General features: G+C 48.6%; 49 protein-coding genes and 1 pseudogene (1 of these 50 running past the window's edge). 20 read left to right on the plus strand and 30 right to left on the minus strand.

Going from position 1 to position 57,671, the window contains the following annotated elements:
- From CWM47_RS02710 to CWM47_RS02750, 9 genes are all read right to left on the minus strand, one after another.
- Positions 1 to 1,202: the 5' portion of a GMC oxidoreductase gene (locus CWM47_RS02710; protein WP_100986244.1), read on the minus strand. Its footprint begins 514 nt before the window's first position; only the first 1,202 of its 1,716 coding nucleotides appear in the window; the start codon lies at positions 1,200 to 1,202; its stop codon lies beyond the left edge, outside the window.
- Positions 1,203 to 1,206: 4 nt separating this feature from the next.
- Positions 1,207 to 2,400: a Gfo/Idh/MocA family protein gene (locus CWM47_RS02715; protein WP_100986245.1), complete on the minus strand. Its 1,194-nt coding sequence runs from the start codon at positions 2,398 to 2,400 to the stop codon at positions 1,207 to 1,209.
- A gap of 2 nt (positions 2,401 to 2,402) precedes the next feature.
- On the minus strand, positions 2,403 to 3,821 hold the full coding sequence (locus CWM47_RS02720) for a Gfo/Idh/MocA family protein (RefSeq protein WP_100986246.1): 1,419 nt from the start codon (positions 3,819 to 3,821) through the stop codon (positions 2,403 to 2,405).
- A 27-nt stretch (positions 3,822 to 3,848) separates the two neighbouring features.
- Positions 3,849 to 4,805, minus strand: coding sequence for a phosphotriesterase family protein (locus CWM47_RS02725; RefSeq protein WP_100986247.1), 957 nt, complete (start codon positions 4,803 to 4,805; stop codon positions 3,849 to 3,851).
- 23 nt (positions 4,806 to 4,828) lie between these two features.
- A complete protein-coding gene (locus tag CWM47_RS02730; RefSeq protein ID WP_100986248.1) occupies positions 4,829 to 6,232 on the minus strand; it encodes an FAD-dependent oxidoreductase in 1,404 nt (467 codons plus the stop codon).
- A gap of 1 nt (position 6,233) precedes the next feature.
- Positions 6,234 to 7,127, minus strand: coding sequence for a sugar phosphate isomerase/epimerase family protein (locus tag CWM47_RS02735; protein WP_100986249.1), 894 nt, complete (start codon positions 7,125 to 7,127; stop codon positions 6,234 to 6,236).
- Positions 7,127 to 7,954, minus strand: a complete 828-nt coding sequence (locus tag CWM47_RS02740) for a sugar isomerase domain-containing protein (protein WP_100986250.1) — start codon at positions 7,952 to 7,954, stop codon at positions 7,127 to 7,129. Before CWM47_RS02740 ends, CWM47_RS02735 begins: the two co-directional genes overlap by 1 nt.
- 11 nt (positions 7,955 to 7,965) lie before the next feature.
- Positions 7,966 to 8,850: an ROK family protein gene (locus CWM47_RS02745; protein WP_100986251.1), complete on the minus strand. Its 885-nt coding sequence runs from the start codon at positions 8,848 to 8,850 to the stop codon at positions 7,966 to 7,968.
- Between the two features lie 216 nt (positions 8,851 to 9,066).
- Positions 9,067 to 9,855, minus strand: a complete 789-nt coding sequence (locus tag CWM47_RS02750; protein ID WP_100986252.1) for an SDR family NAD(P)-dependent oxidoreductase — start codon at positions 9,853 to 9,855, stop codon at positions 9,067 to 9,069.
- A gap of 205 nt (positions 9,856 to 10,060) precedes the next feature.
- Between CWM47_RS02750 and CWM47_RS02755 the strand changes: the two genes are divergently transcribed.
- Positions 10,061 to 10,810 carry a GntR family transcriptional regulator gene (locus CWM47_RS02755; protein ID WP_206170596.1) on the plus strand — a complete coding sequence of 250 codons (750 nt, stop codon included), beginning with the start codon at positions 10,061 to 10,063 and terminating at the stop codon, positions 10,808 to 10,810.
- Positions 10,811 to 11,152: 342 nt separating this feature from the next.
- Here CWM47_RS02755 and CWM47_RS02760 read toward each other — a convergent pair whose 3' ends face one another.
- The 3 genes from CWM47_RS02760 to CWM47_RS02770 all read right to left on the minus strand — a co-directional run bounded on the left by CWM47_RS02760 (position 11,153) and on the right by CWM47_RS02770 (position 18,115).
- Positions 11,153 to 12,895: a RagB/SusD family nutrient uptake outer membrane protein gene (locus CWM47_RS02760; protein WP_100986254.1), complete on the minus strand. Its 1,743-nt coding sequence runs from the start codon at positions 12,893 to 12,895 to the stop codon at positions 11,153 to 11,155.
- Positions 12,896 to 12,954: 59 nt separating this feature from the next.
- Complete coding sequence (locus tag CWM47_RS02765; RefSeq protein ID WP_100986255.1) at positions 12,955 to 16,224, minus strand: SusC/RagA family TonB-linked outer membrane protein; 3,270 nt, start codon at positions 16,222 to 16,224, stop codon at positions 12,955 to 12,957.
- A gap of 958 nt (positions 16,225 to 17,182) precedes the next feature.
- On the minus strand, positions 17,183 to 18,115 hold the full coding sequence (locus CWM47_RS02770; RefSeq protein WP_100986256.1) for a helix-turn-helix domain-containing protein: 933 nt from the start codon (positions 18,113 to 18,115) through the stop codon (positions 17,183 to 17,185).
- 252 nt (positions 18,116 to 18,367) lie between these two features.
- On the opposite strand from CWM47_RS02770, the gene CWM47_RS02775 reads away from it, so the two are divergent.
- Complete coding sequence (locus CWM47_RS02775; RefSeq protein ID WP_100986257.1) at positions 18,368 to 20,104, plus strand: GH35 family beta-galactosidase; 1,737 nt, start codon at positions 18,368 to 18,370, stop codon at positions 20,102 to 20,104.
- 1,018 nt (positions 20,105 to 21,122) lie between these two features.
- Here the strand turns inward: CWM47_RS02775 and CWM47_RS02785 are convergent.
- Positions 21,123 to 22,400, minus strand: coding sequence for an alpha/beta hydrolase (locus CWM47_RS02785; RefSeq protein ID WP_100986259.1), 1,278 nt, complete (start codon positions 22,398 to 22,400; stop codon positions 21,123 to 21,125).
- A gap of 453 nt (positions 22,401 to 22,853) precedes the next feature.
- Here CWM47_RS02785 and CWM47_RS02790 point away from each other — a divergent pair, with 453 nt between their 5' ends.
- Positions 22,854 to 24,278 (plus strand): carboxylesterase family protein, encoded by a 1,425-nt coding sequence (locus CWM47_RS02790; RefSeq protein WP_100986260.1) that lies wholly within the window; start codon positions 22,854 to 22,856, stop codon positions 24,276 to 24,278.
- Between the two features lie 381 nt (positions 24,279 to 24,659).
- Here the strand turns inward: CWM47_RS02790 and CWM47_RS02795 are convergent, their stop codons facing one another.
- A complete protein-coding gene (locus CWM47_RS02795) occupies positions 24,660 to 25,082 on the minus strand; it encodes a winged helix-turn-helix transcriptional regulator (protein WP_206170597.1) in 423 nt (140 codons plus the stop codon).
- Between the two features lie 112 nt (positions 25,083 to 25,194).
- Here CWM47_RS02795 and CWM47_RS02800 point away from each other — a divergent pair, with 112 nt between their 5' ends.
- Entirely contained in the window at positions 25,195 to 25,485 is a 291-nt protein-coding gene (locus tag CWM47_RS02800) for a Rossmann-fold NAD(P)-binding domain-containing protein (protein WP_100986261.1), read from the plus strand.
- 287 nt (positions 25,486 to 25,772) lie between these two features.
- Here the strand turns inward: CWM47_RS02800 and CWM47_RS02805 are convergent, their stop codons facing one another.
- Both CWM47_RS02805 and CWM47_RS02810 read right to left on the minus strand, forming a co-directional pair.
- Positions 25,773 to 26,240 carry an RES family NAD+ phosphorylase gene (locus tag CWM47_RS02805; RefSeq protein WP_100986262.1) on the minus strand — a complete coding sequence of 156 codons (468 nt, stop codon included), beginning with the start codon at positions 26,238 to 26,240 and terminating at the stop codon, positions 25,773 to 25,775.
- A gap of 4 nt (positions 26,241 to 26,244) precedes the next feature.
- Positions 26,245 to 26,769 (minus strand): antitoxin Xre-like helix-turn-helix domain-containing protein, encoded by a 525-nt coding sequence (locus tag CWM47_RS02810; RefSeq protein ID WP_100986263.1) that lies wholly within the window; start codon positions 26,767 to 26,769, stop codon positions 26,245 to 26,247.
- A 569-nt stretch (positions 26,770 to 27,338) separates the two neighbouring features.
- Here CWM47_RS02810 and CWM47_RS02815 point away from each other — a divergent pair.
- Positions 27,339 to 27,740 carry a recombinase family protein gene (locus tag CWM47_RS02815; RefSeq protein ID WP_240625679.1) on the plus strand — a complete coding sequence of 134 codons (402 nt, stop codon included), beginning with the start codon at positions 27,339 to 27,341 and terminating at the stop codon, positions 27,738 to 27,740.
- A 117-nt stretch (positions 27,741 to 27,857) separates the two neighbouring features.
- Here CWM47_RS02815 and CWM47_RS02820 read toward each other — a convergent pair.
- Positions 27,858 to 29,419 (minus strand): annotated as a pseudogene (locus CWM47_RS02820) (IS1182 family transposase).
- Between the two features lie 267 nt (positions 29,420 to 29,686).
- Entirely contained in the window at positions 29,687 to 31,171 is a 1,485-nt protein-coding gene (locus CWM47_RS02825; protein ID WP_100986264.1) for a M43 family zinc metalloprotease, read from the minus strand.
- A 661-nt stretch (positions 31,172 to 31,832) separates the two neighbouring features.
- Between CWM47_RS02825 and CWM47_RS02835 the strand changes: the two genes are divergently transcribed.
- The 3 genes from CWM47_RS02835 (at position 31,833) to CWM47_RS02850 (ending at position 34,472) form a co-directional block, all read left to right on the plus strand.
- Complete coding sequence (locus CWM47_RS02835) at positions 31,833 to 32,246, plus strand: energy transducer TonB (RefSeq protein WP_100986266.1); 414 nt, start codon at positions 31,833 to 31,835, stop codon at positions 32,244 to 32,246.
- A 999-nt stretch (positions 32,247 to 33,245) separates the two neighbouring features.
- Complete coding sequence (locus CWM47_RS02845; RefSeq protein WP_100986268.1) at positions 33,246 to 33,650, plus strand: hypothetical protein; 405 nt, start codon at positions 33,246 to 33,248, stop codon at positions 33,648 to 33,650.
- Between the two features lie 480 nt (positions 33,651 to 34,130).
- Entirely contained in the window at positions 34,131 to 34,472 is a 342-nt protein-coding gene (locus CWM47_RS02850; RefSeq protein WP_100986269.1) for a hypothetical protein, read from the plus strand.
- Between the two features lie 170 nt (positions 34,473 to 34,642).
- Here the strand turns inward: CWM47_RS02850 and CWM47_RS02855 are convergent, their stop codons facing one another.
- Complete coding sequence (locus tag CWM47_RS02855; protein WP_206170598.1) at positions 34,643 to 34,960, minus strand: hypothetical protein; 318 nt, start codon at positions 34,958 to 34,960, stop codon at positions 34,643 to 34,645.
- Positions 34,961 to 35,202: 242 nt separating this feature from the next.
- On the opposite strand from CWM47_RS02855, the gene CWM47_RS40020 reads away from it, so the two are divergent.
- The 3 genes from CWM47_RS40020 (at position 35,203) to CWM47_RS02865 (ending at position 36,071) form a co-directional block, all read left to right on the plus strand.
- The gene (locus CWM47_RS40020) at positions 35,203 to 35,442 is read left to right on the plus strand and encodes an RNA polymerase sigma factor (protein WP_317046713.1); all 240 of its coding nucleotides are present in this window, start codon (positions 35,203 to 35,205) and stop codon (positions 35,440 to 35,442) included.
- A gap of 39 nt (positions 35,443 to 35,481) precedes the next feature.
- A complete protein-coding gene (locus tag CWM47_RS40025) occupies positions 35,482 to 35,736 on the plus strand; it encodes an RNA polymerase sigma factor (protein WP_317046714.1) in 255 nt (84 codons plus the stop codon).
- 143 nt (positions 35,737 to 35,879) lie between these two features.
- On the plus strand, positions 35,880 to 36,071 hold the full coding sequence (locus tag CWM47_RS02865; protein ID WP_100986270.1) for a hypothetical protein: 192 nt from the start codon (positions 35,880 to 35,882) through the stop codon (positions 36,069 to 36,071).
- Between the two features lie 112 nt (positions 36,072 to 36,183).
- Here CWM47_RS02865 and CWM47_RS02870 read toward each other — a convergent pair whose 3' ends face one another.
- A complete protein-coding gene (locus tag CWM47_RS02870) occupies positions 36,184 to 36,549 on the minus strand; it encodes a hypothetical protein (RefSeq protein ID WP_100986271.1) in 366 nt (121 codons plus the stop codon).
- 709 nt (positions 36,550 to 37,258) lie between these two features.
- Between CWM47_RS02870 and CWM47_RS02875 the strand changes: the two genes are divergently transcribed.
- The 3 genes from CWM47_RS02875 to CWM47_RS02885 all read left to right on the plus strand — a co-directional run bounded on the left by CWM47_RS02875 (position 37,259) and on the right by CWM47_RS02885 (position 40,823).
- A complete protein-coding gene (locus tag CWM47_RS02875; RefSeq protein ID WP_100986272.1) occupies positions 37,259 to 38,356 on the plus strand; it encodes a Nif3-like dinuclear metal center hexameric protein in 1,098 nt (365 codons plus the stop codon).
- 117 nt (positions 38,357 to 38,473) lie between these two features.
- Positions 38,474 to 39,229: a zinc ribbon domain-containing protein gene (locus CWM47_RS02880; RefSeq protein ID WP_100986273.1), complete on the plus strand. Its 756-nt coding sequence runs from the start codon at positions 38,474 to 38,476 to the stop codon at positions 39,227 to 39,229.
- A 109-nt stretch (positions 39,230 to 39,338) separates the two neighbouring features.
- Positions 39,339 to 40,823, plus strand: a complete 1,485-nt coding sequence (locus CWM47_RS02885) for a tetratricopeptide repeat protein (protein ID WP_100986274.1) — start codon at positions 39,339 to 39,341, stop codon at positions 40,821 to 40,823.
- 76 nt (positions 40,824 to 40,899) lie between these two features.
- Here the strand turns inward: CWM47_RS02885 and CWM47_RS02890 are convergent, their stop codons facing one another.
- The 3 genes from CWM47_RS02890 to CWM47_RS02900 form a co-directional block, all read right to left on the minus strand.
- Entirely contained in the window at positions 40,900 to 41,538 is a 639-nt protein-coding gene (locus tag CWM47_RS02890; protein ID WP_157815883.1) for a hypothetical protein, read from the minus strand.
- 115 nt (positions 41,539 to 41,653) lie between these two features.
- Positions 41,654 to 42,841: a phosphoglycerate kinase gene (locus CWM47_RS02895; RefSeq protein WP_100986276.1), complete on the minus strand. Its 1,188-nt coding sequence runs from the start codon at positions 42,839 to 42,841 to the stop codon at positions 41,654 to 41,656.
- A 142-nt stretch (positions 42,842 to 42,983) separates the two neighbouring features.
- The gene (locus CWM47_RS02900) at positions 42,984 to 44,651 is read right to left on the minus strand and encodes a M28 family metallopeptidase (RefSeq protein ID WP_394341977.1); all 1,668 of its coding nucleotides are present in this window, start codon (positions 44,649 to 44,651) and stop codon (positions 42,984 to 42,986) included.
- Positions 44,652 to 44,779: 128 nt separating this feature from the next.
- On the opposite strand from CWM47_RS02900, the gene CWM47_RS02905 reads away from it, so the two are divergent.
- The gene (locus CWM47_RS02905) at positions 44,780 to 45,217 is read left to right on the plus strand and encodes an RrF2 family transcriptional regulator (RefSeq protein ID WP_100986277.1); all 438 of its coding nucleotides are present in this window, start codon (positions 44,780 to 44,782) and stop codon (positions 45,215 to 45,217) included.
- 131 nt (positions 45,218 to 45,348) lie between these two features.
- Here the strand turns inward: CWM47_RS02905 and CWM47_RS02910 are convergent, their stop codons facing one another.
- Together CWM47_RS02910 and CWM47_RS02915 are read right to left on the minus strand one after the other, a co-directional pair.
- Positions 45,349 to 46,539: a hypothetical protein gene (locus CWM47_RS02910; protein WP_100986278.1), complete on the minus strand. Its 1,191-nt coding sequence runs from the start codon at positions 46,537 to 46,539 to the stop codon at positions 45,349 to 45,351.
- Positions 46,526 to 47,533, minus strand: coding sequence for a DUF2157 domain-containing protein (locus CWM47_RS02915; protein WP_100986279.1), 1,008 nt, complete (start codon positions 47,531 to 47,533; stop codon positions 46,526 to 46,528). Before CWM47_RS02915 ends, CWM47_RS02910 begins: the two co-directional genes overlap by 14 nt.
- Before the next feature lie 51 nt (positions 47,534 to 47,584).
- On the opposite strand from CWM47_RS02915, the gene CWM47_RS02920 reads away from it, so the two are divergent.
- Positions 47,585 to 49,273 (plus strand): VRR-NUC domain-containing protein, encoded by a 1,689-nt coding sequence (locus CWM47_RS02920; RefSeq protein WP_100986280.1) that lies wholly within the window; start codon positions 47,585 to 47,587, stop codon positions 49,271 to 49,273.
- Here the strand turns inward: CWM47_RS02920 and CWM47_RS02925 are convergent.
- Positions 49,268 to 50,008: a class I SAM-dependent methyltransferase gene (locus CWM47_RS02925; protein WP_100986281.1), complete on the minus strand. Its 741-nt coding sequence runs from the start codon at positions 50,006 to 50,008 to the stop codon at positions 49,268 to 49,270. The two genes, CWM47_RS02920 and CWM47_RS02925, sit on opposite strands and share 6 nt — an antisense overlap.
- A 166-nt stretch (positions 50,009 to 50,174) precedes the next feature.
- Between CWM47_RS02925 and CWM47_RS02930 the strand changes: the two genes are divergently transcribed.
- Positions 50,175 to 50,564, plus strand: a complete 390-nt coding sequence (locus tag CWM47_RS02930; protein WP_100986282.1) for a c-type cytochrome — start codon at positions 50,175 to 50,177, stop codon at positions 50,562 to 50,564.
- A gap of 68 nt (positions 50,565 to 50,632) precedes the next feature.
- Here the strand turns inward: CWM47_RS02930 and CWM47_RS02935 are convergent, their stop codons facing one another.
- From CWM47_RS02935 to CWM47_RS02945, 3 genes are all read right to left on the minus strand, one after another.
- Entirely contained in the window at positions 50,633 to 51,103 is a 471-nt protein-coding gene (locus tag CWM47_RS02935) for a DUF3244 domain-containing protein (RefSeq protein ID WP_100986283.1), read from the minus strand.
- 340 nt (positions 51,104 to 51,443) lie between these two features.
- The gene (rlmB, locus tag CWM47_RS02940) at positions 51,444 to 52,274 is read right to left on the minus strand and encodes a 23S rRNA (guanosine(2251)-2'-O)-methyltransferase RlmB (RefSeq protein ID WP_206170599.1); all 831 of its coding nucleotides are present in this window, start codon (positions 52,272 to 52,274) and stop codon (positions 51,444 to 51,446) included.
- Complete coding sequence (locus CWM47_RS02945) at positions 52,247 to 53,713, minus strand: GWxTD domain-containing protein (RefSeq protein ID WP_100993708.1); 1,467 nt, start codon at positions 53,711 to 53,713, stop codon at positions 52,247 to 52,249. Before CWM47_RS02945 ends, rlmB begins: the two co-directional genes overlap by 28 nt.
- Positions 53,714 to 53,872: 159 nt before the next feature.
- On the opposite strand from CWM47_RS02945, the gene CWM47_RS02950 reads away from it, so the two are divergent.
- The 3 genes from CWM47_RS02950 (at position 53,873) to CWM47_RS37960 (ending at position 56,099) form a co-directional block, all read left to right on the plus strand.
- Positions 53,873 to 54,640, plus strand: a complete 768-nt coding sequence (locus tag CWM47_RS02950) for a class I SAM-dependent methyltransferase (protein ID WP_100986285.1) — start codon at positions 53,873 to 53,875, stop codon at positions 54,638 to 54,640.
- Between the two features lie 154 nt (positions 54,641 to 54,794).
- Positions 54,795 to 55,409 carry a class I SAM-dependent methyltransferase gene (locus CWM47_RS02955; protein WP_240625682.1) on the plus strand — a complete coding sequence of 205 codons (615 nt, stop codon included), beginning with the start codon at positions 54,795 to 54,797 and terminating at the stop codon, positions 55,407 to 55,409.
- Positions 55,410 to 55,796: 387 nt separating this feature from the next.
- The gene (locus CWM47_RS37960) at positions 55,797 to 56,099 is read left to right on the plus strand and encodes a hypothetical protein (protein ID WP_157815884.1); all 303 of its coding nucleotides are present in this window, start codon (positions 55,797 to 55,799) and stop codon (positions 56,097 to 56,099) included.
- Between the two features lie 325 nt (positions 56,100 to 56,424).
- Here CWM47_RS37960 and CWM47_RS02960 read toward each other — a convergent pair whose 3' ends face one another.
- Positions 56,425 to 57,669, minus strand: coding sequence for a carboxypeptidase-like regulatory domain-containing protein (locus CWM47_RS02960; protein ID WP_100986286.1), 1,245 nt, complete (start codon positions 57,667 to 57,669; stop codon positions 56,425 to 56,427).
- Positions 57,670 to 57,671: the final 2 nt, after the last annotated feature.

Genomic DNA, 57,671 nt, shown 5'->3' on the forward strand with positions numbered 1-57,671 from the left:
TCCCAGCCCGACCGGCCTCCTCCGCAGGCGAAAGCATAGCCCCGCACAAAGTCGGTCTGTTTGTCGGCGAGTACATTGCGGAATCTGGGTACGTAGGTGCCGGTTGGTCGGCGGCCGTAGTAGTAGCGGTCGTCCAGGTCGTGGCCCTCGTACACGCCAGCCACCCGGCCCCGGTAATTATGATCCATCAGGTAATGGCCCAGTACGCCACTGTCGTTACCCAAACCGTTTGGAAACCGGCTGGAGATAGAGTTCATCAGAACCAGTGTGGAGTTGAGCGTAGCGGCATTCAGAAAGATGATGTTGGCGTAATACTCCGTTACTTCTTTGGTGTTGGTGTCGATGACCCGAACGCCGGTAGCCCGTTTTTTCACATCATCATAAATGATAGAATGCACAACCGAAAAAGGCCGGATGGTCAGTTTGCCGGTAGCTGCCGCAACGGGTAAGGTGGCTGAGTTGCTGCTGAAATAAGCCCCGTACAAACAGCCCCGGCCGCACCAGTTGCGCGATTGGCAATCGGCCCGGCCTAGGGCCAGATGGTGGGGTTGCGCCTTACTCAGGTTAGCCGTGCGACTGATGATCAGATGGCGGTCGGCATAGGTTTTTTTCCAGGCGTCGCGCACACTTTTCTCGATACAGTTCATCTCGAAAGGCGGCAGAAATTCACCATCGGGCAGGGTAGACAGGCCGTCTCGGTTGCCGCTGATCCCCGCAAATTTCTCGACGTAGCTATACCAGGGAGCCAGATCAGCATACCGAATCGGCCAGTCGACGCCGTGACCGTCTTTGAGGTTATCCTCAAAATTAAATGGAGCCCAACGCTGTGTCCACCGGGCCCAGCTCAGCGATTTGCCGCCCACCTGATAGCCCCGAATCCAGTCGAACGGTTTGGTTTGCTGGTAGGGATGGTCGACATCTTTCACAAAAAACTGACCGGAATACTCATTGAACGCATAGCTAACCTTAGCCTGTGTTGGGCTTTTTTCCAGCACATCGAGCGGGTAGCGGCCCCGGTGAGTCATTTCCCAGGGGCTAGACAGGGTGGTGGGATAGTCCTTGACGTGCTCAACGGGTCGTCCGCGTTCCAGTACCAGCGTCCGCAAGCCTTTCTGCGTTAACTCTTTAGCTGCCCAGCCACCGCTGATGCCCGAGCCAATGACAATGGCGTCGTAGTGGTTCAGTCTTTCGGTCAGATTCATGCGATTATAGCTTGTCTTTTTCGATGATTTTTCCGCTCACTTTATCTTTCAAAATCAGCTTGTGCCGTCCGTCGTGGGTGAGTTCTTCCTTGATCAGGTAATAATCGGCGTCGTAATCGACCAGCGTTTTCTCCTGACTCAGGCCTTCCTGCCCCCGCCAAACGGGTAAGTCGACGGGCTCCCACTGTTTGCTTTCTGCCGACCTATACGCGGCATCGAGAACCGCGTTCACCACGTACCCATCGTAGAACGTTTCGGCGGGTTCGCGGCCTTCTTCGCAGGACGTGAACATGTCGGTAAACATGTGATTGTAACCCAGGTCGTTCACTTCATCGCCCACCGGAAAGAGCCAGCCCGTATTCGATTCAGCCTTTTCAGCCACATAATCGGCCCCCTTTCCAGAGGTGTAAATTTCAAACCCGGTTCGGAGAAAATTATTGATCCAGATCGTGCCTTCGGTGCCCATCACCTCATCGCGCAGGTCCATGCCGCCCCGGAAAACCCAGCTTACTTCGAACTGCCCTATGGCTCCGTTTTCGTATTTGACCAGCGCAATGGCGTGGTCTTCGGCGTCGATGGGCTTTACCTGCGTGGCCGCCCAGCACATGACCTCAACCGGCCGAACATCTTTCCCGATAAAACTACGGGCAATCTCCACGCAGTGGCAGCCCAGATCGAGCATGCAGCCGCCACCGGCCTGCTCTTTGTCCCAAAACCAGTTGGAGTGCGGGCCGGGGTGTGCCTCGCGCGATTTGGCCCATAGAATCCGGCCCAATGCCCCGCTCTTAACGCTTTCCAGGGCTTTCAGAAATTTGGGCGAATAGCACAGGTCTTCGAGGTAACCGCCGAAAATGCCCGCTTCTTCAACAAGTTTCATCATCCGCAGGGCTTCCTCCGCCGTCCGGCCGAGCGGCTTGGTGCAGACGACGTTCTTTTTGTGTTTGGCGCAAAGTTCAACCGCAGTGGCGTGGAGGTTGTTGGGCAGGGCCACGCAAACCATTGTCACATCGGGATGCGCAATGATTTCCTCCATATTGGTCGACCAGATGGAACAGCCGTAATCGGTGGCGAATTTCTGCGCTGTTTCTTCCCGGCGGGCGTATATGGCAATAACCCGGTCGCGGCTGCGCTGACCGTGGAGCGATTCGGCGTAGAAGCGGCCAATGAAGCCGCCCCCAAGCATGGCAATTTTTTGCATAACTACGCGGTTTTGATCAGTTTCATTTCTACAGGGTCCCAGTTAATCACCTTTCGCTGCTCGGCACTCATGTTGGCCGCCAACGAGGGTGCAGCCGCCCGTAAGCCAAACTCGGCATCTTCTTTTACTAGCGACGGGTTATTTTCCCGAACGGCATTGAAGAACACAATCATGTGGTCGAGTCGGTCGTCGTAGCCAGCGGGCGTGTTGAACGCTACGGCCGGTTCGTTCTGCACCTGCCGGGTAAATTGTGCTGCCGGGTATTTCTGGTCGTACTGCCTGATGAACTCTTCCTGCATAGCTTGCGGATAAGTAAACAGGGCATCATAGCCCTTGCTGTACATGGGTGCGTTGGGCCGTTTAAGCCGATTCAGGACGAACGAATTCCAGCCAATATCGATGACCCCCTCCGTTCCAACCAGGCGCGTATGAATATCGCCACCAGCGCCCGTTGCCAGATTGACGCGGGTTGTGAACTGAAACGACGGATTTTTGTCAGTTTTCGGGTAATCCATAATGGCGGTAACCAGGTCGTAGGCATCCCGGCCATCTTTCCAGAAATTCAAATCGCCCAGCGCAAAGATCCGGGTTGGCCCCTGCGAGCCCGTAATCGTATGCACGCCGGTGAGCAGGTGGACAAATAAATCGCCGGCCACACCCGTTCCGTATTCTTTGTAGTTACGCCATCTGAAAAAGCGTTCGGCCTGAAAGGGGCGTTTGGGCGCATCGCCCAGAAACCGATCCCAATCCACATCCTTCGGGTTAAGGTTTGGCGGCAGCGTATACTGCCAGGCACCCAGCGCATCGGTACGGTCGAGAAACGTTTCGACGGATGTTAACTCGCCTATATCGCCCGCTTCGTATCGTTTTTTAGCTTCCAGTACAGCCGCACTGCTCGCCCGCTGACTACCCACCTGGAAGACTTTTCCTGATTTCTTATGCGCACTGATCACCGCTTTCCCTTCGTCGATATGGTGAACCATGGGTTTTTCACAGTAGACATGCTTACCCGCCTGTAGCGCATCAATCGAGATACGGTCGTGCCAGTGATCGGGTACGCAAATCAGAACGGCGTCCACGTCTTTCCGAGCGAGTACTTCGCGGTAGTCGCGAGTCGTAAAAAGATCGTTGCCCCACACTTCTTTGGCCCGAACGAGTCGCGGGTCGTAGAGGTCAGCCACGGCAACGACTTTTGTTCCCGGCACTTTCAGCGCACAATCGAGGTCGTAATGACCGATGATCCCTGCGCCGATCAAACCGATATTGATGGTGTCGGCCGCTGATCGGGGTTGTAATGGGGTAATAAGGTGGCCGGAACCAGCCTGCATGCCTACCTTTCCGGCATTCGCCAGTGTTGCGCCACCCGTCAGCAAGGCGGTGGTACCACTCAGTTGGCGGAGAAATTTACGTCTTGAATTCATGAGAAATAAGGGGTTAGGGAAGCCTGTTCACTGGGGTTGGCTAAAACTGTAGAGCGCGGCCGGGTTGTCAATCATCAGTCGATTCCAGTAGTCTCCTAGACCGCGTTTGTTAAGCTCGTCCAGGAAGGTCGTCATCAGGTACGTTAGTCCCGGTTTGCCGCCGTACGATTGCCAGTAGGTGTTTCGGGCCGCGTCCATCCCGGCCGTAATCTGGTCAGGAAAGTCGGGCAGGAGCGCTTCCAGCAGCCGAAACGTTTGGTTATCGTCGCCGGTTTTCCAGCGAAACGCACTGTCGAATTCAACGCGGATGCCGGTTTGGAGCAAATCACGATGATACGCCAGATCAGGGTGTCGATCCATGTGCGAAATGACCACGTGACGCAGATTAGCCCCCAACTTAGCAAACCGTTCAGCCTGTTCCAGCGCATGAAGCCCGGAATTGGTGTGGGTCAGAATGGGGACGCCCGTTTCCAGGTGGGTATTCACTACGGCCCGAAAAATCAGTTCCTGATGCGGTGTTATGGGATCGTCGCCGGTGGCCAGTTTGACCATCCCCGCTTTGTGCGGAGTTCGCGCCAAAATCGGTCCGTTATAATCAAAGGCGTCGATGCCTTCGATCACGTCGGCCATGAACAGGCGCGTGAGCTGGTCTTCGGAATACTTATACCGCCAGTGTGACAGCGGGTAATACTGCTCCAGGTGAATGCCCGTTGGTGCGATGATCTGAATACCCGTCCGGCGCGACACGTCGGCCAGTTTCAGCACATTGCGGCCACAGTTAGCGGGCATCGTATCGACCATCGTCCGGCCCCCGGCTCCATACACACGTGTCAGCTCGTGGGCTACTTTATCGACATCGTTGAGCAAAAAATCGGGGTTCGCCAATGTTGGAAAGCTTTCCTCGATAATCAGGTGCTCATGGGCATAGGTGATCCCGGCTTGCGTGGCCGGTATGTCGCCCAAAACAGTTCGGATAAAGGCCATAGCGTGGGTACGTTCAGGTACGTTTACAGGGAAGAAGGAGAAGCAATCCGGCTCGGAAAGTTATTTTTCCAGCCGTCACGAGATGTATCAGCCAAGTCATCTGGTATGTCCAAAACGGCTCCGATTCGCAGCAAATCCTCCTGCAATCGAGCTATCGTCAGTTCATTGGCGGCTTCATCGGACTGCAACGACTGAACAGCGGCCAGCCCGGCGGCTTGTCCCATCGACATGGTTTGGGCCATAGATCGGCAGGAAGCATGGGCATCGTGCGTAGCCGAAAAACAGCGCCCCACCATCCAGACGTGCTGGCTGTTTTTGGGAACAATGGTGCCGTAAGGAACGCCATACACGCCGGAGCCGGGAATATATTCCCAGTAGGTTTCGGCGGCTCCGTTCTGGTCGTACCGGTGGTCTTCGATGGGCGCACCACAGAGAAAAATACGGTCGTCAGGCAGCAATCCGGCCAGGCATTCGTCCTTCGTTAGCCGATGTTCGCCGTATACGCGCCGGGTTTCCCGAACGCCAATCTGGTGCGACAAGCCGATGATATTGGACTGGGCAAAACCGGGTACATCGGCCTGAAAAAAGGATTCGTAAATGAACGACTGCCTGCGCCCTTCTATCTCCGCCTTCGTCAGTTCATCAGCATTCAGGGCCGACAGTCCGGCTACTTTTACGGCTACAGTCGAGATGCACTTTTGGGCGTTCATCTCGTGGGCCGAGCCTTCTTTACGCGGTAACGGGTGCCGCCCGCTGTCGACGGCTTCTTTCATTTTTTTGGCCAGCATCTTTTTGCCGCCCGCCCGTTCGTACTCGTCCAGGTCGACGTTGCTCATCCGAAAGGTCGTTGTGAGGCTTTGCGCGGGTTCACGCTGACCGGCAATTTCGTAGGCGAAGCCCGCCAGATGGCAAAAATCGGCATCACCCGACGCGTCGATTACCCGGCGGGCCAGCACTTTCTGAAAGCCGCCTTTATTCCAGAAAACACAGGCGTATCGTTCGCCTTCGGAAGCCACGTCGATGAGGGTCGTGTGCAGCAGATACTGGATACCATACTGTTGAATCAACTGGTCCCAAACGAGTTTCAGTCGTTCGGGGTTGTAGTTCACGCCCGTTCCGGCTCCATAGGTGTTGGGCCGCAGAAACACTGCTCCTGCCCTGTCTAGGTCGTTTACGATACGGTCGGGCCAGCCGCCCACGATTTTGCGGGGTGTTTGGCCGGGCGTAAAAAAACCGTAGAACGTATCGAGCATCTGGGTAGACGTGCCTCCCGGAAAGCCGTAGCGTTCTACCAGCATGACTGATAATTCCGGGCCCTGACCGGCCGCAGCCAAGGCCGCAACGCAACCTGCCGAACCGGCCCCAATAACGAGCAGATCGGTTTCGGCCAGAAGCGGCACGTGGAGGTGATTGATAACGTTTGCCATGTTACACGCCAAAATGTTTGCGTACCACCTGCCGACTCATTTTCAGGCTCTCACGAATAGGCCGGGTGGGCGTAAATCCGGCCGGGAAAGCAAGCTCAACGGTCATATCGCCCGCAAAACCAAGCTGTTTTAACTGACGGGAAATAGCCCCGAAATCCATGATGCCTTCGCCCACGGCTTCGGGCCAGACGCCCGTCCAGAGGTGGTCGCGGAGGTGCATGTAAACGATTTTGTCGGCGTAGGTTTTCAGGAACGTGGGTACGTCTACTTTGGCCTGAAACAGCCAGTCGAGGTCGGGGCCAAGCTTGTGATCGGGGATTCGCTGGAGGGTATTCTGCAGGTCAAAAATCCCGTCGGCCACTTCATACGTGTGGTTATGCAGATTCGGCACCACCTTGTACTGCTTGCCAATGGCATCAATCTGACGCAGAGTATCGGCCTGTACATTAAATTCTTCGGGCGTTTTTTTGCGTCGGGCATCACCCACCGACAGGCCCAGTACACGGCCCTTGAGTTGAGCAATGCGTTCAATGATTTTCCCGGCATTATCCACATTTTCGGCCTGCTTCTTCTTGTCCCAAAGGTTCTGCCCGTGGGAAGCTCCGATCACCGATACCCCCGTCTGTTGAATCAGATCGCCAATTTTCGAGACTGCATCATCGTGCTCCAGGGCAACGCCCATTAATTCAATCGCATCAAAACCGGCGTATTTCACGTCGGCAAACACCTGATCGAGAACCGGGGAACAATCGTACCTGGGCTTGTCGGATGAAAAGACCCAGACATGCGCTCCTACGACCGGTTTGCGAGCCAGCGGCATACGCCCGGCCAGCAGCGGTTGCTGTACCAGGGCCAATGCCCCGGTGGTGGCGCCTAAAAAATCGCGACGGTTCATCAGGATTGCTGGGTTGTTAGTGAACGGGTTTGCTCGCTTACGTATGAAGGAATGCCAACGTGCTGGTACAGTTTGGCGAGTCGATGGGCATGTTCGTCGTAGGCACTTTCGAAAAGCGTTACGGCCCGTTCGGCACCCACTACATTGGCGGCAGATAGTACTTTGGGCGGTTGTCCCGCTTCGGTTAACAGTCGCGCCACTTCGGCTTTGATACAGTTCACCAGCACCACGCCACCCAGCGTTGAGCCGGGCGCTACGGGCGTGTCCAGCCCAGGAATTGTGAGCATGGCATCGCCAACGGGGGCACCCGTGTCGAGAATAAGGTCGGCAAAATCGCTCAGTTTTTTGCCATCGGTCCGTTTGCTGGTGCTTTTATCGGCATGTTCTTTCGTTACCAGTGCTACCACTTTTACCCCCTGACGCTGAAACAATTCGGCCATTTCGATGGGTACCACATTGGAACCGCTCGACGAGATAACCAGCGCCGAATCCAGATCTGATAATTCATAGTTTCGCAGAATCCGGTCGGCCAGTCCAGGTACGTTCTCCAGAAACATAGCCTGCCGCTGTCCATTGGCGCCAACAACCAGATTATGAAACGACAGAGACAGCTCGACGATGGGGTTGAATCCCGGAAACGAACCGTAGCGCGGCCACATTTCCTCAACCATGATTCGACTGTGACCGCTGCCGAAGAGGTGAACCATGCGCCCGGCCAGAATTGTCTGGCTAAACCAGTTGGCCGCCTGCTGAATAGCTCCCGCCTGTGCTTCGATAGTGGTGAGAATGTCTCTTGATCGTTGAATGTACTCCGCTGTGAGGGTCATGGTGGTTTCGTTTAGTCGTTCAGGAAAGCTGCGGCACCAATGGCCCCGGCCCAGTCTTGAAAATGTGCTTTACAAATGGTTGTCTTTTTACCCGCTGGTCGCCACTCGAACAGGTTAAGGAATGTCTCAAGTGGAGCTAGTAACGCCTGGTCGGCCTGCATAATGCCGCCACCCAACACGACCACTTCGGGCGAAAAGGCATTGGCCATTGAGGCAATCGACACCGCCAGTTGCCGGATTGAGGTCAGCCACACCTGGGTAGCCAGCGGCTCGCCCTGCCGGTAGCCATCCACCAGTTCATGCGTGGTGTTGTATCGCCCAAACGAGCGTCGTCCCACCGTCACATTGCCAATGGCGTCTTCCAGACTTCCGGGCATATTTGTCACGTCAAGTTGCGTGCTATTGGCCTGTACTGTGGTGTGTCCCAGATGACCCGCCATCTGGAAAAATCCCTGATAGAGGTGACCGTTCAGTAGCAGACCTCCCCCAACGCCGGTACCCAGGGTAAGCATCAGCCCATGCTGTATGTTTTTCAGGGCACCAAATCGGGCTTCGGCCATCAGGGCTGCGTGGGCATCGTTCAGCACCCGTACAGGTTTGCCCAAATGCGTCGACCAGTCGAAGCCTTCCAGTCCCTGCAACCGGCCCGGCATACAGGCAATCGTTCGATTATCGGGAGCCGGTAAGCCCGGTGCCGACAACCCAATACCCTGAATAGGTTCCGTTGCCAGTTGCGTCAACGCCTGTGCGGTATCCGCTACGGCCCGTTGCCAGTTGCTGCTGTCGCCGTCGCCGGTTGGGGTAGTTAATTGGTGAATCACAACGCCCGTCAGTGTGTCGATCAACGCCCCTTTGATGCGTGTTCCCCCTAAATCGATGCCTATTGCCTGACTCAATGTGGTTACTGGTTAATTGGTGGAGTAGTTAAGTAGCTATTGACCAGTTAACTAATCAACTACTTTTTGTCATCCCGACGCAGGAGGGATCTTCGGCAGATATAAAATTCCCAGTTTATCGGAGATCCATCCTGCGTCGGGATGACAAAAAATAATTCATACCAACTTGCTTATAATCAAACATTTATAAACTAAACTATTTCGTTACACTACTTCCTACACCTGTCCTTCGCTGACACTCCAGCCGCCATCGATGGATAGGACTTGACCGGTTGCGAAGCGGGATTCGTCGGACAGGAAGAAAACGGCGGCACCATCCAGATCATCGGGTTGACCGATACGCCCCCCATCGAGTGGTTGTTTGGTTTTGATAAAGGAGACAATGGTGTCGTCCTGCGCGGCCCGTTGCGCCATAGGTGTTTCCACCAGTGCGGGAGCCAGGAGATTTATGCGGATGTCGTTGGCGGCATAGTAACTGGCAATGGATCGTGTGAAGCCAATTGCGGCCGACTTGGTAGCGGCATAGGCGTGGGTGGCGAAATACATTTTGGAGGGCGAGTAACCCAGCACCGAACCCATGTTCAGAATGCTACCGCCTGTTCCCTGCGCCAGAAACGCCTGTACTGCCGCCTGGTTGGATAGCATGAGCGAGGTCAGGTTCAGGTTGAAGGTATAATTCCAGCCATCCAGCGTCAATTCGTGCAGCGGCCCATCGCCGAACCGTCGGCCGCTACCACCCGCAACGTGATACAGGCCATCGAAGCCGCCAAATTCCTGCTGGCAACGGGCAATGGCGGTTTGGGCCGTTGCCGGATCGATAGCGTCACCGCTGAGGGCAATCCCCCGTCCCTGAAGCTGAGCTTCGGCTCGGCGACCGTTTTCAGCATCCCGCCCAACGACAACCACCTGTGCCCCTTCGGCTATAAACGCTTTGGCGGCTGATAGCCCCAGGCCCGTTGTACCACCGATAACGACAATTCGCTTGTCTGCCAACCTCCGATCCATACGATGTAATCAATCCAGTGTCAATTCCTGATCCGAAGGTATATAACTTCATTTTAAAAGCCAAAACTTATTATAATAAGTTTTTATAAATTTTTATAAAATTTTGATTATTAGAAATATGTGTCAACTATGTAAGGAGTTATTATTAAAGGAAATCCTTTCGATTCAAGCTTATATTCTTTCTTTTGTTACTTTTGTGAGTATCATGACCGACCAGCCATCGCGCATTCCGCAATACCGTTATTTATATGAACTGCTCCGGCAGGATATTATCCGGGGTGTTTTTAAGGTTGGCGACTTATTGCCCTCCGAAAGTGTATTACAGCAGCAATACCGGCTAACCCAGCCCACCATTCGGCAGGCCTTATTGTTGCTGGTTCAGGAAGGTTATATTAAAAAGCACCAGGGCAAAGGCAGTATTGTGCAGGCCATTCCAATTGGGCTTGGCGTGATGTCTCTAAAAACACATGCCATCACAGGCGAGGATAAACCGACGGTTTCGGATGACCTCACGGCTGAACGGATCACCACCACTATCCTTACCAAACCGTATCTGTGTTCCTTTCCGGAAGACTTCCAGTTCTACCCATCTGGCGAAGACACACAGGCCGAGTTTTACGGTGTTGAGCGATTACGGTCGGTGAACGACACCCCGGTGTTTGTTGAAAAGCTGATCTTACCCAACCGGTATCTGCCCACGTTCACCCGCCAACGCCTGGCCAACCGATCATTTTTTGACTTATTACGGGCCAAATATGGCTTAGTCGTAACGGGAGGAGAGCAAAAGATACAGGCCCTACCTGCCCATGAACGGGTTGCCACTCAACTCCGGGTTGACGTAGGGCATCCAGTTCTTCGTCTGGAGAAGCGGATCGACACGAATAAATCGGATTTTAGTTTTTTCTCACTTCTGTTTGCCCGTACCGATCAGTTTCTGTTACAGGGCCGGTTTTAACAAGTATGTAATGAAGCGCCATATACTGTGGTGTACGTGTAGCCGTATATCCATTTGTTCGAGTCCGTCGACAGAATCATATCTGACCTAACGAACTGAGCTGATCGATCAGAAAAGGCAAGCGCAGCTTAAGTGAACGCCGATTGACCAGTTCTCAGGAAAACCATGGTTTTAACATCGGTCCAACTCAATTTGTAGCAGGCGCATTTTAATCTGAAAGTAATTTTACGAACCCTCTATCAAAAAAATATCCTCTGTCAGCATTGCCGATAGAGGATATAAAACCAACCTATTATGAATTATTCTGCTTAATACCATGTGGGCTGCAGCACCCAGCATAGATCAATAGCCGGTATTCTGCTTTAGAACAGCCGTACCCTGAAGATCAATCTGCTGCTGTGGAATCGGCATATACTCATTTTTATTGGCCGTAAACCGGGCACCGGCATATGTACCCGGCAGCTTAGAACTTTCGTAAGCCAAAAACGCATTGACGGCCTTTTCTGCGACACCCCAACGCACCAGATCGAAGAATCGATGACCCTCTCCGGACAGTTCGAGTTTGCGCTCGAATCGGACAGCATCACGAGCCGATGCTTGATTCGTCCAGGGAGTGGTATATTGACCGATAACATAGTTGGCTACCGGTTTGCCATCCGTACCTTTCACAAATACAGCCGGGTTAGCCGCCCGCGCCCGTATCTGGTTGACGTAGCCACGGGCTTTCTCCAAACTACCTGCTTCAACCTCTGCTTCGGCAGCCATTAGCAACACATCGGCATAGCGGATAATGTTATAATTAATGGCTGTGTAGCCCGGTGTCCAACCCGTTCCGTCGGTTAATGTGCCTTCCTGGGATTTTGGATAGATAAACTTCTTCGGTGCAAACGGGCCGCCATACACCTGATCGCGAATCCAGTTGGCACCCGGGTGAGGACCCCAATCCAGATAAGGAATGCCCCGCCGACCCACTGAGTAGTCAATCCGGGGATCGAGCGGTCCGGCATCTGGCGTGAACGGATCGGCGGAAGACAACCCCTGATCGGTTTTTATCTGGTTAGCCCCTATATTATACGACCCGTCCAGCAAGGGAAGGCCATTGGCATTGGTCCGGAAGGAGTTGGCCATCTCAAACGAAGGCTGAAAAAAGCCGCAGCAGCTACCGGGTCCGCCCGAGAAGGGGAAATTTAGCACCATGTCGGGGTTAGCATTGTTGACACTGCCGGTATTGACTGCATTTTGAATGGCAAAAATAGCTTCCGGGTTAATGCTGTTGGCTGCGTTGAAAAGCGTCGTAAAATTATCGACCAGCGCATACTTTTGCCCACCCGGCGTTTTGCCGCTGGCAATGATGAGATCAAACAGGGATCTCGCTTCGGTGTATTTCTTCTGGTACAAATATGTTTTAGCCAGATACGACGCAGCCGCCCACTTATTGGCCCGTCCATTTGCGTCCTGCGTCTCGGGTAAATTTTCGTAGGCATACTTGAAATCCGCTTCAATCTTCGGCCATAAATCAGCCTGATTGGTCACCTTCGTCACACCATTACTGTAATCGAGGGTTTCATCCACGTAGGGCGTATTGTTAAATGTCCGTTTCAGCTCGAAGTAGTAATGACCCCGCAGGAAACGTGCCTGGGCGCCGGTATTTGTGGCAATAGTCGGCGTGACATCAGAACCGGGTGATTTCAAAACCCGTAATACCGTATTAGCCCGGCTGATGCCTTCATACATGGCCCGAAACTTATCATTGATCGGACCCGCCGAAGGAATAACCGTAAAGTTTTGAATGAACACGGCTGTACTCTGGTCCCCCGCGTTAGACCCTTTATTGGCATCGCCCCCTGTTACTGATCCCCAAAGCCAGTTAAAGCTGGAACCGAACCAGCCATAATCCCGTCCGTTAAGTTCTGCATAAGCACCAATCAGCGTAGACTGTATACCCGCATTACTGGTGATCTCGTCGCTGCTGAGCGTTCCAGTGGGTGGCTGGTTCAGAAAACTATCCTTACTCGCAACACCAACAACGACAAGTAGCAGGGATACAAACCCAATTGTCAATCTCTTTTTATATATTGTTTTCATGTTAATTATAGCATTAGAGCCAGCGATGTTTGTTCATCGCGGACAGGTAGGATAAACACTCAAAATGTAAAACCAATGCCTGCATTGAACCCACGCGTTACGGGGTAGTTACCAATGTCAATTCCGAAGTTGGTATCTGCTGTTCCACCCACACCCGGATCAAGGCCTTTGTATTTCGAAATAGTGAACAGGTTAGTTGTCTGCACGAATAACCGCAGTCGCTGGATATGAGCTTTGTTTAGCATAGACGTTGGCAGTGTGTAGCCAAGGGTCAGATTCTGTAGCCGCAGGTAGGAGCCGTTTTCAACATAGAAGGAGTTCGATTGGGTGTTGGTGCTGAAATTAGAGGTGTTCTCAAAAATGGGCTGGTCGGTATTGGTACGCTGGGGTGTCCAGGAATCCAGCACCCGTGCACTAACAGCCTGCCCCGTGAAGGAGGGGTAGAAATCAATGTACCACTTCGAGAAATTATAGATTTTTCCGCCCAGTGAAGTATACGCATACGTACTCATATCAAACCCCTTAAAACGCAGGGTGAATGTTAAGCCACCCGTAAATTTGGGCACCGGGCTGCCTAGATACGTTCGGTCAGCCGCATCAATTTTCCCATCCCCATTTATGTCCTGATACCGGAAACGACCCGGCGCGGCCCCATCCTGCGTGGGCGCAGCGGCAACTTCCTCTTTGGTATTAAACAGGTTGATCACCTTATAGCCATAAAAGGCAGCGATAGGCAGGTCGGGCTGAATCTGAATAGGGCTGATGTTACGGAAGTTAGCGGGCTGAAAGTTCGATACGCCCGGTGCCAGCGCCTGCACCACATTCGAGAGGAAACTACCATTCACGATGACCTCATATCGCAGATCACCGCTAATCTTACCCCGGTTCGTGAGTTGCAGGTCGATTCCCTGGTTGCGCATTTTGGCAATATTAACTGCTGGCGCATTGGCATTGTCGCCCACTACAGCGGGTAGCGGTACCTGAAAAAGCAGGTCACGGGTGTCTTTGCGCCAGATGTCAAACTGCACATCCAGTTTACCATTGAACAGGGAAGCATCCAGCCCAACGTCGGTCGTTACAGCTGTTTCCCAGCGGGCATCGGGGTTACCAATTTGGCTACGGGCAAAACCTGCTGCTACACTATTTTTAGTCGTGGCGATGTCGTAACTGCGATTAATGCTTTGGGTGTAGAGGTTAAACTGATTGTTGGGGTCTACATTATTGGAGTTGCCCATCGTGCCATAGCCTGCGTGCAGCCGCAGGTACGAAATACCCGGTACATTCTTCAGAAACGACTCATTGGAGATTGTCCAGCCCGCCGATACAGCCGGAAATACCCCATAACGGCTATTGGCTCCGAAACGGGATGACCCATCCCGTCGAACCACACCCGTTACGGTGTATTTGTCGTTATAGGTGTACTGTAGCCTGCCGAACAGCGAATAAAAATTGATGCCTAACCCATAATTACCGCTCAGTTGCCGCCCCGTGCCCGACACTGAGCTAAGCGTGACATAGTTCGGATTGGTGGAGAAGGGGTCAATGCCCGAAGCTGTGGCATTACGGCCTGATCCTGTGTTCAAGGCCTCCTGTCCAGCCAGCACATCCACACTGTGCAGCCCAAACTGGTGTTTATAATTGGCCGTGTTGCTCAGCGTCCAGTTCAGGCTATAGCCATAATTTTCCGTATAGCTGAAGGTACTGTTGTTCTGGGCGGTTTCGTAGGTTGCCCGGTTGTAAGCGTTGGAGAAATTGTTTCCATACTGACCACCAAGGCTACTCCGCAACGTAAGGCCCGGAATGGGGTCGTACTCCAGGTAAACGTTACCGAAAGCACTGGCCAGAAAGCTTTTGTTGTTGCGGATTCCATCAAGGGTAGCCACCGGATTCTGTGAGCCATTGAAGCCTTTGGCAGCCGTACCGGCATATCCACCAAACTCATCATAAATTGGAATGATGGGGTTGATCTGAAAAGCCTGTAAGATAACGTTCTCATCCTGAGGGGTACTCTGGCCATTTGTATTCCCCACCTGGCCAAGCTGCTGCCGATAGGTGAGCTGAAGATTTTGGCCCAGCCGCAGATTTTTCAGGAGGTCGAACTCAGAATTGACTCGAAATGTGTAGCGGTTAAACTGATTGTATTTCAGCACACCAGCCTGGTTTTGAGCACTTAAACCAAAATAATAACGACTGTGCTCAGATCCACCCGAAACGCCCAGCGTGTTGCGGGCCAGGGGCGCGTTGCGTGTGACGGCCCCGTACCAGTCGGTACCGTCACCTATTTTGTTGGCCCGCACCACCTGATAGATTAGCCCGGCCGCCGGATTAATATTATACAATGCTTTGGCGGCAACCAGATCAACTGTACCCACTACGCCTGGCGTACCGCCTACGTTTAGGTAATCGGGCAGCACCGGCGTTTGACCCGATCCATATTGCCCACCCCCTAAACCCGTGAAACTGTCGGGACCAACTGTACCACCGGCCTGGAAAATATCGTTTCGCCGGGACTGCCATGTCCAGTCTGCCTGCTGCTGGGGATTAAGCATTTTCTGGCCGTGTCCTGGTGTTGTAATACCAAACAGCCCGTCGTATGTAACCGTTAGTTTGCCTGCTTTTCGGGCTCCCCGCTTTGTTGTAATAACAACGACCCCACCGGCGGCCCGTGCGCCATAAATCGAAGCGGTAGCCGCATCCTTAAGTACCGTCGTCGATTCAATATCATCGGGGCTAAGAAAATTAACTCCATTGAATTGATCACTGACAGGCACCCCATCGACTACGTAAAGGGGTTGATTGTTGCCAAACGATCCAAATCCCCGAATCCGGACAATACTGTTGGTTCCGGGTTGCCCGCTGGAAATGACCGTGACGCCAGATACGCGCCCCTGAAATACTTGTTCCACATTACCTGTTGGCGTTGCGGTGATGTCGCGGGTTTTAATCGTCGAAACGGCTCCCGTATTGTCTTTGCGGCTATCGGTGGTGTAACCCGTTACGATAACTTCGTTCAGAGCCGTAGCGTCGTCTTCGAGTCGAACCGAAATGGACGACTGATTGCCAATACGTACTTCCTGCCCTTTGAAGCCTATGGCCGAAATAACAAGTACCGGATCACTCCCTCTGGCCGTCAGCGAAAAATTACCGGTGGCATCAGTGGAGGTGCCTATGGCTGTCCCTTTCACAAGCACGTTGGCACCGGGAATGGGACCATCCGCCCCGGAAACCTTACCTGTTACCTGGCTGTCCTGAGCCTGTGTGTTCAGGCTCCACAATAACCCTGCTCCCAGCAGGATGATGTAACCTGGCCTGTAGTTCATTGCTTTCATAAAAGTTAACTGGTTAAAGGTGAAGGATTACAGATTCAATTCAGCATGCCTATTGCTGAATGAGATAACTGTAAGTAAAATTCGCTTTAAAAGTAAAAAATTTAGTATAATAAGTGTATAATTTTTGATAATAAACCTCTGAAATTCAGTTATTTTTTAGTAGAAAATTAATACATATAGTAATAAGTTCGAGATGAATTATAAGTTGCTATTCCCATAAAGTTCATAAAAAGGAAACGACTGGCCCTGCTGCCCCGCTTTTTTATAGCGTCGACTCAGGCTAGGCCTCGCTTAAGGCTGACCTTCGGGTATAAATTCAGCTATCCTCAGATAGTGGACTTGCTACATTTAACTGGATATTAGATTAAGCATGATCTAACTTAGTGTACCGCTCAGGCGGCCCTGCATGAAAACCAGAAGGCAGTACGACCGTACGGGCGGCCCCTGAAGAATTCAAAAAAATGGCAGTGGAGCTATCCTTGGTCAAAGGATTGTTGAAGGTGACAGCTGTTGAATTGGGGATTACGCCCCAAATTCTAACCCGGTGGCGACGCGAACAAGTGGGCTCCCCCCAAGTACCAACGCCAGTGGAGGAACCCGCTTGAGCCAAGACCAATAGTAGATCCAGCGCTTGAAAAAAGAGTTAAAGCAAGCCGAGCTAGATCGGAGCGCCGAAGTAGATTTGCTACCTTTTACTGGACACGGCTTTAAGATCGTTTACTGTATTGCCCAGTAAAAGGGCAGTAAGTTCAATCTTAATAACATACCATTATGGTGGTGAAATTTTTGATACTTGATTCAACTCCATTTATTGCATTAGTGCAAATAATGGTTCAAATCTCTTCGTTAACGAAAACGCTCCCGCTTGAGACCTTATGATACTGAATCGGCTTGGCACTTATGAAAATTAATTTGAAATACAGTTTTCCTCTCTTGCTGAAAAATCGTTTACAAAATTTTAAATAGATCCAGCATGACTCAACCGGTACTGTTTAGGGGTCTGTCCAGTCATTTTTCGGATAAAGCGCGTGAAATTAGCCGGGTCCTGCTTTTTAATCAGGTACGCTATTTCGCCAATACTTAACTCGGTTTGTGTCAGCAATACGTTGGACTCCAGCAGGAGCATTTCCTCTAGCAGATCGTGGGCGGAGAGACCGGTAGCCCGCTTCACCGATTTGTTCAGATGGTTCGGGCTGACGTTCAATAGCGTGGCGTAAGCCGAAACGGTGTGCGTTTCATAAATATACTTCGTTAATGCTTCTTTGTAGAGCTGAGTGATCCGAAAGGCGGCATTCCGGTGTTTGGCGTCCCGCGATATCGCCAGCGTATTAGCCTGCTTCAATTCGGTTAAAAGAGTCAACACATACAGTCTGACCAGCAAGGGTAAGTCGGCGCTTTTTTTGTCGACAAGTGCCACTAACCGCTCTAAAAGGGAGAGGGTTGCCGCAAGCATTTCGTCACTCAGCACCAGGATCGACTCCCGGCCGATCTGGAGGAACGAAAACTCCTGCTCCATTTCAGTTTTTAGCCCGGATTGACTGATCAAATCAGGGTCGAAATGGCAGTAATACCCCTTTACATCCTCGCTCATCCACTCTTCATTATAAATTTGATGAGCTGGAATAAAGACGATCTGGTTTCGGGAAAGCGTATACCGGGTCAATCCAATCCGTCGAATGAGCTGGCCCTCCGTAACGATCATAAAGTCAATGACCGTTTTGCGATGGGGCAGCGTAGGAAAGTTCATGGCTTCCCGGACATCCTCAAGCGGATTGATATGAAAGTAAGGGAGCGATTTTAAATGCATTGTTGGCCAGCCGGGCTGCTTAAACGTTACTTCGGACAACGCACCGGGCGTGAGAAGGGGAACAGGTGTTGTCTTGTCGGGCATACAAAAGGGTCGTCAATAAACAAGTGGTCAACGTAGCCAGTGAGTTTACTATGAAAATGCAGAATCGCCAAATTTTCTGATTGTTTTTGACAATTATCGGATTTGTTTTGACTCGTCGGACTACTTTTTACGGCCTAATTTTGTCGTAAATCAAGTTTTTTCTGTGAAAATCAAGGATTAACGCTTGGTCTGCTGGCCCGCCGATACGTGTTTCTGCGTATTTGGGTATTCGCTCACTTTCCCGCATCGACTATGACACCGACTACCCCTACGAAGAATTACTTGTTTCTAACCATTTTACTGGTTGTCGGCACTGCGGTCAGGGCTCAGTCGTATAAGCCGCCCCATCTGGCGCAGCAGGGTAATACCACACAATTGATTGTCAAAGACAAACCCTTTCTGGCCCTGGGTGGCGAACTACATAACTCCAGTGTGTCGACAGCACCCTACATGCGCCCGATCTGGTCGAAAATGAAGGCCAAGAATGTGAACACCCTGTTGGCACCCGTGTACTGGGAGTTAATTGAACCCCAGGAGGGCATCTTTGACTTTGCGTTGGTAGACAGCCTGATTCTGGGAGCCCGGAAGCAGAACCTGCATCTGGGCATCCTGTGGTTTGGCCTGTTCAAAACCACTTATTCGACTTACGCTCCGTTGTGGGTTAAAGCCAACCTGAGCCGGTTTCCAAGGGTAAAAAACAAAGAAGGAGAGCCCACGCCAGTCGTTTCGGTCTTTTCGGCCAACGCGCTACAGGCCAATGCCAGGGCGTTTAACCGGCTGATGCAGCACATCCGGCAGATCGATGCCAAACAGCAGACCGTTATACTGGCTCAGGTGGAGAACGAGCCCGGCCTGTTTTATGCGCCCCGCGACTATAGCGACGAAGCCAGCAAAGCCTACAAGCAAGGCGTCCCGGCCGATCTGATGAGCTATCTCTCAGCGAATAAAGCCAACCTGCAACCCGGTCTGGACAGTGTCTGGAAAGCAAACGGGTATAAGATGACCGGCGGCTGGGAAGATGTGTTTGGTAAAAGTGTGCTGGACGATAAAACGCCCAATGGGCTGTCCTACTTCCCGGAAGAATTATTCACGGCTTATCACTACACTAAATTTATTGGCAACGTAGCGGCCGCCGGTAAGGAAGCCTACCCGATTCCCCTGTTCATAAACGCCTGGCCAAAAGCCGCCGGGCTAATGAGTACCCCTGGTAAGTACCCGAGTGGGGGGCCAGTGCCGCACCTGCTCGATGTCTGGCGCGCCAATGCCCCGGCCATTGATTTTATCACGCCAAACGTGTACGCGTCCAAACAGGGGATATATGCCCTGGCCGAACAATACCACCGCTCGGGCAATCCGTTATTTATTCCGGAAATCAAGCAGGGGCCAGAAGCCGCCAATCTGACGTTCTGGCTGTATGGTCAGCATGATGCGCTCTGCGTTGCCCCGTTCGGCATTGACGATAGCCCGGCCGAGGAAGACCCGTTTACGAAAACCTTTGCGGCCGTGGCGCAGGTACAAGAGCTCATTCTTCGCCATCAGGGAAAAGGGACCATGGCCGGTATTTTTGTCGATTCAACGGTTACCTCGCAAAGCTTTCCGTTGAATGGCTTTACAGTAAAGGCGAATCTGGTTGTACCGAGAGGGTTTGCCGGTGCCCCTTCGACGGAGAAGAAAGCCCCTTTTGCGGGCGGAATTCTATTTGCTACAGGCCCCGACGAATTCATTGCCGTCGGCCGTGACTTTGAACTGACGTTTACGCCCACCAGCCCTGACCCACAAAAACCGCGTGTCGATTTGGCTTTTATGGAGGAAGGTTCGTTCGTTAACGCCAAATGGGTGCCCAGCCGTCGATTGAATGGCGATGAGGGAACCGGGGGCGGGGGAATTGGCGCGTTCGGTGTAAAAAACAACAAAGCCGGTTCACTCCGTTTTCAAAAAAATCCGAACGGAGCGTACAGCATTGTCCGGGTTAAGTATTACCGATATTAACTGCGTAATCCAACTTAACACTTTAGACAACGTTACGGATGTCCATCTGGCAATATTTTGGTTCGTATGCGACTTATTGAGTTAGGCTGCCAGTAAAAATCACTGTCTTTTTGAACGCTTCCGCTTGATACGCAAGGACGTTCGTATATATGCATCTTGAATCGGGTTTTAGTTGTCCAGTAATCTCCCATCCGCCTAGTCCTAGGGCTTAAGCTGTCATGTACGCTTAACGGGTCAGGACAAAATGTAAAGGGTTTCAACCGCTTATACACAGGGAAGGATCAACTTTAGTCAGGACTCAGGCTAATCCACAACCAACCCGACACCCTACGCACACCCCGAGCTTGACAACTTTACGCTAAAGCGGAAATTGTATGTCAAAGATTAACTAAATCTATCTGCTAAGTAGGTGGGAACAATCTAGGTAGACGTAAACTTATAGCTGACAATGAGCTAGATATAGACTAAAATGTCGCTACAGTCGTCCATAGTACCAGCAAAAAATCAGAAAAATCAAGGGTCTCTCTACGACCTTCACGCGCCTAAGTTATGGGGCCTTATTTTGAGGGCCCATCTTTCCCAACCTCAATCCGAAGCGGTCTTAATTAAGGCATTTGTTAACGTACTAAAACAGGTAGATGAAAAAGAAATGACCGAAAGGGATTTCTTCGCGGCCCTCATTCGAAGCGCGCTTCATGAGGGCTTACCGCTAACTTGCCTACACGCTATATTCAGTGAGCAACGAAGGGGATGAGTCACTTCGATTTTGTGATCAACAGTAGTTAACCTCACGTAAAGGTCATAACCCTGGTAAGAGGAGGAGACGACGCGTTTTTTAGTCATCGTTTTTTTGGGCATGTTCCACCGCTACGGCTACGGTATTACCTGTACGAGGGGCCTATCCTATCTGGTAAACAGGTCGTCTAGTTAAACACGTCTATACGAATCTGACGGCCGCCCTGCTTATATGACTGCTTGGAGCGCGTTGGGCTACCTGATTCTATCGCTGGGTAGACGGTTAGTTTTTCGGCTTATTGGCGGGGGATAGGTGAGTGCCACTTTGAGCTTGTAAAGCCACTAATTTTTTTCGCGTTGCCGATGCCTCTTTCAGCGAAAGCGCTTTCTGAAAATTGGCTATGGCACGAACGGTGTCTTTTTGGGTCACAAAGTAATCACCATATGAGTCACAGGCATTGAAACTGGCTGGGTAATTCGCCACATTAAGTTTGAACAGACTTCCGGCTTTTTTAAATTTCTGCTGCGATACCATATACGAGCCCAGTTCATTGACCAGACTTTCGGGGGGCTTCACCGTATAGCCCAATTGCCGGGTGGCGGCCCTAAAATGGGTTGTCAGTTTATCGGCTAACCCGGTATTGTCTTCCTCATAGTCCTGGTCGGTCAGCGTTAATCGGTAAAAATCAAAAATGAAACGGAGCGCGTCGTATTCGGCGATGAGTGGCACTGAGCTATGGTCATCCAGGGCATAGTATTTCCCCTGGTAGCGTAAGCTGGTCTGTCTAGTAGCTTTTAGTAAGCGATCCAGGGCTAAGATGGAGCGAATATGTTTAGTCGAGCCACTCGTATCCGTCTGTACTCGTAAGGTATCCATCCCCGACTCCATCGTATTGGCGATACCGACAAACAGGGCTTTGCCCGCATACTTTTGGCTGGTTATAACCTGCTGAGCGGTATGGAGCAGCTGTTGATTTGCCCACCACATACTCGGGTCGATGGCCACGTAGGCGTTGAACAGGTTTGGGTGATGAATCAACGTATTGATGACCAACAGCCCACCCAGTGAATGGCCGATGAATATTTTGTAGGGCTCAGTGGGATACAGAGAGTCCATGTGAGGAATCAGTTCGCTTTCGATGAAGGCGGTGAATTTCTCCCCTCCGCCCGAGTTCTTCAGGCGGGTACTGTCGGCAGCCGATGGAATCATGCCGCCCCCCGGTGTGGGTGTCAGATCCAGGAACCGGTTGGTATTAGGAATGCCCACCACGATCATCTCCGGGCAGATCGTATTGCCATTGACGGTGCTTAGTTGGTGGATCATACCCACCACCGATGGAAAGTGGCTCTCGCCATCCAGCAGATAGACGACCGAATACCGTCGTTTGGATGACCCTTCCTGTCTGTAACTGTCCGGGACATGCACCCATAGTTTACGCTTCTCATGGAGAATTTTTGAGGTTAGGCTGTCAATCTGACCGATGACAATTTGCTTCGTTGATTGGGATCGTACTAGCAGGGGTACGAGGACAGACAGGGTAAATAAAAACCATTTTTTCATAGAGTTCAGAAAAGAGGATGATTGATGGCGTAAAAGGGTACGAGCTAACTCCTAAAAGACGCAGGACTACTTGTAAGGACGATATGGGTTAAGTACAACCGTTTATTTTATAGCAAGTTAGCGCTATTCACAGCCGTGTTGTCTAACCAGCCATCGTTTAGCCAAAGTACGAAAAACGTAAGCTAACTACGGATAAATTATTCGTCTCACCAATTGCTCTTTCTGCAAGATTCACATAGCTTCTCACAATTAGCGAAAGTCGATCAGGTTTGGAGTCTTAAAGCTATAGCGAATGGCACAGCAACCGGTCCGCCGGTGCGGGATGACCGTCAGCGAAACGGACATGACTGCTATTCTAACTCGTGCTCCGCGCCGGCGGTCCGGTACTATTTTATAAAGGCAGTACTAGTAAAGCTTCTGGGATAAAGCCTTTGTGGATCAACACCTGGCTTTATGACAAAGTCCTTCTACCAAACCATTTGCGCTAGCTTAGGGCTCTCCCTGGCGGCTGGCTTGTTTCAAAGCTGGCTCCATGTTCAGCGGGGCATTGATCTATATAGGCTAGCTTCGTTTCGGAGCTGGTTTTTAGTGGGCGACTTCATTGCCCTCCTAACGGCTAGTCTGCTACTGACCTATTATCACCACAAATGCTTTAAAGCGGCTTTCCAGGCTGGGCTGGTGGCTACCGTAATCTCTCTGGCAACCCTGCTCTATCTGCTACTGGCAACCCTCTACCCGCTGCTTGGTCAGTATCTCAGAGTGGCTATAGTGATGGGGGTTTTAGCTTCTGGGGTGTATGGGGTAACCCTGGCTACTTCCCGCGCCAGGACCAGACCCTGGCTTAAGGAGGCAGGTATTGTCGTGACTATCCTATCCGCAGTACAGCTTGCAGCCCTGATGTGGTTTAAGGATATACCCCCTTATCCCCCAAACGCTACCCTCGATTTAATTCAGCAATACCTCGGCCTGGCTGACCGGATCGTTCCGGTTCTCCTGCTGTTCAATTTTATCAATGAGTTAAAGAGCGTTTCCAGCGATAAGGAGCCAATCAATTTACCAACTGGGGTACTTATTGCCAAAGCGATGGTGGCGATTCTGGCCATTTGTACAACGGTACTCGCCATTCAGCTAATCGGAGATAACTACAGCTATACGAATGCTTCTCCCCGAGAAACGGCCCTGGCAAAGCCTTTTGAGGAGGGAAGCTATATTGGTCCCCAGGGCGATACGTTGCTATACCGGATCATGAAGCCGCTTCACTACGATCCCTGTAAACGCTATCCGCTGGTGGTAGGTCTGCCTGCCTCCTGCTGGTCGGACAATACCCGCCAGATTGATGCCTGTCCCATCGCCAAATGGTTAGCCACGGATGAAAACAGGCGAAAGTATGCTGCGTTTGTTTTTGTGCCCCGCTGTCCACCCCATACGGGCTGGGGTGGAGTAGCCAATACCCCTTCCGTAGCGCCACTGGCCATTGAGGCCATCCTTTCTCTGGACAAGGCGTTTTCGATTGACGCCCAAAGGCGTTACGTGTCGGGCGTGTCTCGGGGTGGTTATGGGTCATGGCATCTTATTGGCACGCACCCGGAGTTGTTTGCGGGCGCCATTCCGGTCTGTGGAGAAGGCGATCCTAGTCAGGCTCCTGGTATGGTTGGGATCTCGGTCTGGGCTTTTCACGGGGCAAAAGACATGAATGTACCGGTGAGCGGTTCACGCAACATGGTCAATGCGCTAAAAAAGGCGGGGGGTACTCCCCACTATACAGAGTATGGTGATGCCGCTCACGGCATTTGGGAGGAAGTCGTAAAGACGCCAGGTTTGTTAGACTGGCTCTTTGCCCAAAAACAAAAGAACCCACCAAAGGCAAGTAAAATCTAAAGTGTATCAAAAAAGGCTCAATTAAGTGGAAAGCTAGTTTTTAATACATGTCAACTCTAATACGTACCATATGAATACATGCTTAATCGTCCCGCAACTGTGGTGGTAAGGCCTGGATTGGCATTCCGACCGATCACCATAACTCTATGCGTGGCATAGGTTTGACATACGTCGTTGCTTATTAGCCAATAGGCTGACCCGGTGGTGTTAAGCAGTCGATCAAAAGTAAGTTACTATTTTGTTTCTACTTGATACAAAACCCCTATTAAACCTTCTTCAGGCTTAATGCTGTCAGAAAACGCAGGGCTTTGACCGATAGCTTGGTCATCATGACTATAGTTGTTCGCACAGTCATGATGACCAAGCTATCGGCCTGCCAGTTTATTTTGTAGCCGATTGATCTTTACCGGCTATCCCCGTTTGGCGGTTTCTGTATAGTGTGGTCAACTGCTCTTCCCAGTCTACCGACCACTTCAGCAGAGCCATCAGCGGGTCGGCAGTACTTTTTCCAAATTCGGTTAGCGTATACTCGACGCGGGGTGGTACTTCGGGATACACAGTCCGCTCGATCATGCCGTAGCGTATGAGGGTTTTCAGGGTTTGGGTCAGCATTTTGGGCGAAATCCCGTTGATCTGCCGATTGAGTTCGCTGTTGCGTTTGGTGCCCTGCATCAAAGCCATTAAAATGAGGAGTGTCCACTTGTCAGCGATCAGTGTCAGCGACTGATTCAGGATACAACTTTCGTCAAGGATGGATTTTACCATCAACGATTTCTGCAAGTCTAAAAAATTTTGATTCTCCATAAAGCCGTTTCTGAATAATTCGCCCAAATAGTCCGGCACTGATGACATTGGCGATGCAGCCGCCCGCTACCTGCTCGATTCAACCTGGGCCGGTCATTGGACGCTCAACCTGATGGGGCCGGAAAACGTCACCCCCCGGGAGGTGGCCGTTCTGTTGTCGAACGCCCTGGGTCACCCCATCCGGTACGAGCGGCTTGCCCTGGAAACTGTCAATGACCAGTTACGAAGCGCGGGCTTTACCGAAACTGTCCAGCAGGAACTGCTTGATCTGTTTGTTGCCCTGAGCGACCCAAATGGGGCTTACGCCACCCCCCGCACCCCGGAAGCCCCCTACCCGGTTCGAAGATTTCGCGCGGACAAAATTGGCTCCGTTGTTAGCAGATGCCGTGTGGTAGAACAATGACGTAATCGGGATTGACACGCTGGCGAACGGTGTCTGCATAATTGATTCTTCAACTGTAGGGAGCAGTTTGCAGGCACCGCAGCTATGCTAGTCGATATGGTATCGGGGTAACCTTCTTGCACATAGGGGTTACCATTGTTTATTGCACTTGACAGGTATAGGTTACTCAACGTGTATAGCTGGCAGCAGTGGCTTACCATCCCTTGGAGGAAGACCATGTATAGTTGTAAGTTGATTATTCTCACAAAATCCTCGTGCTTGAGACGGTGTATTATTCAGATATCTGCTCATTTACGGAGTCGGGTATCGAGTGGTATAGGCGATTGACGGATAACTTCCACCTCTGCAAACGAAGCATGTTGAGGATGTAATAATATATTGTAGGACAGCTCTATTATGGCCGACGGTACCGCCATAGCTAAGCAAAAAGGAGCTTGCAACCATTCGGCTAGGAGCGTTTGCGTTTCGCCTAAAGTACCGCTCTTCCAATATGCTGGTAGTTTGGCCGCATCAAGCCAAAAAATAGAATCAGTTTCGTCAGGCAAACGCAGCGTACTTAACCACAATTGAGGGAGTTCCCCTAAGGTTAAGGGAGGCAAATGTACTAATGTTTCCAACAAGGCCAGTTCGGGGGTGCGACTGGTGTACAGGATACCCACGCCCTTTGGGTTCCAACGGCCTCCATGTCGATAGCTGCCCACAACGGATAAAGGCTCCCGATGATACGGCTCTTTGTTGATGCAATAAACCTCCATTCATTTACCCTGCTAGACCCCATTCAATACGGCCCAGTACATCTTCGGCCAGTGAGAAACCCGATACCGTATCCAGCACAGCTAAAGGGGATTGGACTATTACGGAGAGTTCATGAGTGAATTCCATAGGGGTCATTGCGCTGACAATTGGCCCAACGGGTTGATGAAAGCTACCCATATTTTGCAGGGGGCCAGAAGCCATTTCTTCAAGACTACGATCAGTTTCTGGACGATAAGCTAATTCGGCCAGTGGGGTGCGTAACCAACGAGCCAGTAGGTCGGCTCGCCCGTCAAAGACGGCAAGCCCTCGCTGGACGAGTCGCTCCAGTAACAAGAGTCGTTCGCTAGCGGCCAGACTTAATCGTGTCGCCGTGGCCTTTCCATGCAGACCTCTGATAGACATGTTCAGTATACGGGCCATCTCTTTATCAGTGAGGCCGACCAAGCGAGCGATTTCATCGACTCGTCGGCGTAAAACGCCTTGTCGGGCTTGGGTGATTATGCTGGTAACTGGCAGAGTCGCTTGCATCTGTTCGGAGTGACTATATAGTGCAAAACTACATAGTATAAATAGCAAATTTGCACTAAAGGTTTCCTGGCCTCGTGTACAAGCGAAACATGGTGACTTTTATCTATTCTACCTCTTTCGTTAACTAAAAGTAGATACGGTCGGTGTATCCAAACAGGTCTTCACTGGATAATCTTCCCAAATGAATGGGTATCGTTACCGGTATCACAATCTCGAAAAGGACGCTACTCTGAGATAAAGGAATTTTGTGATCTACCTCTGAAATGTAGTGATAGAGTCTGGTTTTGTGAAGATGCAACCGCCTGACTACGAGTTGCATCTTCCCAAAACCAGACTTTCTTAATCAGACCTTTTTTGAGATAATTCTATGTTGTTTGGCTACGCCCGTGTTTCGACTCAAGATCAGAACCTAGCCCTCCAGTTGGATGACCTTAAAAAGTAGGTTGTCAGAAAATTTTTCAGGGCCGGGGTGGCGCCCCACAAGGTCTCCTCGGCCAAAGTATGACCACAACTTCAAAAGTTATTAGAGGTACGTCGGGAAGGAGACACCATCATGGTTTGGAAACTAGATGGCACCGGCCACCCGGCGGCTGGGTAGATCGCTAAAAGAGCTGTTTACCTTGATCAATGACTTTCAAGCCAAAGGAATTGGCTTCCGCAGTCTGAATGATGCCATCGATACCACGACCGCGCAAGGCCGTTTAGTGTTTAACTTATTTGCGTCGCTAGCCGAGTTCGAACGTGATATGATCCGGGAGCGTACCAAAGCGGGTCTAGCGGCAGCTCGTGCCAGGGGACGAATAGGCGGCCGACCAAAGGGACTCACAGTTGAGGCCCAAGCAAAGGCACGGGCCGTCAGATCCATATATGCTCTCAAGACGCATACAATTCTAGAGATAGGTCAGCTGTTTCACGTAAGCCTAGCAACGGTGTATCGGTATTTGGCTTGGAAGGAAGAAAATAAAGTTTGAGTAGTGAAGGACATTGCTTCATAAAATGGGCGTGGCTGTTGCACAACTCCGCTTTTTACATCGGTTGTTCATTCTGTATAGGCTAGTGGTCAGATTTTCTCCCCTCGTTGCCCCATCTCAGTTGAAATAAAGCATGGTAAGGCTCAGAAAAGTGTTTCCAGAAGCCAATGACCACTCCACTTTTAGGGCTATGGCTTGGCTGATAGTAGACTTGGTAGTGAACTTCATACACTTCTTCAGATTGAAGGCCACAGCTGCCATTAGCATCACCTTGTGAGCCCCAGCTTTGCCTCGTACATTTATCTTTCGCAACCCATTGCACTCTACTAAACTGCCTAAGACCGGTTCTACCGTCTGTTGGCGAAGCCGTTTCATGCGTTTGCCCCGCCGACTTTGCTGGCGTTCCAAGGCTCGACGATAGAAGGGATCATAGGCCGTCCGGGTTATCTGTCGGCATTTACTGTTGGGAATACACGTGGGTTTAAGCGGGCACTGTTGGCAGTCCTGGTAAGCGGCTCGGTAGATTTTCAGCAAACCGCCATCGGCCTGCGAATCGAAATTCTTAAAGGGTAGTGGCTTCTCAGCGGAACAAATGAACTGGTCAGCAACTGGGTCATAGGGGAAGCCATCAATCTGGGGCTTATACTTGCCGAAAACGGGTATCCAGCCAGTGATTTTCCACCCCTCCAGTAAGGCGTAGTTGCCGCCGTTCGAGTAGCCAGTATCGGCCAGTATCTCTTCTAGACGCAACTCATTGTGTACTAACCGCTGCTGAAGCTTCCGCGTAATATCAGGTAGAGACTGGCTGTCCCGGCCATCGGCAAAATCAGCCTGTACATGGCTGATAATCCCTTCGGCCGTATCCACTGCCAGGCTACAGTTGTAGTTGAGTTTTCGGGCTTTACCCGGCTTGATGGAGATGCGCGCATCGGGGTCGGTAGGACTGTAATGGGTTTTATTGCTCAGCAACTGCGCCTTTTCGTTACCGGCTCCCAAGGTGATAGGCGCACTCTTCAGGTTTTGTTGATGCTTTTTCAGGCGTCTCAACTGGTGATCGGCAGCCGTGATTACCGAGGCTGCCTGACGGGGGCTAAGTTTAGGGATCGCATCTACTGGTCCATTTTGATCTTCAACTTGGGGTAGCAACTTGGGCCCAGGTCGCTGGGGCTGTTTTTCTAAGAGTGTTTCCATCGACGCGTTAGCTTTGACAGGAGCCGAGTCGATAGCGACCCGCCGACCGGCTACCGCAGCCGCGGACGGTCATGTTGTGGGCTACACACAGGCTGAATACTTTGTCAAATAATAACTCAAAAAGTGCTTCTGGATATAGCTGACGGGGCCGGCTCAGAGTGGAGTGCCAAGGCAATGGTTCATCGATGTTATACCCTAGAAAATACAGCATATCCATGCGCATGGAGCAGTGCTCAATCAGCTTTCTGTCAGAGGCAATATTCTCAAGATAGCCGATGAGCATAAACCTGAAGAATACCACTGGGTCAATCGAGGGATTGCCCGTTGAGCCATAGAGTTCTTTAGTATATTCATAGAGGAAAGTAAGGTCAAACCTCTCCTTTAGCCGACGATAGAACCGGGCGGCCGGGGCCGTTATCTGTCGGAATGTGGCTCGACAGCTGAAAATAAGTGATGGGCTTTTCGGTATATTCTTTTCGGCCTTGCATATCTCAAGATACAGAAAAGGTCCCTTATATCCCTAAGCGGAGTTGTGTAACAGCCACGGGCGTTTAATGCGACTCAGCTTACCTTTCGTACTATCTTAGGAAGTAAAAAAATAAATTCTTTGCAAAACGCGGAAATAGAAACTTTCAAGGGGTGAAAGGTCAATCAAGTACCGATTTTCGTACTTTTCTTCTTAAAGTACGAAACGAAAAAATGGCTGTTGCTTTAACATGAACCATCACTGTCTGGCTACCAGATAAGCGGACATGTTAATAGGTAACCCCTAGAGCAACAGGCTTACAAGCAATCGTGGTGCCTTGTGCTAACTCGTTTGGTAAAGCCTTCCTTAACTGGGCATTGCCCGGTTTCAACGAGCCAGGCAGGTAAATTAACCGACTTAGAATGAGCCGTATATATTGAATCTGTTCCAGGGTGAAACTATTGGGAGGAGCATGGTAATCCATCACAAAATCTGAAACATACGGTATATGTCGACAACTATATTTATAGCCCCTACTGTCAGGAAAAGATTCTTCGTGCTGAGGTATGTCGGCAAACAAGCCCACATACGAACAGCCATTTGCAAACGTATGGGTTAAGCCTAAAAAGTGGCCTAACTCATGAGATAATCCTTCGAAACTATGTTGATCATAGATATAAATAGCCGGGATTGCCGTTGCTGTCCAAGTAATCTCTTTTAGCTGTTCACAGGTGAGCGCCGAGCTAGTCAAGTTCGTGGGTAGATACGCATATGAAAACCCACGACCATAGATACGTAGCCAATCCACACTCATAAACACATTGATGTATTGTTGGGGGCACCACTGGTGAACAACCCGGTCAACTAATCTGGCTGCCGTATCAACACTAGCCGGGTTGTCAAATGACAGGCGATCTAAGCCGGCTACCGCCAGTGGCTGGCCGAACGGGTCAGTGGTCGCCGGCACAAACTCAATATTGGCATCGGCCTGATTGGGATCAACGGAGGCCTTTCTCGCCCGGTACGTTTGGTTCACCTCAGCCAGAATACGGGCTGGGTCAATTTGGGATACGTCGGCGCTCTGGGGGACATGGATAATAACGGGGAATCGCACTAACTCATACGAACTGGGTTTGCGTGCCGTGACTGTTAAGCTAGTTGATTTTACACCCCACAAGCTGGCTTGCAGGGTGTAGATGCCCGCTTGAGTTGCTGTAATGAATTGGTTTTTGACTTGAGTAACTCCATTAACGGCTAATTTGATCGGTAGTGAATACCCTGTCGTGTCGAGTGTGCGGCCCTGCTTATCAACGATTGTAAAGAATACAGGTAATCGACTCGTTGTGTTTGCATTCAGGAAAGGTACGGCGGTTGTCAGCTCAAAGCGACTGATATAATCAGTGGCTGAGCCTGCCTCCACACGGAGTTGATTATGACTGATCCGGTTGCCTATTTTAGCCGTGAATACAAACTGACCTGCTTTAGTTAAGGTAAAGTGATCAGCCTCGATTGGGCTACCATTGACTAAAAACTGGGGTGTTGCCAGGGGTTGGATAAAGGTGCCTTTCTCATCGAAGTAATAGACTTCAAATCGAAGCTGATTATGAGCAGAATCTTCCAGAAAGTAGAAGGGTCTGGGCTTTTTGTTTTGAAATAGAATGATCTGAATCGAGGCCACTCCTGGGAGTACATTTTCTTTAGAACGGCAACTTAGCAGCAGGCTAAATAGCCAGCCGACTATGAATGGACAAATCAGTTTCGGGTAATACCTCATTAGCAGAAATACGTTTTTTGTTACTTAATATACATATATTCATTTGATAAGATCAATATAGATTTTTCGACTAGTTATAGACCCACTTATAGGAACGATTTTTCGGTTCCCAGCCGTTTGGTTTCGTACTTTTCAAAGTACGAAATGAATAGACAGCCAGATAGCCAAAAAACAGTTGTTGGCCTAATCTCAACAAACGCTCCAGCTTGAGACACAAACAGTGTGCATACATCTGCTTCTCAAATGGGGCGTTTTTTTTAAACACCGCTTCTCTGAATTGCTTGGAAGAACTCAGCTTGCTGACCTCGTCTTCCGTCTGACAGCTGTCAGACAGCACTTGTTTTTGTTTGACATTTTGCAGTACTTAACCTACAAGAGATTATAAAACAGAAGTAGGCATCACGCATGGTTAACTAAATGAAAACTATCTGCTGGATTTTGACCCTCATTAGCCTTGGGATGTACTTGATCGATCCATGGCAGGAGAAGATCAATAAAGGATGGATCGTCTTACTGTATCTGCTAGTATGCCCTGTTTACTTTTGGAAGAAACAACTTTTTTATCCATCGTTGAATATAATGCTCTTAGTGCTGATAACATATTATCTCATTAGAGGTTACCTAGCTTAATATAGGGTTTACTTACATAATCAACCTTACTATGCGTACGCCCCTTCTCATTCTCGTACTACTAGCTACCTGCTGGCTGCCGCTTCAGGCGCAAACTGTTCAAACCGATTCAAGCTCAAGGCCTGATCATTTAATTTACACCGTTGTCCAACAACAACCCGAATTTTCGGGCGGCATGAGTAAATTGGGTCAGTATATCAGTGAAAATCTCCGGTATCCCAAAGCGGCCCAAGCGGCCGGGTTGTCCGGACGGGTATTTATTCGATTCCTCATTACCAAACAGGGCGCTATTGAAAACGTAAAGGTCTTAAAAGGGGTTTCCCCCGAGATCGATGCAGAAGCCATACGAATGGTGGCCAGTATGCCGAACTGGCTGCCTGGTAAAGTAGATGGTCAGGCTGTGGATTGCTTTTATAATTTGCCGATCAACTTTTCGGTACGGTGAAGGGGTAAATCCTTTGGGGGCTTCGATAAATGAAATGGCTATGGCTTTGAACTTAGTCAGCGCCTTAGTTAGCAGAAAAAGGGTATCGATAGGCTTGATTAATAAATGGGCACTTATACAACAGTCTTCGACAGACTAATAACCCAGTTCATAGCCTCGACTTGGATAAGCGTGAATGAGTACATCTTATCCCACTTTTTGCCTATCCGGATATGGTCCCAATCGTTATTCAACACCTTTTTAGGGCTAAATAAATACACCCGTAGTTTACCCTTACTAATATGATCCTCCCATTGACCCATCCCTAAATTTGCTGAGATTGTGTGCTTAAGACCAATATAGTTGGGATTGTCTTCAAGTAATGCAGCTTGTTAACCACTAGTAGTATCAGCCTCTTGAAACTCATGGAAAGGATTGTAGTCACTCAACCCATTGATAGCATGATAGGATCGATCATCAACGGCATAAACGACCAATATGGGTTTATCAGAACCGTTTCTAATTTTTAACTTCCTATTGGCCGGTGGGTCCCAGACACAGGCCTGCAAACAGACTAGTAAGCCAATTAGGGAAAATGCGAGTCTCATTGTTTTTTCTTACGAAAATGGGTCAAGGGTCAAACAGGCTTAATTGTTAGTATAATCTCTTTACATAATCTTAGTGGCTGTTGCAAAAGTCTGGATGGATTTAAGATGCTTTATTCAGTACCTTGTTTTCGGCCAAAAAGCGACCTATACTGACCCCTTTTTTGGGCTTACTTATGCCCTAAAAGACTTTTGCAACAGCCACCTTAGTTATAAAACACCTCTTGAAAAAGTGCAGGTGATGACATGGTATGTCACCACCTGCACTTTTGTATTTTATCCCTTTATTATTCTTTGCAAGACCACTTCACGCTGCACCCTGAAGAGACAACAACTTCTCACCGTTTAATAAGGAATTTGACAAATGGACTTATCCAACGATGTAGATTGACCTATCATCTAATCAGAATAAGGAATGGCTAACAACTTTCAAATCGAATCCTACCAGGTGTACGTTACTCAGGGTAGAACGGACTTCAACCGTTCTATCAAACTTACCAGTCCTGACCTTTCGCACGGTATCCGCGTTCGGGCCAGCGTTTTTTTTCAAGATTCAAATTTGTTTCAGAAATGGAAAGGGGTTGGGAAAATAACGAACGTCGGGGGCGAGAACTTCGATGGAAGTGACATTCAGGTGGTCTGCAATCCAAGCCTATTTGATGGCTTCTATCAAGTCCTTTCTTCGGAGAAGCCTGTTTACCTTTCTTATGTCTATGAAAACTGGCCTGAAGAACCTAAAGGCACGACTAAACTTATTACTCAGGTTACGTTAAAAACGGATACTGAGATGCCCGGCGATTACGAATCTATGATCAAATAGCTTGGAGTCTGCGACGCGTTTATATGCTTGGGATTTGGGGCACAAATCCCAAGCATATAAACGCGTCGCAGACTCCTACAAAAGGGGGAAAAGTACAACGTTTGGCCATCCATCAATGAGTGCCAGACGTTGTACTTTAGGAGGAGGAGGCATCTAAACGCTTTGCTAGCTCACCACAGGGATGTTGGTTTACCAGCAATGGTAATCGGTTGGGGCTGCACTTTTAGGGGCCTGCCGGTTCAGTGATTGTTTCCCCAACAGGACCAGCTAACGATACAAAATATAAAATTCGCTAACCTTTTATCTACATATTACTCCCTTTTAATTAACTAGTTATAGTAATTTTTGCCCAGTAGGGAGTCATTTTTGCCCATCGGGTTCACCCCCTTTTTTTCGGCGGACCGCTACTGCCTTCTTGTCGCTAATTACCGTCCATCTAGTCGTACTAATTTCTTTCTTCATTAGCCAAACACATCCTCTATGAACTTTGACAACAAGTCTCCCCAGTCGGTTATTGAGAGCTTACACCAGGCCGAATGGACAATCAACGGATTTAAAATCGTTTTTCTATTCGCCGAGCAAGTGCTCTCAGTGATCAAAAGTCGATCTCTGGTTACGAATTGGGACGAAGACCCAATAGCCACCGATCCCTATCTTGACCGGCTCAAGCGATGTTTCATCAGCGTTCAGCAGTACCATATGGCCTTCGGAAGTCTACCCCAGATTGGGGATCGGTTATACGATGAGGACACGGGCATGAAGATTCAGGATCGCTCGATTGACGGCAATTTACGGACGATCACCTTCACGCTAAGCCTTTAAGAAGGACCAGCTCAATTGGCCACTTTGGGGTAAAAATCCTTTGTTAAATGAAGCGTAAATTGGGGGGTGAGTTTCTTGTTTTCAACCACAGCCACTTACCGCCACTTATTGGAATAGTTTCTTAAGATACCTTATACAGCCCCACTAAGAAAAGTGAAAAATAGGTTGTTTCAATTTATTCTGGGGATGTTGTTTTTATCGAGTGATGAATTCACCGCATCCTTAAAAGAGGGTTGCATTCGGGCCTGTTGCGGACTAAGCTCATTGAGTGGAACGGGGCTAAGCCAACCTAATTCTTCGATGACCGCCTGCATCGGTGGTGTAATGGTCGGTGCGTAATCCGGTTTGGGATCAGTAGGCTGAATCTGCTGACCCGGAAGAGGTAATCGGTGATCCTGACAGCCACTTATCGCCAACATGAGCATCAAGGCACCTGCAGCACTCACCCCAGATAAACGGGTTCCTGTTTTTGAAAATCTGTAATTCATAGACGTTAATTATTTTCCAATTTAACTGTCTACTTAACCATTAATTTAAGCAAGTAAGTAAGAGATCGATTTTAGCAGAAAGAGACATAAATGAACGAAACATGGGTATAGCGGTATCGGTGTCGTGTACTTCTGTATCCAGCCAGTACACCGCTCAGTACATTTTCAGTACCCGGATCAAGGAACCTTGGTCTTAGTTGAAGTATTCCATAATTTAACTAAGACTTGTTTTTATAAATTTTATGCATACTCCACTGACGGATGAAGAAATGATTCGCCAGTTTCGGACAGATCAATCATCTCACTGTTTCGAGGCTTTGTACAATCGCTACGTTAAAAAAGTTTATCGCCGTTGTTTATCAATGACGAAAGACCCTCTCAAAGCCGAAGACTTTACTCATGACATTTTTTTGAAGGTATTTAATAAACTGGATGCCTTTCAGCAACGCTCCAGTTTTTCTACATGGCTTTACACAATCTAATACAATTACTGCTCAGACCAGTTACAGTTAGCAAAGCGTTTGAGCCTTACTGCGCTTGATAACGATTTCAGACACGATATACCCGAATCAACCGAAGTACAACTTCATGAAGAAACACTGCTGTTAGCTAAACAGGCCATGACAACCTTGTCAGCTAAGGAGCAGGCACTACTTCATTTGAGGCATGAAGAAGGCATGAGTATTGAACAAATTGCTTACGACTATACTGTTAACCCCAGCGCCGTTAAGATGCGGCTTAAACGAAGCCGGGAAAAATTCATCGCTTATGTATAAAGAACTATGGAGGCTAAGTATAAATAATATATCCTATTCTTTCTATAGATAGTATAGTTTCATACATAAGTACAGTCGGGTAAAAAATTTGTACCCATTATGAAGAACTTGCAGTCTAAGAATTACAGAAAACATCACACGCAATGGAAATGGTAACATTTGCAGCTTTGAAAAAAGGTCTGGTTCGGCAATTAATCGAACAAATTGTCGAATTTCATCCGAATATGACCGAAAAACAACGTGAAGAGTCTGTTCAGCCTTGCCTGAACGTTATAGCCCTGTTTATTAGCTTGACCGTAACGTTTGTCGGTATTGTGGTCTGGGCTTTTTCCTAAGCATCTGCCTAATTATCCTGCGTATACTGTTTGTGGTATACATCTCCTGAATCCCCGAAACTATTAATGGGTATTTTGTATGACTACGCTCCCCCGATGATAAGCGATCTGCTTATTCAGGAAGCATAGCTCTGTCAAGAGGTTCCTCCTCTATCGGGTCAAAAAATGGCCACAGTGCTTCAGACGTAATATACACAAGCCGTAAGGGTATCGTAACACCTGCTTTTGTTGGGTGAGAAATCTGACGTATATAGGGTACCATAGCCACTATATATTGACCCGGTTCATCATCAAGCTCCCTAAAAATCAGTTCATGCTTTGTGGCATAATCATATTTACCACTACAAATTACCTCATAGTCCATCCAGGTATCCTCCCCTACCTGAGTAGCCCGTCGGCGATTAACATCTGTATAGAGCATGTAACGTACCAGAGCCCGCGAATTAGCCAAATCTAACTCATTGCCTATATTTGACATTTGCTATTATTATATTTTATTTATACCATAAAGATAGCCAAATATTTGTTTACTTTAAATTTAGATCATAAAAAAAATACTGACCTAACGCCTAAACCACTGTCTAACAAATACCTGTTAAATTTATATACTCACCCTACACTATAATACATGTATACGCTAAAAAAAGTTAGATCATATAAATCTGTTTTAATAAACTACTCGTATATATTACCTGGATAAAAAGAGGAAGGTTTTCAACGGCCTGCAAATAGCGGGCCGGTTGATTTTTTAATATAAATTTATCTGACTACTGCTCCACTTATTTACGGCTGTTTACCCGTCTTGATAATCTAATCCTTGTAGGCGTATCGCTCTTCGTTCGCACTCGTCAATATTTCATTTATAGTTTCTTTTAGTAGTTCACTGGTTGATAAACGGTTTGCATAAAGCCATTCCGCCTTTCATAGATTATATAGAGCAACTCAAAGTGGTATAAAAAAAGCCAGACCGTCCCATTGCGAAGACGGCCTGACCCAGTTGAAAAGAAAAGTGTAAGCCTTATATACGGGTGTAGTATTGATACAGATTTACCGTCAAGACAATCTGACTAATCTTCTTTTTGTGGGCTGTTCAAAGCGACTTTGTCATACTGATGCAGGAAGCATTCTCGACAGATTCCGTAATTTGCGGAGCAACTGGAAGACTTCATTTTGTATTTACGCTCACTATGATTCAAATCCGCCACCTTGCTGCTCACATCGAAGCATTGGCACCCCTTGCTTATCAGGAATCCTACGACAATGTGGGCTTGTTGGTAGGCAATCCCAATACCGCTGTTACGGGTGTACTGGTTACGCTCGATATTACAGAAGCCGTTGTCGATGAGGCTGTTGCCAGAGGATGTAATGTTATTGTAGCCCATCATCCGGTTGTCTTTAAAGGTCTGAAGAAACTGACGGGAAAAACCTATGTGGAGCGGACAGTCATAAAAGCTATTAAACATGACGTAGCACTTTATGCAGCGCATACGAACCTGGATAATGTGGCTGGGGGCGTCAATTTCAGGATTGCCGAAAAGCTCAACCTACAAAATGTCAGCATACTGGCCCCTAAAACGCAGGTGCTAACCAAGTTAGTTACGTTTGTTCCTATAACTCACACGCAAGCTGTGCTGGATGCGCTTTATGCTGCTGGAGCAGGGCAAATTGGTGCCTATAAAAATTGCAGTTTTCGCGTGGCCGGGACCGGAACATTCCAACCTACGGAAACGGCCCGGCCAACGATTGGCGAACCAGGTGAGTACCACGAGGAAAGCGAAAATCGTGTTGAAGTTATCATACCAGCTCACCAGCAGTGGCAGCTCTTAAACGCGTTGCGTCAGGCTCACCCGTATGAAGAAGTCGCCTATTACCTTACAGCTCTGGATAATCAGCATCAGGAAGTGGGCTCCGGCGCGGTTGGCGATTTGCCAGAACCACTGATGGGAATGGCCTGGCTGACTTATCTGAAAGAGCATATGGCGCTAAATCTGATACGCTACACGGCCCTACCCGACCAGCCTATAAAGCGTATAGCCGTATGTGGGGGCGTTGGAAGTTTCCTGTTGCCCGATGCCATACGTGCCGGAGCCGATGTATTTGTGACGGCTGATTATAAATACCACGAGTTTTTTGATGCCGAAAATCGCATCGGTATCTGCGATATTGGGCATTATGAGAGCGAAGTCTTCACTAAAGACTTAATTCGAGAGCATTTAGCAAAAAAATTCACTACTTTTGCGGTAATTTTATCGTATACGGATACGAATCCGGTTCGATATTTCTAATGAATAGTGTATAATGAATAATGTAAAACACTGAATACCAGTAACGTTCAGCTAGTTGACATAGATATCATTATACATTAAACATTATTCATTATACATTAAAACACAAATCTCCGAATGGAACTGACGATTGCGCAAAAACTAGACGCTCTTCTGAAACTGCAATCCCTTGATTCTCAATTAGACGAACTCATAAAAATTCGTGGTGGCTTGCCCGAAGAAGTCCGTGACCTTGAAGACGACATTGCTGGCTTTGAAACCCGAATTGGCAAGTTTCAGAGTGAGATCAAGACGCTGGACGAGGAAATTGAGCGCAATCGCGTGGCAAAGAAAGACGCAGAAAAGCTGATCACCAAGTATAAGGATCAGCAAATGAACGTCCGTAACAACCGCGAATTCGACGCCATTTCTAAAGAAATCGAATTACAATCTCTTGAGATTGAGTTGGTTGAGAAACGCGCCAACGAAGCTCAATTCCGGGTTCGGGGCAAAGAGGAAGAAATCAAAACGACCCAGGCGGCTCTCAACGAACGGAAAGAAGACCTGAAAGCGAAAAAGCAGGAGCTTGATCAGATCACGTCTGAAAGCCAGGAGGAGGAGAAAGAAATCATCAAACAACGCGATGTACAGGCAACGACTATCGAACCGCGTTTGCTGAACTCCTACAAAAAAATTCGTGGTAACGCCCTGAACGGCTTAGCCGTTGTCATGGTGAAACGTGGTGCTTGCGGTGGCTGCTTTAACGTAGTTCCACCACAGCGTCAGGCCGATATCAAAGACAAAAAGAAAATCATTGTCTGCGAGCATTGCGGACGGATATTCGCTGATGTGGAAGGTGTTCCTGAACCAGCACCAACGGGCCGCGGCCGATAGGCTTCACCCTAATGAACACAAAAAAAGGTCGTCTATCAGACGACCTTTTTTTGTGCCATTACGCACTACCTGCCGTTACTTTGTTGACAGTTTCCGCCTAAATTAAATCATGCGCACCTTCATTAGCCGTATTATTGTTCTCACAGCCAGTATGCTGCTGCGTACGCTGCTGGTTCAGGCGCAGGGTTTCGTGTGGACACCGGGCCTTCAACAGGCTTATGCTGACCTGCAAAAGCTGGAAACGCAATCATCCCAACAAGTATTGGCCCGTGAGTCGGCCAACAACGGCGTCCGTATTTTTGTAGAGGACTATCTGGATATGCTAAGCCTCGTTACTTCCGACGACGACCGCCTGTTTACCGCGATAAGCGACCGGGAAGACGACCGGCTCGACGCACTCAAAAAGTTAGACAATACTTCCCCCTGGCAACGCGTGCTACTCGCCGAAGTAAGACTCCACTGGGCTTTTGTAAAATTAAAGTTTGGGAAAGAAGTCAGTGCCAGTTGGGATGTCATTCGAGCCTATAAACTGCTGGCCGAAAATCAGAAACGCTTCCCTGCTTTCCTGCCAACCTACAAATCGCTGGGAACACTGCACATCATGATTGGCTCCGTACCCGATAATTACGTGTGGGTTGCCAATCTGTTAGGCCTGCATGGCAACATTCAGGAAGGGCAGCAAGAACTTCAACGCGCCCGGCAAGACCCAACCTTCGGACTTGAAGCCCGACTAATAGACCTGATGGTACGGGCCTATGTCCTGAAATTTACCGATGCCGACGGGCAAAGTCTAAAACGTCTGGTTAGCGATCATCCGAACAACCTGCTGCTCCATTTTTTTGGCGCTACTATCGAACAAAAAAATGGGCATAGCGAACAAGCCCTTGCCTATCTGGCTAGTCGTCCGACGGGTAAAAACTATATGGCTTTACCTGTTATTGAGAATGTGCTGGGCGATATTTATTTGCAAAAAAGCGAATATGCTACGGCAATAACTCATTTCAACCAATTCCTGACGACTTATGAGGGCCGAAACTTCCTGAAAGACTCCTACTACAAACTGTTTCTCTGTCAGTGGTTAGCCAATCAGCCAGACGCCGTTTCTCGTCCATTTATACAGAAAGTAACGTCTGTTGGCCGAACAACAGTCGAATCAGATAAAGCGGCACAGAAGTTTGCCGAGTCCTATTTACAACGGGGAGCTTCAGCCAATCAGAAAATCCTAATGCGGGCGCGGCTGGCTTCCGATGGTGGTTTTACCGACAGCGCTCTGGCCTATCTGCAGCCTTACACCGAAGCCAAATTCCCGACAATAGCCGAAAAAGCAGAGTACAACTACCGCATAGGACGTATTTTCCAACGTCGAAATGAGCCTGATTCGGCTATTTCATGGTTAACCCGTGCGTTGGTCCTAAGCGAGCCTGAGCAGCTTTCTTTCGGGGCTACGGCGGCCTTGCAACTGGGCTATATCTATAAACAAAAGAACGACCGCACTCGCGCGCGGTCGTTCTTTCAAAAAGCCATTAGTTTCAAACACCACGAGTATAAAAACAGCGTAGACAATAAAGCAAGGGCCGCTTTAAGTCAGTTTTAGGGGGGAGAAACAAGGAACAAACGCCATATCTTCAAGATATGGCGTTTGTTCCTTGTTTCTCCCCCCTAAAACTGATTCAAGTTTCAATGATCAACTCTTTTAACAAACCCGGCTCTTCGCGATTTTGATGAACCTGCTGATAAGCCTCAATGCCACCGAACCACGAAAGAACCTGCAATTTCATTAATCGAGTCACCTTAGGACTCATCATCTTACAATATGAACTGTATGGATACTCCCTGAAATCGGCACAAATACCATGCGTTTCAGGATTTCGATGGATATAGGCAACTAAATTTGTGAAGTACTCATCTGAATCAACCAGCTTGCGCCTGAAATTCTTTTCAAAAAGGCTCACTGTTCGTTCTTCCTGTACTTTAATTGATTTTGCGTAGGACACAAAGAAACGCCGGAATTGCTCACTAATAATGCGTTCAGGTGATATGATAAGTTCTTGACCATGCCGTAGTGTCTGTTCTATTTTGGGTAGGTCAGCGAAATTTTTTATACGAACTAATAAATGGAAGTGATTGGGCAGTAAGCAGAAAGTATACGTTTCAAGATAAGGGCTTAAATAGTAGTCGTACTTCTGCAAAAAATACCGGTAATTCCGGTGCTGGAAAAATAAATTATCGCCGTTGTTGCCCCGGTTATAGATGTGATAGAAGCAGTCTTCAAGCAGTGGTGGAAAATATTCCTGCCGATAGGTGGCCATAGTCTTTTTGTAAGCAAAGTAGTAAAAAGGGTAGATAAAACAAGGGTAAACGCCAAACGCCATATCTTGGAGATATGGCGTTTGGCGTTTACCCTTGTTTTATCTACCCTTTTTACTAGGCCAGTGCAGCTACGCCGGGTAATACTTTGCCTTCCATGTATTCCAGTAACGCACCGCCACCGGTCGATACATAACTCACACGGTCGCCGTAGCCAGCCTGATTAACAGCCGATGCCGAGTCACCACCACCAATGAGCGAGAAGGCACCGTTTTCTTCGGTAGCTTTCACTACGGCTTCGGCAATAGCGTTGGTACCATGCGCAAAGTTCTCAAATTCAAAAACCCCCATCGGACCATTCCAGAGGATGGTTTTCGAGCGTAGTACGACCTCTTTAAACAATTCGATTGTTTCGGGACCAATGTCCAGTCCTTCCCATCCATCAGGAATCTCACCCGTTGCAACAACCTGACGATTAGCCGTATTCGAAAAATCGTCGGCGCAGAGGTTATCGACAGGCATGTAAATTTTCACACCTTTAGCCTCCGCTTTCTTCAATAACTCAAGAGCTAAATCCTGCTTATCAGCTTCGAGGAGTGATTTGCCGATTTTGCCACCCAATGCCTTGGTGAATGTATACGTCATTCCACCCCCAATAATCAGGTTGTCAACCGTATCGAGCAGCTTCTCGATGATCAGAATTTTATCGGAAATTTTAGCACCACCCATGATCGCTGTAAACGGCCGTTCAGCTTCTTCCAGAATCTTTTTGGCATTGGCTAACTCAGCATTCATGACATACCCGGCAACACGATCCTCAAAAAACTGGCCCATTACTGCCGTGGATGCGTGTGCCCGGTGCGCTGTACCAAAAGCATCATTGACCCAAACATCACCAAGTTTCGCTAGTTTTTCAGCAAAAGCGACATCTCCCTTTTCTTCTTCTTTGTAGAAACGCAGGTTTTCGAGCAACAGAATTTCGCCCGGTTGCAGACTAGCCGCCAGATCAGTAGCTGATTGACCAATGCAGTCGTCGGCAAATTTCACCTCGCGGCCAAACGCTTCTTTCAGAGCGGGCAGCAAATGTTTGAGGGAATATTTCTCTTCGGGACCACCCTTAGGCCGGCCTAAATGCGACATCAAAATGGCCGAACCACCGTCGTTCACGATTTTCAGAACGGTTGGAATGGTCGCTTTGATGCGAGTGTCGTCAGTAATGTTATACTCTTTGTCGAGCGGCACGTTGAAGTCCACCCGAACGAGGGCTTTCTTACCGGCAAAATTGTAGGTATCTACGGTTTTCATGCGACTACGTATGGTCGTTGGTTTACGGGGCCAAACTTAGCAGTTTTTCGGCAGACACAGACGCGAAGTTTGCAGTTCATGCATAGACACCTGTTTCTCACATGACAGAACTAGGGCCAGATTAGCTGAAATTACCGGGTCTTCAGTCTATTTTTGCCGTTGCCGCCGGACCGAATTTGGTACCAAAAAAGTCAGCTTTATTCCAGACAGGACGGCCATTCGCCTGAGCTGTGAGGTAACCAATCAGGAACTGCAACTGCACATGCCGACCAGCCGCGTTCCAATCAAACGGCTGATTCATATCGTCCTGTGGGGTGTGATAGATCGTTGCCCGCCAGGCGAGGTTAAGTTTTGTACCGTCGCGGTCGTCGCCGGTGGTCGAACCGCTTTTGATGTAAATAGCCGGAATACCCTGCCGTACAAAGCTAAAGTGGTCGGAGCGCATGAAGACGGCCTGCTCAGGAATCGGGTCTTTGGCAATTTTTACACCCACAAACGTAGCGGCTGCCTCCACGGCACCCTTCATGCTAGAATGCTCGGAGCCATAAGGCACAATATCCAGCAACGGGTGAAAGAAAAACGGCATATCGAGACACAGGTTCGCTACTATTTTAGCCTTTGGTACGGTCGGATTACTGGCAAAATAATCGGAGCCAAGCAGCCCCATTTCTTCGCCCGTTACGGCTACGAACACAATAGACCGACGCGGCTTTTGAGGTAATGACGCAAAGAGCCGGGCCGCTTCGAGGTTAATGGCCACACCCGATGCGTTGTCATGTGCACCATTAAAAATTGAATCTCCTTTGACGGGTCGCCCTACGCCGAGGTGATCGAGGTGCGAAACATAAACAACATATTCATCTTTTAGAGTTGGGTCAATGCCGGGCAGTACCCCTACGATGTTTTCACCCACCAGCCCATCGTTCAGATCGGTTTCGGTATGGGCGCGAACCACCAGATTCATTGGAAACGCCTGTGGTTTACTCTGATTGGCGGCCACGCGGGCTTCTTCAAACGTTTTGGCTGCTTTTCCGAACAATGAGCGAGCCGTTGAGTCGCCCAATAAAGCCACAACTTTCAACTGCGGGAACGTCCGCTGGGCTTTTCCCTGGGCGTTGGTCCAGCGGTAGGTAGCCTGTCGATTACGGGGCGCGTTTGACTCGATACGTGCCTGAACATCGGTGGGCAGGCTAAACGTTATCATGCCCACTGCACCGCGCGAAGCCGCTACTTCCTGCTTGGCCGAGCCTGTATACGCCCGCTGATTCGATGGAAATATAGCCGGAGCGCCGTTAAAACAGGCGACAACTTTACCGCGCACATCAATACCGGCATAGTCATCGTACCCCAACTCGGGAGCCGATACGCCAAAACCGACAAAAACAATGGGTGCTGAAACATCACTGACCGGCTGGCCAAAGTTGGGACTGAGAATAAAGTTTTTACCGTACGTAAACAGCTGTTCCTTCCCCTCCTGAATCAAAGCAAGCGTACTGGCGTCTTCACGAACCTGTGCTTTGCGAAGCGGCACTAACTGACGAAATGTTCCCCGCTGTCCAAGTGGTTTGAAGCCCAGCGTTTTGAACTGTTTTTCAACATATTGAGCGGCCAATTCATAGCCTTCTGTACCGGGTTTCCGACCTTTTAATTTATCATCTGCCAGGTAGCGCATATGGGCTTCGATGGCTGTAGGACGTACAGATCGGGCTGCTTGTTGGGCCTCAGCGGGAATCGTTACAGGTGACATCTGAGCCGAAACCGACTGAATAATGCCAATACAGACAAGGTAGGGACTATACTTTTTCAACATAGGTAACAAGGTATTAATCTAAAGTTAAGCCTCAAAATTTTTAATTTCCAAATTACTGCACAAACTTTATAGGACAAAAGGACTACTACCAAAAGTCTATCGAATACCCACATAAACTACACGATCCCATGATCTCGAAAAAGGCAAAATATGCGATCAAAGCACTAAAGGCATTAACAGAGTCCTATGGAAAAGGGCCGGTTTTGATCTCTCAACTGGCCGAACAGGAATTGATACCCAAAAAATTTCTGGAAACTATTTTGCTCGACTTACGCAACCACGGTATCCTGCAAAGTCAGAAAGGCAAAGGGGGCGGTTACTTATTGCGCGTTGAGCCGGAGCGCATCACGCTGGCACAGGTTATCCGCATTATTGACGGTCCCATTGCGCCTACCCCCTGCGTTTCCTTAAATTTTTATGTTCGCTGCGATGACTGTGATGACGAGGAAACCTGCTCTATCCGACCCATTATGTTACGCGTTCGGGATGCTAATCTGGCGGTATACGAAACAACAACGATCAGGATGCTGGTCGACAGAATGACGCCAGTAATTGAGGAAGTTTGATTAGTAAGTATCCAGATACGATAGAACACAGATTTTTATGATTACTATGATTTTAAAAAGATGATTAGCAGCATCTTAACAAATCATAGTAATCATAAGAATCTGCGTTCTACTGTCCGGATACTTGATAACTAATACTTTCCTTCGCTCCCGGCTCCGCCAAAGTCGCCACTACCATAGCGCAAGTTATCTTTTGGTCCGTGGGGTATGGTGCTGGCTGCCTGCACAGCGGCAATACTGGCCGCGTTAATGAACATGTCGTTTGGCGAATCATCATCTGGTGCGTCCGTAAAGCCGTGTTTGGGAGTGGCTAAATACCGAATACCAAACACGGCAATCCCAATCAGCACAAAGCCACCGAGCGTCAACGCTACATTGAGTGGCATCAGACTCGTATAGTCATGCAGTGTAATGACAGCGGCTATAAGGCCAAGCATGCCGAGGATATTCAGCATTCTGTTTTTCTTTGTCAGACCCTGCCACAGATAAACAGTCGGAATGGCAAAGGTTAATATCCAGAACAAACCCGCCAAGGCAATTTGGGGCGCATCTGCGCTAGTGTAACCGCCCAGACGCGACCTTAGCAGCAGGCCATTGAGCTCACGCACAACAAAATAATTACCACCGGCCGCCAGCAAAATAAGCGATACCCATTGCACCAGATTTAGAGGATCGGCATAATAAACCTGTCTGGTATCCCGATTCACTATTTGCCTGACCAGAACATACAGCACGAGCGAAACGCCAATTATCACGAAGGGCAACACATCTTTCCCCCAGCTTTCGTTTAACAACCGATTGGCAATAGCGGTGTAAAATGTAGACAGCGCAAAGAACGCAATCAACGTATCGCCGTAGTACCAAAGCACCAGCAACAACAGGGGTAGTGTAAACAGGCAATGGGTAGCGAGGGAAAGGCCATTCGGCAGAAACTGATTAACGCCGAAAGCCAGAAAACCTGTCAGGGTCACGACAAACGCATTATCAATTCCATTACGGTACAGCAGTCGGCGGTTGATAAGAAAATGGCCAATAATCCCAACGCCGATGCCAAAAGCAACATTAAACAGACCATAGGCCGTTGCGCTGTCGAATACATCAGATAAGATACTGGCGGGCAGCAGGTAACAAGCCAGAATAGCAACGGTTGTAAATAAAAATAAGCCGATTTCCAGGAAACTGTTTGTCCGGCGAAACTCTACCGGATAAGCTTTTCGGATGGTATTGATCTGATCGTCGGATACAAGCCCCTGCCGATGCCAGCGTTCTGCCTGCATGAGAATTTCGCGGTTGTATATCCATTGTTCGTTATACGCTCTCATTCGTTCGGTTGCCTTTAGGTAATTGGCTCATCAGGTAGTAGACTAATGCAATACCGGTCAGAATAAAATACCAGTAATAGGCATCGTCGCTCTGTGGACGCACATAATGAAAAAATAAGTAAGTAACGCCGATGTAGCCGTAAACGGTACTCATCAAGAGGAATAGAAATGATCCATCGGCAATATCTACCCGCTGAAATTTTCGGTCACGTCGGGCATACTGATCGAACGCGACACAGGTCACGGCCAGGGCCAGCGCATACAGTAATCGAGATTCGCCGAAGTTGAACAAACCGCCCAACAGAGCCACCAAAAGCAGGTTTCCGGCAATGGTGAGGTAGGTATAGGTGAAGTGAGGTTTAATGTGCTTTCGCTCCAGCCCGATGGCCACAGCGATCAACAAAAGGCCAAGCCCAATGGCCGACAATACCGTTCCCTGATTGAAAAAGTTGGTTTTAAAATACAGATCAAGCGGCCTTACCGTAACGCCCACCCACGAAATCAGGGCGGTAAGCGCCATACTCAACACCCCCCGATGGTCAAAGCGGTAGGCCAGTGGCAAAAACAGCAACGCGGGCAGCAAGGTCACAAGGCCATAGCGGTTGCCAAAGACGTTGTAGGCATATTGTGCGTATCCTTCGAGCGTTAAGAACAGCAGACAAGCCAGAATGAGCGCATAATCACCGAAGGTAGAGCGGCTTTTGGTTTGGGCGGGCGTCCATTCTGGACGATATTTCCAGGCGAAGTAGAAGCTGCCGATACAGGCAACCGCAATAGCCGTCAATAAAGCTCCCTGACCAATTTTGTCGAAGTTATCATAGATCAACAGCCCAAGCCCCGAGCTCAGTAGCAGAATGCCAATGTAGAGCATTGAGCGTAATTCCCAATGCAGCGAAAAGGGCTTTATTCGTTCTATTTCGGCTATTTCAGCCTGTTGCTTCGGTGGCAAAACCCCTTGTTTACTCAACTCATTCAGAACTTCGGCCGGGGACATAAATGATTGTTTTTGTGTTATAGTATTATGGGTAAAAACCCTCGTTACTGCATGATTGGACGTCAGAAAGTTATCCTTACTCCCCGTTATTACCTCGACAATTTCCGCTATGTGCTGGACTTTGTCAAACGGCTATACGGCAATTTGTTAAACGATGCCGAACGGGATTTTATACAGCGGTTCGACGCCTTAAGCGTCGATGCCCAATGCCTGTATGTCCGGTTCAGCAACCGCAAAGGACTATTTTTTCGCGTCAACAAGCTACAGTATAACGAAATTACTGACTTACCGGCAGCCGTTGGTGAGCTAATTTTGGCTGGCTTTGTCGAACGGCTCTCGGCACACCACGAAATTATGGGCGAGTCGGCACTGGGTATTTTCACAAAACCCGAACTACTGAATCTGCTTCCTCTCGAACCGGAAGAGAATCGTTTGCTGGTCAAAGAAAAGAAGGAAAGCGTTGTTCGGTATGCACTCCACGAGCTTGACTTCGCCGAAATTGTTATCAGTTTGACTACCCACGAAACGGTGGTCAGGATGAATTTTGAGGCTGAGGGCATGATGGTGAAGTATCTGTTTTTTGGCAATCGGGGAAGCAGCATGACCGAATTTGTGGTGCGGGACCTGGGCATGATCAACTTCGAGCGGTATGACGAAAGTAAGTTTACGGCCCGTTTTCGCACCCGGAAAGAGGTAGAAGACAAGTTGCTGATCTCGCTGACCAACGAGGAATTCTACGATCTGAAGGAAACCGAAACACCCGCCGACGATATTTACAACTGGTTTTTGAACTGGAACGAAACCCGCCCCGAATTAACCGAAATTGCTATTCCGGGTTATCAGAAACTGGTATGCCGCGTGGGCGCTTTTCTGGAACGCCAAAAACTACCCGATCAGGCGCTGGCTGTTTATGAACTCTCCGATCGGGTTCCGGCAAGGGAACGGCGCGTTCGGCTACTGTTCAAAAACGGCTCGATAGAGGAAGCCCTCGCCCTTTGCGACGAAATTGCGGTTAACCCGCTCAACGCCGAAGAGCGGTATTTTGCCAATGATTTCCGAGAGAAGATTCTGGGTCTGAGCGAGAAGAAACGCACGCGCAAAGCAACCACGCGTTTTTTGTCGGATGCAGAAAGCGTCAACATTCCGGCGGCATACCGCCACCACGTCGAAGCGGGGGTCATGAATTACTATCTAGAGAATGATTTCGACGCGGCCTTCACCGAAAATTACCCCTGGCGCGGTTTGTTCGGGCTGGCTTTCTGGGATATTATCTACGATGCCAATGTGTCGGCCATTCACCACCCGCTGCAACGCGCCCCGTCTGATTTTTACCTGCCCGATTTTTACCAGAAACGAGAGGATTTACTAAAAAAGCGCCTTACTGAACTCGACACCAAAGACGATTGGCGACGACATACGGGCCGGATGTTCAACGCCAAATATGGCATCACCAACGTGCTGGTCGACTGGTCGGATGAGTTGTTAAGGTTAGTACAGCAAATGATCGAGTTGCTTGATGTTGAGCAACTACGCCTGATTCTGCTCGAAATGGCCCGCAACGTTCGCGAACACACACGCGGTTTTCCCGATTTGCTGGTCTGGAACGAGCAGGGCGAGTATGATTTTGTAGAGGTCAAATCGCCCACCGATCACCTCGGGCCACAGCAGCTTCACTGGCTGGAGTTTTTCCAGACCATCGGCGTGCGGGGGAAAGTTGTTCGGATTATTTGGGAGTTATAGAACCCGCCCCACTCGCAGAAAGATTGGAAACTGAACCTCACGTTCACCATCACCCCAAAGCGGCTGTAGCTCCTCTCCCAACCCGATAATGGGGTCTTCCTCGTTTTCATAAATATATTGCCGTACTGCCGACCACGTACGCAGGTAATTCAGGAATCGCTCTACTGTCCACGTTCGGCAGGCGGTAAACGTAGCGTGTTGCGCATCGGCAAATGGGAAAGGCAACGTTGCATAGCGGTTATCAATGTGCATTCGTTGTGGGTCCCAATACGGGCCGATTCTATTTCGGTAGAAATCCAGCATGACACCATCCAGGTCTTGCCCTGCCTGCACCAGTCCGTATCCCCACTCGGCGATTGTGGCGCCGGGCTTGGCCACGCGCCGAACTTCCTGATGAAAGGCATTCACGTCGAACCAGTGTAGTGCCTGCGCTACGGTGATCAGATCGAAGGTTTGGCTGGCAAAGGGAGTTTGTTCGGCCTGGCTGGTCTGGTAATGAATAGTTGCTTTTTTGACAGCCAGAATGAGCTGTGTCTCGCTGATGTCGGTTGCGTCGACCCGATCAAAAATATCGGCTAATGCACTGGCTACCTGTCCGTTTCCGGTGGCACAATCCCAGGCCGTTTGCCGGTTAGATGTAACACTCAGGATAAAATCATATAATTCGGCGGGGTAGTCGATTCGGTACTGGGCGTATAGATCGGCATGACCCGAAAAGCGATCGAGAGGCTGCATATTTTTTTATTTTCGGCAATTTTAAACGTTTTTCGAGAACAACTGTCAAACAAGTGGTTTAATAGGAAAAACCGAAGCCAAAATTGGGTTATCATCGTAAACCCTCTATTTTTGCGCGGTTGCCCTTACTCAATTCATTTGTTTATTTATTGTTTACCCGATTCTCATGAAAAAAATATTTGGCCTTCTCATCGCTTCGGCTTCGCTGGCCGTAGCCTCTATTGACGCTCATGCGCAGGCGCCATCCGATATTCCAGCGGAGATGAATACCCTGATGACGAAATACACCTGTATTGCCTGTCATCGCCCAAATCAACGGTTAGTGGGTCCTGCCTATGCAGATGTAGCCAAAAAGAAATATTCCACAGAGGAAATCGTCAACCTTATTTATAACCCGATTCCAGCACATTGGCCGGGTTATCCACCAATGGCACCCATGAAACAAGTGCCAAAGGAAGACGCGGTGAAATTGGCTACCTGGATCAACTCGCTCGATGGCAGCCCGGCGAAAAAAGCGGGTTCCGGAAAAGGAAAAAGCAAGAGCAAAAAAGCATAAACACAAAAACACCGGACAGCATCCGGTGTTTTTTTTTACTTAACCTAACCTATGATAAAAAAAGATTGTTACTGGCTGACGATTAGCTTCTTATCAGCCCGTTTATCAAATTTTTTCTGGGTTGGTGGATTTACCAGAGCAATCTGACTTTGGACAATAACAGGCTGCTTGATCGCAAATTCCTGTGTAAAATTCTCCTTGTGTTTTTTAAGTACCACCGTGTAGTTTCCTTCCGGTAATGGAGTCAGGTCAAAACTCCGACGGTATTGCGTGATGCTCTCCGATTCGTCATAGAAAACATTGCCTTCCTGATCCTTGATCATCACTTGAACTGCCCCTCCAGTTGGGTTATTAAAAATAACTTTGATGGTGGATGGACGAGTTGACAGTGGAAAGACGACAGCTTCAAAGCCAGATGACAATTCGGCTGGAGTCTGTTGCGAGGTAACGGTCTGCGCCTTGCCTACAGCAGAAGATAATAGAGAAATAGCTAGCACGAATAAAGTGCCGTAGCCTGGAAATAAGCGATTTGCTTTCATTGTACTAGTAATTAAGATGTGGATAGAATTCATCCGGCTTTGTGTCGGATGATGGTTGATTCAATATGTAAAAACAGAATGTAGCTGACTTTTGAAAACGTAGGCTACCTTTTCTTTTACAAAATAGTTAGTCGACCCAATAGCTAGACAGGATAACAATGAAATCAAAAAAGCGTATTTCTACGCAAAAAAAAGTTGGTCTAAAATGCAAAAAGCACCAGACTGATATCTGGTGCCTTTTGCACTTATTAACCTAAAGTCGTTCGTTATAGCCAACCGGAAAACTCGTCTATTCGGCGGGTTCTCAAAACTACTATTCTACCAGTACACCATACAACCACTACCCAATGGCACTCCGCTGGCGTACCGCTTCGTACAAAATCACGCCTGTTGCCACTGATACGTTCAACGAACCGACAGCGCCTAAAAGCGGAATTTTAACGTGCGTATCGACCATCTTGAGCAATTCGGGCGAGATACCGTCTTCTTCCGATCCCATAATAATTGCCATTGGGCCAGTCAAATCGGTGGTGCGTTCGTAGAGATCACGAGCTGATTTTTCGGTACAGGCTACTACCGTAATGCCTGACTGTTGTAAATATTTTACCGTTTCGGTCAGATCCGGTTCGCGGCAAACCGAAATATGGTTTAGTGCACCGGACGACGTTTTCATGGCGTCGGAGTTAATGGCCGCAGCCCCCCGACCGGGAATAACAATACATTGAATGCCCGTACATTCTGCCGTGCGGGCAATAGCCCCGAAGTTCCGAACATCGGTAATGCGGTCGAGTAGCAGAAAAAACGGTTGTTCGCCCCGCTCAAATACATCGGCAATTACATTCGACAGTTTGACATACTGTACCTGGGCAATGAGGCAAACGACACCCTGGTGATTTTTACGCGTAAACCGGTCAAGACGCTCGACGGGTACGCGCTGAATAGTGACACGTTTTTGAAAGGCAAGATTCTGGATATCGGGATTGCTCAGCCCCTTCTCCATATATAGTTTATCAATCTGCTGGTCGGACTTAAGCGTCTCGATAACTGACTGAATACCAAACACCATCTCCTCAGGTTCTGGCCGGAACTGTGGTTTTGACCCACCGGGCCGATGCCCACCAGGACGGGAATTAGTTGGGCGATTTACTCGCGAATTGTTCCGGTTCTCCATGCTTCGACAATCGGGTACCAAACAGGCTGATACTCAATGAAGCGCACCAGTTCGTAATGATCCTCGACAAATTGATTCGGTTTTTTTGTAAAGGTAAAGTTTACTTCCGAGACATTGGCCCGGCGATTATAAACCCACACTTCGCGCTCCCGGTTCCGCTGCACCCTGTCTGGGGCACCAAGCACAATATAGATCATGCCCTTATCGGTTTTCCAGCCTTCTTTATAACTCGTAAATAGGCGGTTGGCTTCTTCGACCCGGTCGAAATACGCTTTCAGGGTTTTTCGGGCTACCTCTTCATTACCCGACATTAAACTCAGCCAGTAGCGATCAAAGGCCTTTTTGACATCCTGAGCCTGATTCAACTCGCCAATTTCGGTACTGGTGCTCACATACAATACCGGCTTTATCAATTTTTCGGGGCGGGTTAATTTAGGGAAGCGTTTATCTGTTACGACCAGGCCAATCCCGGACGCATCGGTTGTATCTTCCAGGAAATAATAAAGCCCTTCGTGCGGTATAACAAATGGCTGATTCGTCATGATGGTGAGGGTCGAATCTTCCGTCAGTGATTTCGACGCCGGGCGTGGCGCGGTGTTCATGGGCGACGAAGCCGCTTCGAAATCGTGGCGGTACCGAAAGCCGAACAGTTTCTTGCTGGTGCCATTTACATCACGAATAACAACCGTGTCGTTCACATTCACATAATTACGCAGTTCCGGCTGTTTCCCATTTTTATCAAACAGCGTGTACCGGTCGCTCAACTTTGTGCCCTTGAATCGCAGTGACAGATCGTTACGCGCTTTTGTCCCATTGGTGGTTTCGGTAATTTCAGTGAGCAGAACCGCGTTAGGCGCATCTTTAGGCCGTTTTACGTCGAATGTTAGTGTTAGGTGATCGCCCTGTGTACCTATTGTCTGGGCATTAAGGGGTACGGTTCCGTAGCCCAACCGTTCGCGGTTGTTGTAGTCGGGATACATGACATAGGCAATCATGAAATGTTCCGAAAAATCGGTTGGACTAACCATGTTATCGCCCGATGGCGTCTTGGCAGTTATGTCCATATACACCCGAACGCTGGTGGTATCGGCGGCCAGAAATTTGCCTTTAATTGAGGTCACCACCCACTCGCCGGCTGTTTTGGCCGATACGGCAGGGGTTGTACCCAGGGCCGGGCCATCTGTCATGACTTTAACGGGCGCGGGAGCTTGTCCCACGCCAACAGTCGGGCGGGTATCGTTGCGCCGGGTATCGTCTCGGGATGGTGTGGCGTTACTGCGCTGCGCATCGTCGGGGCGAACAGCTGGCCGACTAGCCTGATTTCGCTGGGCTTCTGTGCGGGCATCATAGGCCGCATTGGCACGAGCCTGCTGCGTTTTTTTTGCGGTCGAACAGGCAACTACGAAACAAATAAAAAGTAAAGCAGATAGAATACGCATAAACAACGATGTAAAATCTATAAACCTGTGAGGTTTTAAAAACCCTATAGGTTTGGTTGCTTTTAATAACGAAAAAAAGCCCTCTTTTGGCTTACCGGAGCTGTTCATTTTTCTTTACTTACTGCAAAAGAGTAATTTTGCCAACTGAATTGCAAACGCATGTATAAGACAACTGAAATTACCTCCGCCGAAATCGCATCGGATAACCCTGTTCACCAACGGCTTTTGTTCCCCTATGTCGAAGCGGCTATCCTTGTAAGCGGCAACGTTCTCGAAATTGGCTGTGGCTGGGGCCGGGGACTTGAATTGCTGACCAAAGCGGCTAATCACTATACGGGTATCGACAAGAACGAGGAGTTAATTACCAGCCTCAGTGCCGAATACCCGAATTCGACGTTCATAGCGGCCAATATTCCGCCCCTCAGTAGCTTACCCGACAATACGTTCGACTTTATCGTAACGTTTCAGGTCATCGAACATATTCAAAATGACGACCTGTTTATTAAAGAAGCGCATCGCGTCCTGAAACCGGGTGGTAAGCTGTTACTGACCACCGTTAATAAGTCCTTCTCCCTCACGCGCAATCCCTGGCACGTTCGGGAGTATTATGCCGATGGGTTAAAATCATTGATGGGAAAGTATTTCCCGAAGGTTGATACAAAAGGCATTCACGGCAACGAGAAGGTGATGACCTATTACGAACAGAATAAGGAATCGGTCAAGAAGCTAACTCGCTTCGATATTTTCAACCTGCAATACCGTCTTCCCCGCCGTTTGCTACAGGTGCCCTACGACCTGATGAACCGCCTGAACCGCAACCGACTTCTGCAAGCCGACGGTATTGCCGCCGAAATCGACTACACCGATTATTTGGTGAGCAAAGACCCCGCCGGAAGCCTGGATTTCTTTTATATAGCGACGAAGTAAGTGGAGGTTAATAGCAAAACCCATGAATCAGTCAAGGTTAAGTACGCAACTTAAGAAGTCAGGTGGTCAATTAATGGCATTTCTGAAAGATGTCATTCGGGGCCGAGTCAAAATTGACGTCGTCTAGCATCAAACAACAGACAGATTACAGCCCTTGGATGATCCAAAACGCATTGTAAAAGCTGGGTATGACAAGCTCGGTAGTCGCTATCGGACTTATTATGAACAGGCAGTTCCGCAGCGCTATACCAACTGGTTAACCGCCTTTGCTCAACTTTTATCCCCAGGCACTCGTGTGCTCGAATTAGGCTGTGCCGATGGTATCCCAACGGCTCGTTACCTGAGTCAGCATGTTAACTATTTGGGCGTCGATATTTCACCGGTTCAGATCGAACACGCTCGGGTCAACGTTCCAATGGCGAACTTTGCCGTGGCAGATATGGCAACCCTTCGGTTTCCTGACCATTCGTTTGGCGGAGTTATCGCTTTATACTCCATCATTCATCTACCCGTAGCCGAACAGCCAGCTTTGGTTAACGCCATCTATCAATGGCTTAAGCCAGAGGGTTACTTTCTTTGTATCCTTGGCGCTGACAAGTGGACTGGTACAGAGGCTGACTGGATTGAACCCGGCACACTTATGTACTGGAGTCATACAGATGCGGCAACCTATACGTACTGGTTTAAAGAGGCAGGTTTCACCGTTATTGACAGCCACTTTGTCGATGAGGGTAACGGCGGGCACACCTTCTTTTTACTGAAAAAATAGCGTTATATAGCTTCGATCCCGAGGACTACTTTTCTATGCGCAGCTATGACTGTTATCTGATGCTGTAAGCTGAGATGTTGGTTTATCTGAATTTACGTAAACTATGAGATTTTTTGTAGTAAAAGACGTACGAGCCAGCACCAACCAGAGTGAGTACCAGCATGGGTAGCCAGTCGCTGGGGAATTAGCTTGGATGAGTTATTTTTTTGGTGAACGAGAGTAGAATAGTTGAATTTTTGCCGGGTTCAAAATTACAGTCAACATATTAAAGTTCAACTAATCTGCTGTACTTAATTGACGTAATTACTACTTATACAACAGGAAATTTTCTGACCTTCCAACCAAAATAAGGTTGATTGAATCTATCAAGTATAAACTCAATTGACCGTGAAAAGCATATTACTTCTGCTCATACTTACTCCTTTTTTGAGTTGTCATAAAGATACTTTTAACCCTGGGCAAGAAGTCCCTGCTACCATTATTGATCTTCAACTAGGACAAACAGTTTATTGCGGTTGTTGTCAAGGATATCGGGTTCAAATCGGTGGTAAACAATACTTCACCAATCGTGTGGCCAGCCCTTTCAACAATCCAAATACAAAGGTTTGGATTCGCTATAAGCAACCAGAAGAGGGGTGTGAGTCTGAATCGACAAATCGAATTCAAATTACCTCAATAAGAAGCCGGTGAACTCTCAGTTTACATATATCAACGAGCGGTTTGCTAATCTAACAGGTACTTTCTTTACAGAGATCGAGTGGTTATGCTTATCGAAGTATTTGGTTGGTCTAATGCAGCTTTGACCGCCAGCTTTTTGTAGTAAAAGACATACGAGCCAGCACCAACCAGCATGGGTGTCCAGTCGCCGGGGGCTTTGTCGGGATTAGTTGTTATTTTGGTAAATAGATACAGAATAGCAAAATTTTCGTCGGGGTAAATCCAATCCTATGTTAATTATAAATCATATAGTTAAAACTCTATTTAATTTATATAACATTTGCCTTGAATCTAGCCATTACTTGTTGCTCTCAATTAGGGACGGATAAGGAAGAACTGGCATTAAATAGTTTTCTCCCCTCAAAAACTCATCGCTATTCCTGTCAAAAGACTGCATGGGCAATCTGTTATATACTGCTTGGTCTTTTGCTTTAAATGGCTGAATATTATCTGATTGACGATGGGTAACAACGAAATCAATTCGAGATTCGAACGAGGAAATAGTTGCTACGTCTGTGAAGTTATTCGTAATGCTGCCACTTTGAAAAGACCAACGATCGCCAAATTTAGTATAAGTGGCTGTATAGGAGCGCCCTTTCAAATTGGTTGAATATACCTGAGCGTTACTGCTCCTATTTATTAAGTTAAGGCCTTGCTCTGTTAACCTATATTCACTTCTAATTATCGCCAGGCCGTTAGTCGTTAAGAATAGCTTACCTGCAAAAAATCCACTACTTACCTGGTGAGAACGGGGATTAAAATCAATAATATAGACAGGCTGATCGCCAATTATCGTTTTTCCTACCAGATTAAAGATATAATCTTGATTTAGCTTACCATGGCGAAACAAAAATTCTTGATATTTAACTATATCAAGCATATTACTGGCCCAGGGCCCGGGAGTCAAAACAGGAATCGTAAATGTATATAGTGGCTTTCTGCGACCTTTGACGAAGTGTATCTGATCGTCTTTTTTGGTAAAATAATAAGACGGTTTATAAACATCAATTATCCCTTCTGTGTAGGAGACACAAAAACTAGGCTGTAACTTTTCAATAATCTCTCGGTAAAAGCCGTGAAGTAAAGTTGGGCTGTCAGTATAATTTTTTGCAATGAGTGCAATAGCTTTCAAAAGCGTGTCTCTTGCCTGGAAGGAGTGGGCACCGCTAAAATATTGATCAACTGTTGAAACTTGGCTTTCGGAGGGAATAGCGTTAAGTCGAATAATAGAATTGACAGGAGCTAATTCTGTTAAAGGTTGTTGAGCTAGTTGATAATTCAGGGCCCTTAAATAAAGTGTATCCTTCTTCAGGTGTTCAGGTACCTTCAAGATGAAATAACCGTTTTTATTTGTTTCACTACTAATCTGCCCATCAGCCATTGAAAGAGTAATATAAGATAAAGGCTGCTCAGTTTTTGCATCCACAACCTTGCCTTGAAAAACATAATCCGTTTGGGCATATGTACTTGATTGATTTATTAAAAGAAAAATCAATAAGACCAACAGAACAACACTTGCATTCGATTGAGGTTGAATGTCCATTC

Origin of the sequence: Spirosoma pollinicola (assembly GCF_002831565.1) — a bacterium.
Lineage (GTDB): Bacteria > Bacteroidota > Bacteroidia > Cytophagales > Spirosomataceae > Spirosoma > Spirosoma pollinicola.

Coding starts and splice junctions, on each gene's coding strand:
- CWM47_RS02715 (WP_100986245.1), bottom strand. CDS start 2,400: ATGCAAAAAATTGCCATGCTTGGGGGCGGCTTCATTGGCCGCTTCTAC.
- CWM47_RS02720 (WP_100986246.1), bottom strand. CDS start 3,821: ATGAATTCAAGACGTAAATTTCTCCGCCAACTGAGTGGTACCACCGCC.
- CWM47_RS02725 (WP_100986247.1), bottom strand. CDS start 4,805: ATGGCCTTTATCCGAACTGTTTTGGGCGACATACCGGCCACGCAAGCC.
- CWM47_RS02730 (WP_100986248.1), bottom strand. CDS start 6,232: ATGGCAAACGTTATCAATCACCTCCACGTGCCGCTTCTGGCCGAAACC.
- CWM47_RS02735 (WP_100986249.1), bottom strand. CDS start 7,127: ATGAACCGTCGCGATTTTTTAGGCGCCACCACCGGGGCATTGGCCCTG.
- CWM47_RS02740 (WP_100986250.1), bottom strand. CDS start 7,954: ATGACCCTCACAGCGGAGTACATTCAACGATCAAGAGACATTCTCACC.
- CWM47_RS02750 (WP_100986252.1), bottom strand. CDS start 9,855: ATGGATCGGAGGTTGGCAGACAAGCGAATTGTCGTTATCGGTGGTACA.
- CWM47_RS02755 (WP_206170596.1), top strand. CDS start 10,061: ATGACCGACCAGCCATCGCGCATTCCGCAATACCGTTATTTATATGAA.
- CWM47_RS02760 (WP_100986254.1), bottom strand. CDS start 12,895: ATGAAAACAATATATAAAAAGAGATTGACAATTGGGTTTGTATCCCTG.
- CWM47_RS02765 (WP_100986255.1), bottom strand. CDS start 16,224: ATGAAAGCAATGAACTACAGGCCAGGTTACATCATCCTGCTGGGAGCA.
- CWM47_RS02770 (WP_100986256.1), bottom strand. CDS start 18,115: ATGCCCGACAAGACAACACCTGTTCCCCTTCTCACGCCCGGTGCGTTG.
- CWM47_RS02775 (WP_100986257.1), top strand. CDS start 18,368: ATGACACCGACTACCCCTACGAAGAATTACTTGTTTCTAACCATTTTA.
- CWM47_RS02785 (WP_100986259.1), bottom strand. CDS start 22,400: ATGAAAAAATGGTTTTTATTTACCCTGTCTGTCCTCGTACCCCTGCTA.
- CWM47_RS02790 (WP_100986260.1), top strand. CDS start 22,854: ATGACAAAGTCCTTCTACCAAACCATTTGCGCTAGCTTAGGGCTCTCC.
- CWM47_RS02795 (WP_206170597.1), bottom strand. CDS start 25,082: ATGGAGAATCAAAATTTTTTAGACTTGCAGAAATCGTTGATGGTAAAA.
- CWM47_RS02800 (WP_100986261.1), top strand. CDS start 25,195: ATGGGGCCGGAAAACGTCACCCCCCGGGAGGTGGCCGTTCTGTTGTCG.
- CWM47_RS02805 (WP_100986262.1), bottom strand. CDS start 26,240: ATGGAGGTTTATTGCATCAACAAAGAGCCGTATCATCGGGAGCCTTTA.
- CWM47_RS02810 (WP_100986263.1), bottom strand. CDS start 26,769: ATGCAAGCGACTCTGCCAGTTACCAGCATAATCACCCAAGCCCGACAA.
- CWM47_RS02815 (WP_240625679.1), top strand. CDS start 27,339: ATGGCACCGGCCACCCGGCGGCTGGGTAGATCGCTAAAAGAGCTGTTT.
- CWM47_RS02825 (WP_100986264.1), bottom strand. CDS start 31,171: ATGAGGTATTACCCGAAACTGATTTGTCCATTCATAGTCGGCTGGCTA.
- CWM47_RS02835 (WP_100986266.1), top strand. CDS start 31,833: ATGCGTACGCCCCTTCTCATTCTCGTACTACTAGCTACCTGCTGGCTG.
- CWM47_RS02845 (WP_100986268.1), top strand. CDS start 33,246: ATGGCTAACAACTTTCAAATCGAATCCTACCAGGTGTACGTTACTCAG.
- CWM47_RS02850 (WP_100986269.1), top strand. CDS start 34,131: ATGAACTTTGACAACAAGTCTCCCCAGTCGGTTATTGAGAGCTTACAC.
- CWM47_RS02855 (WP_206170598.1), bottom strand. CDS start 34,960: ATGAATTACAGATTTTCAAAAACAGGAACCCGTTTATCTGGGGTGAGT.
- CWM47_RS40020 (WP_317046713.1), top strand. CDS start 35,203: ATGCATACTCCACTGACGGATGAAGAAATGATTCGCCAGTTTCGGACA.
- CWM47_RS02865 (WP_100986270.1), top strand. CDS start 35,880: ATGGAAATGGTAACATTTGCAGCTTTGAAAAAAGGTCTGGTTCGGCAA.
- CWM47_RS02870 (WP_100986271.1), bottom strand. CDS start 36,549: ATGTCAAATATAGGCAATGAGTTAGATTTGGCTAATTCGCGGGCTCTG.
- CWM47_RS02875 (WP_100986272.1), top strand. CDS start 37,259: ATGATTCAAATCCGCCACCTTGCTGCTCACATCGAAGCATTGGCACCC.
- CWM47_RS02880 (WP_100986273.1), top strand. CDS start 38,474: ATGGAACTGACGATTGCGCAAAAACTAGACGCTCTTCTGAAACTGCAA.
- CWM47_RS02885 (WP_100986274.1), top strand. CDS start 39,339: ATGCGCACCTTCATTAGCCGTATTATTGTTCTCACAGCCAGTATGCTG.
- CWM47_RS02890 (WP_157815883.1), bottom strand. CDS start 41,538: ATGGCCACCTATCGGCAGGAATATTTTCCACCACTGCTTGAAGACTGC.
- CWM47_RS02895 (WP_100986276.1), bottom strand. CDS start 42,841: ATGAAAACCGTAGATACCTACAATTTTGCCGGTAAGAAAGCCCTCGTT.
- CWM47_RS02900 (WP_394341977.1), bottom strand. CDS start 44,651: ATGTTGAAAAAGTATAGTCCCTACCTTGTCTGTATTGGCATTATTCAG.
- CWM47_RS02905 (WP_100986277.1), top strand. CDS start 44,780: ATGATCTCGAAAAAGGCAAAATATGCGATCAAAGCACTAAAGGCATTA.
- CWM47_RS02910 (WP_100986278.1), bottom strand. CDS start 46,539: ATGAGAGCGTATAACGAACAATGGATATACAACCGCGAAATTCTCATG.
- CWM47_RS02915 (WP_100986279.1), bottom strand. CDS start 47,533: ATGTCCCCGGCCGAAGTTCTGAATGAGTTGAGTAAACAAGGGGTTTTG.
- CWM47_RS02920 (WP_100986280.1), top strand. CDS start 47,585: ATGATTGGACGTCAGAAAGTTATCCTTACTCCCCGTTATTACCTCGAC.
- CWM47_RS02925 (WP_100986281.1), bottom strand. CDS start 50,008: ATGCAGCCTCTCGATCGCTTTTCGGGTCATGCCGATCTATACGCCCAG.
- CWM47_RS02930 (WP_100986282.1), top strand. CDS start 50,175: ATGAAAAAAATATTTGGCCTTCTCATCGCTTCGGCTTCGCTGGCCGTA.
- CWM47_RS02935 (WP_100986283.1), bottom strand. CDS start 51,103: ATGAAAGCAAATCGCTTATTTCCAGGCTACGGCACTTTATTCGTGCTA.
- rlmB (WP_206170599.1), bottom strand. CDS start 52,274: ATGGAGAACCGGAACAATTCGCGAGTAAATCGCCCAACTAATTCCCGT.
- CWM47_RS02945 (WP_100993708.1), bottom strand. CDS start 53,713: ATGCGTATTCTATCTGCTTTACTTTTTATTTGTTTCGTAGTTGCCTGT.
- CWM47_RS02950 (WP_100986285.1), top strand. CDS start 53,873: ATGTATAAGACAACTGAAATTACCTCCGCCGAAATCGCATCGGATAAC.
- CWM47_RS02960 (WP_100986286.1), bottom strand. CDS start 57,669: ATGGACATTCAACCTCAATCGAATGCAAGTGTTGTTCTGTTGGTCTTA.